This window comes from Streptomyces sp. NPDC002671, assembly GCF_053592475.1.
This window is the reverse complement of sequence record NZ_JBSFVU010000023.1, coordinates 113356-162670: the sequence shown is the minus strand read 5'-3', so window position 1 is coordinate 162670 and position 49315 is coordinate 113356. Positions and strand designations below refer to the sequence as shown.

At 70.8% G+C, this 49315-nt stretch carries 39 protein-coding genes, 1 tRNA gene and 3 pseudogenes; 21 read left to right on the top strand and 22 right to left on the bottom strand.

The genetic code is table 11. The features are described 5' to 3' along the window. Positions 1–24: 24 nt before the first annotated feature. Positions 25–759, bottom strand: coding sequence for a beta family protein (locus tag ACWD35_RS31230; protein ID WP_451354690.1), 735 nt, complete (start codon positions 757–759; stop codon positions 25–27). A 537-nt stretch (positions 760–1296) separates the two neighbouring features. Between ACWD35_RS31230 and ACWD35_RS31225 the strand changes: the two genes are divergently transcribed. After that, the gene (locus ACWD35_RS31225) at positions 1297–1872 is read left to right on the top strand and encodes an integrase core domain-containing protein (RefSeq protein ID WP_451354685.1); all 576 of its coding nucleotides are present in this window, start codon (positions 1297–1299) and stop codon (positions 1870–1872) included. Here ACWD35_RS31225 and ACWD35_RS31220 read toward each other — a convergent pair. Both ACWD35_RS31220 and ACWD35_RS31215 read right to left on the bottom strand, forming a co-directional pair. Then, positions 1788–4760, bottom strand: coding sequence for a BTAD domain-containing putative transcriptional regulator (locus tag ACWD35_RS31220; RefSeq protein WP_451354684.1), 2973 nt, complete (start codon positions 4758–4760; stop codon positions 1788–1790). The genes ACWD35_RS31225 and ACWD35_RS31220 overlap by 85 nt on opposite strands. An 802-nt stretch (positions 4761–5562) precedes the next feature. Then, a pseudogene (locus ACWD35_RS31215) lies at positions 5563–5754 on the bottom strand (IS3 family transposase); the annotation flags it as partial. Positions 5755–5756: 2 nt separating this feature from the next. On the opposite strand from ACWD35_RS31215, the pseudogene ACWD35_RS31210 reads away from it, so the two are divergent. Together ACWD35_RS31210 and ACWD35_RS31205 are read left to right on the top strand one after the other, a co-directional pair. Beyond that, positions 5757–6467 (top strand): annotated as a pseudogene (locus tag ACWD35_RS31210) (IS701 family transposase); the annotation flags it as partial. Positions 6468–6634: 167 nt separating this feature from the next. After that, on the top strand, positions 6635–7978 hold the full coding sequence (locus ACWD35_RS31205) for an endonuclease domain-containing protein (RefSeq protein WP_451354683.1): 1344 nt from the start codon (positions 6635–6637) through the stop codon (positions 7976–7978). 201 nt (positions 7979–8179) lie between these two features. On the opposite strand, the gene ACWD35_RS31200 is transcribed toward ACWD35_RS31205, so the two are convergent. The 3 genes from ACWD35_RS31200 to ACWD35_RS31190 are packed head-to-tail and all read right to left on the bottom strand — an operon-like array spanning position 8180 to position 9164. Next, positions 8180–8344: a hypothetical protein gene (locus ACWD35_RS31200; RefSeq protein ID WP_451354682.1), complete on the bottom strand. Its 165-nt coding sequence runs from the start codon at positions 8342–8344 to the stop codon at positions 8180–8182. Positions 8345–8355: 11 nt separating this feature from the next. After that, a complete protein-coding gene (locus ACWD35_RS31195; RefSeq protein ID WP_451354681.1) occupies positions 8356–8646 on the bottom strand; it encodes a hypothetical protein in 291 nt (96 codons plus the stop codon). A 47-nt stretch (positions 8647–8693) separates the two neighbouring features. Beyond that, complete coding sequence (locus ACWD35_RS31190; protein WP_451354680.1) at positions 8694–9164, bottom strand: helix-turn-helix domain-containing protein; 471 nt, start codon at positions 9162–9164, stop codon at positions 8694–8696. Between the two features lie 195 nt (positions 9165–9359). Here ACWD35_RS31190 and ACWD35_RS31185 point away from each other — a divergent pair, with 195 nt between their 5' ends. Continuing rightward, on the top strand, positions 9360–10457 hold the full coding sequence (locus ACWD35_RS31185) for an integrase core domain-containing protein (protein ID WP_451354679.1): 1098 nt from the start codon (positions 9360–9362) through the stop codon (positions 10455–10457). A gap of 30 nt (positions 10458–10487) precedes the next feature. Next, entirely contained in the window at positions 10488–11339 is an 852-nt protein-coding gene (locus ACWD35_RS31180) for a zinc ribbon domain-containing protein (RefSeq protein WP_451354678.1), read from the top strand. Here the strand turns inward: ACWD35_RS31180 and ACWD35_RS31175 are convergent. Then, a tRNA-Leu gene (locus ACWD35_RS31175) sits at positions 11304–11388 on the bottom strand. The two genes, ACWD35_RS31180 and ACWD35_RS31175, sit on opposite strands and share 36 nt — an antisense overlap. 222 nt (positions 11389–11610) lie before the next feature. Between ACWD35_RS31175 and ACWD35_RS31170 the strand changes: the two genes are divergently transcribed. Beyond that, complete coding sequence (locus tag ACWD35_RS31170; protein WP_451354677.1) at positions 11611–12798, top strand: low temperature requirement protein A; 1188 nt, start codon at positions 11611–11613, stop codon at positions 12796–12798. Positions 12799–12810: 12 nt separating this feature from the next. On the opposite strand, the gene ACWD35_RS31165 is transcribed toward ACWD35_RS31170, so the two are convergent. After that, positions 12811–13488, bottom strand: a complete 678-nt coding sequence (locus ACWD35_RS31165; RefSeq protein ID WP_451354676.1) for a GntR family transcriptional regulator — start codon at positions 13486–13488, stop codon at positions 12811–12813. 148 nt (positions 13489–13636) lie between these two features. Then, positions 13637–14584 (bottom strand): beta-ketoacyl-ACP synthase III, encoded by a 948-nt coding sequence (locus tag ACWD35_RS31160; RefSeq protein WP_451354675.1) that lies wholly within the window; start codon positions 14582–14584, stop codon positions 13637–13639. A gap of 148 nt (positions 14585–14732) precedes the next feature. Here ACWD35_RS31160 and ACWD35_RS31155 point away from each other — a divergent pair. After that, a pseudogene (locus ACWD35_RS31155) lies at positions 14733–14848 on the top strand (2Fe-2S iron-sulfur cluster-binding protein); the annotation flags it as partial. 7 nt (positions 14849–14855) lie between these two features. Further along, entirely contained in the window at positions 14856–15704 is an 849-nt protein-coding gene (gene fdhD / locus ACWD35_RS31150) for a formate dehydrogenase accessory sulfurtransferase FdhD (RefSeq protein WP_451354674.1), read from the top strand. A gap of 21 nt (positions 15705–15725) precedes the next feature. Here the strand turns inward: fdhD and ACWD35_RS31145 are convergent, their stop codons facing one another. Beyond that, complete coding sequence (locus ACWD35_RS31145) at positions 15726–16253, bottom strand: isochorismatase family protein (protein ID WP_451354673.1); 528 nt, start codon at positions 16251–16253, stop codon at positions 15726–15728. 19 nt (positions 16254–16272) lie between these two features. Further along, positions 16273–16710: a MarR family winged helix-turn-helix transcriptional regulator gene (locus ACWD35_RS31140; protein ID WP_451354672.1), complete on the bottom strand. Its 438-nt coding sequence runs from the start codon at positions 16708–16710 to the stop codon at positions 16273–16275. A gap of 126 nt (positions 16711–16836) precedes the next feature. Between ACWD35_RS31140 and ACWD35_RS31135 the strand changes: the two genes are divergently transcribed. Beyond that, positions 16837–17754 carry a quinone oxidoreductase family protein gene (locus tag ACWD35_RS31135; protein ID WP_451354671.1) on the top strand — a complete coding sequence of 306 codons (918 nt, stop codon included), beginning with the start codon at positions 16837–16839 and terminating at the stop codon, positions 17752–17754. A gap of 114 nt (positions 17755–17868) precedes the next feature. Beyond that, a complete protein-coding gene (locus ACWD35_RS31130) occupies positions 17869–19743 on the top strand; it encodes an exo-alpha-sialidase (protein ID WP_451354670.1) in 1875 nt (624 codons plus the stop codon). Here ACWD35_RS31130 and ACWD35_RS31125 read toward each other — a convergent pair. Then, a complete protein-coding gene (locus tag ACWD35_RS31125) occupies positions 19693–20700 on the bottom strand; it encodes a bile acid:sodium symporter family protein (protein ID WP_451354689.1) in 1008 nt (335 codons plus the stop codon). The genes ACWD35_RS31130 and ACWD35_RS31125 overlap by 51 nt on opposite strands. A 181-nt stretch (positions 20701–20881) precedes the next feature. Between ACWD35_RS31125 and ACWD35_RS31120 the strand changes: the two genes are divergently transcribed. Next, positions 20882–21751, top strand: a complete 870-nt coding sequence (locus ACWD35_RS31120) for a LysR substrate-binding domain-containing protein (RefSeq protein ID WP_451354669.1) — start codon at positions 20882–20884, stop codon at positions 21749–21751. 86 nt (positions 21752–21837) lie between these two features. Here ACWD35_RS31120 and ACWD35_RS31115 read toward each other — a convergent pair whose 3' ends face one another. Continuing rightward, complete coding sequence (locus ACWD35_RS31115; RefSeq protein ID WP_451354688.1) at positions 21838–22818, bottom strand: Lrp/AsnC family transcriptional regulator; 981 nt, start codon at positions 22816–22818, stop codon at positions 21838–21840. Positions 22819–23016: 198 nt separating this feature from the next. Here ACWD35_RS31115 and ACWD35_RS31110 point away from each other — a divergent pair, with 198 nt between their 5' ends. The 3 genes from ACWD35_RS31110 (at position 23017) to ACWD35_RS31100 (ending at position 27771) form a co-directional block, all read left to right on the top strand. Continuing rightward, complete coding sequence (locus tag ACWD35_RS31110; RefSeq protein ID WP_451354668.1) at positions 23017–24540, top strand: MFS transporter; 1524 nt, start codon at positions 23017–23019, stop codon at positions 24538–24540. A gap of 400 nt (positions 24541–24940) precedes the next feature. Further along, the gene (locus ACWD35_RS31105) at positions 24941–26767 is read left to right on the top strand and encodes an AMP-dependent synthetase/ligase (RefSeq protein ID WP_451354667.1); all 1827 of its coding nucleotides are present in this window, start codon (positions 24941–24943) and stop codon (positions 26765–26767) included. 167 nt (positions 26768–26934) lie between these two features. Further along, a complete protein-coding gene (locus ACWD35_RS31100; RefSeq protein WP_451354666.1) occupies positions 26935–27771 on the top strand; it encodes an aldo/keto reductase in 837 nt (278 codons plus the stop codon). Positions 27772–27830: 59 nt separating this feature from the next. Here the strand turns inward: ACWD35_RS31100 and ACWD35_RS31095 are convergent, their stop codons facing one another. Beyond that, a complete protein-coding gene (locus ACWD35_RS31095; RefSeq protein WP_451354665.1) occupies positions 27831–28445 on the bottom strand; it encodes a hypothetical protein in 615 nt (204 codons plus the stop codon). 229 nt (positions 28446–28674) lie between these two features. Between ACWD35_RS31095 and ACWD35_RS31090 the strand changes: the two genes are divergently transcribed. After that, on the top strand, positions 28675–29370 hold the full coding sequence (locus tag ACWD35_RS31090; protein WP_451354664.1) for a glycoside hydrolase family 75 protein: 696 nt from the start codon (positions 28675–28677) through the stop codon (positions 29368–29370). Positions 29371–29451: 81 nt separating this feature from the next. Here the strand turns inward: ACWD35_RS31090 and ACWD35_RS31085 are convergent, their stop codons facing one another. The 4 genes from ACWD35_RS31085 to ACWD35_RS31070 all read right to left on the bottom strand — a co-directional run bounded on the left by ACWD35_RS31085 (position 29452) and on the right by ACWD35_RS31070 (position 35329). Further along, positions 29452–32829, bottom strand: coding sequence for an nSTAND1 domain-containing NTPase (locus tag ACWD35_RS31085; RefSeq protein WP_451354663.1), 3378 nt, complete (start codon positions 32827–32829; stop codon positions 29452–29454). A 257-nt stretch (positions 32830–33086) separates the two neighbouring features. Then, the gene (locus tag ACWD35_RS31080; RefSeq protein ID WP_451354662.1) at positions 33087–34013 is read right to left on the bottom strand and encodes a class I SAM-dependent methyltransferase; all 927 of its coding nucleotides are present in this window, start codon (positions 34011–34013) and stop codon (positions 33087–33089) included. A gap of 243 nt (positions 34014–34256) precedes the next feature. Continuing rightward, positions 34257–35018 carry a class I SAM-dependent methyltransferase gene (locus ACWD35_RS31075; protein WP_451354661.1) on the bottom strand — a complete coding sequence of 254 codons (762 nt, stop codon included), beginning with the start codon at positions 35016–35018 and terminating at the stop codon, positions 34257–34259. Positions 35019–35023: 5 nt separating this feature from the next. Then, positions 35024–35329: a 4a-hydroxytetrahydrobiopterin dehydratase gene (locus ACWD35_RS31070; protein WP_451354660.1), complete on the bottom strand. Its 306-nt coding sequence runs from the start codon at positions 35327–35329 to the stop codon at positions 35024–35026. 237 nt (positions 35330–35566) lie between these two features. Between ACWD35_RS31070 and ACWD35_RS31065 the strand changes: the two genes are divergently transcribed. The 6 genes from ACWD35_RS31065 (at position 35567) to narI (ending at position 44006) form a co-directional block, all read left to right on the top strand. Continuing rightward, on the top strand, positions 35567–36403 hold the full coding sequence (locus ACWD35_RS31065; RefSeq protein ID WP_451354659.1) for a helix-turn-helix domain-containing protein: 837 nt from the start codon (positions 35567–35569) through the stop codon (positions 36401–36403). Positions 36404–36500: 97 nt separating this feature from the next. Next, on the top strand, positions 36501–37364 hold the full coding sequence (locus ACWD35_RS31060) for a helix-turn-helix domain-containing protein (RefSeq protein WP_451354658.1): 864 nt from the start codon (positions 36501–36503) through the stop codon (positions 37362–37364). Positions 37365–37484: 120 nt separating this feature from the next. After that, a complete protein-coding gene (locus ACWD35_RS31055; protein ID WP_451354657.1) occupies positions 37485–41180 on the top strand; it encodes a nitrate reductase subunit alpha in 3696 nt (1231 codons plus the stop codon). Next, positions 41180–42784: a nitrate reductase subunit beta gene (gene narH, locus ACWD35_RS31050; RefSeq protein WP_451354656.1), complete on the top strand. Its 1605-nt coding sequence runs from the start codon at positions 41180–41182 to the stop codon at positions 42782–42784. Before ACWD35_RS31055 ends, narH begins: the two co-directional genes overlap by 1 nt. Further along, a complete protein-coding gene (gene narJ / locus ACWD35_RS31045; protein WP_451354655.1) occupies positions 42784–43287 on the top strand; it encodes a nitrate reductase molybdenum cofactor assembly chaperone in 504 nt (167 codons plus the stop codon). The genes narH and narJ overlap by 1 nt, the downstream gene beginning before the upstream one ends. After that, a complete protein-coding gene (gene narI / locus ACWD35_RS31040; protein ID WP_451354654.1) occupies positions 43284–44006 on the top strand; it encodes a respiratory nitrate reductase subunit gamma in 723 nt (240 codons plus the stop codon). The genes narJ and narI overlap by 4 nt, the downstream gene beginning before the upstream one ends. Before the next feature lie 3 nt (positions 44007–44009). On the opposite strand, the gene dnaK is transcribed toward narI, so the two are convergent. The 4 genes from dnaK to ACWD35_RS31020 all read right to left on the bottom strand — a co-directional run bounded on the left by dnaK (position 44010) and on the right by ACWD35_RS31020 (position 49308). After that, on the bottom strand, positions 44010–45887 hold the full coding sequence (gene dnaK / locus ACWD35_RS31035) for a molecular chaperone DnaK (protein ID WP_451354653.1): 1878 nt from the start codon (positions 45885–45887) through the stop codon (positions 44010–44012). A 162-nt stretch (positions 45888–46049) separates the two neighbouring features. Further along, positions 46050–46475, bottom strand: a complete 426-nt coding sequence (locus ACWD35_RS31030; RefSeq protein WP_451354652.1) for an OsmC family protein — start codon at positions 46473–46475, stop codon at positions 46050–46052. 142 nt (positions 46476–46617) lie between these two features. Beyond that, complete coding sequence (locus ACWD35_RS31025; protein ID WP_451354651.1) at positions 46618–48765, bottom strand: phage holin family protein; 2148 nt, start codon at positions 48763–48765, stop codon at positions 46618–46620. Positions 48766–48876: 111 nt separating this feature from the next. After that, a complete protein-coding gene (locus ACWD35_RS31020) occupies positions 48877–49308 on the bottom strand; it encodes a hypothetical protein (RefSeq protein ID WP_451354650.1) in 432 nt (143 codons plus the stop codon). Positions 49309–49315: the final 7 nt, after the last annotated feature.

The following is a 49315-nucleotide window of genomic DNA, read 5'->3' as shown; positions in this document are numbered from 1 at the left end:
CCCCGGTCAACTCCTGCCAACGGCTCATGAGACCAACTCTAGGTCGACCGTGTGCACTCGAAGAAGCGACGCCAATGTCTCCGGGGTTCCGGATCTCTTTGCCCCCTCTCCTGCCGCGCACTCGTGCAGCCAGCGTTCACCCTCGCCGTAGTCGGCGCCGCGGACCTCCCCGGACTCCTTGATCCAACGGGCCATGGCACGAACCCTGTCGGCGCGCTCGCTGCCCCGCGCAGGCGCACGGGCGATGAGGAAGCTGTCCGGTGTGGTGTAGCGCAGCAAGCCCCATGGCGGACCGTGCCCGTCCTTGCGGGAAGGGATGTCGGCACTGAAGGCGTGCTCCACGGAGTAGTCGCCATACACGACCGTCCGGGGGAACGAGGGCCGTTCCCTGCGCAGTGTTTGATAGAGGGCAGCACGGTGCCCAGCACATCGAGCGCGGCGATGGCGTTCTCGGCACTCTCGTCGCCTTCCGGGACCGCGCCCATGTCCAGGATGAGGTCGGTCCGCGACGGCACCAGGCAAAGGCGGTCGACCATCCCCGGCAGTCCGGCCGAGCAGCGCTCGTCCGGTCGCTCGTCGACGAGCAACCGTATGCCGAGTCCCCGGCCGCTGAGGAACGCGAGGTCGGCGGTGTAGCGCTGGAGGTTCTCGTCGCGTTCCGGACCCGTGACCAGCCGCAGGCCGCTCCTGGTCGCCAGCCGCCACAGGGCGACGGCGGAACCTCGGATCCGCCCCTCGACATGGACGGCATCGATCCATCCCGGCATTCAGTCCATGGCTTCGATGAGCCGGTCGACGCGCGGGGTAAGCCAAACGGTCCAACACGATCCCATCGTCGCCGGGATCCGGGACGGCCCGCTCCCCTCGGGGCCGCTCCGGCCCCGACCGCGGGACGATCGCCCGCAGGGGTGCTGTCCGTCTCCGTGATCGGGGATCCAGCGCCGCGTACGCGGTCCACGCGCACGGTCGAGTCGGCAGGATCGGTACGTAGATCGGCTCGACCATCGCGGCTCCCCCTCGGACTCTTGCCCCGCCAAATCGCCATCGCCCTGGCCACAGGGTGAGCAAGCATTCTCAGTAACGAAAGAGCACAATTCCAGCCAGAAGCGGACTTTGAAGCGAACAGTGCGAGCGGTGAATCGGGGGACGTTGCCCGAGGATCGCCATACGGTTGGGTTGAACGGTTGATCCGCACACTGACCTGAGACGAAGGAATACGTCACGCGACCCGCCCTGGCCGCCGCGCAGGTGCGCGGCAGTCAGGACCCTCGGCACCACCGCTCACCCCACCGCCACATGGGTCACGCAAACCGCGAAGAATCTCGTCATGGACCTCGAAGATGCCGGCTGCCGGGCCAGGTTCCTGATCCGGGACCGGGACGGGAAGTTCCCGCCCTGTTCGACGCCGTCCTCATGAACGCCGGTGTCGATGTCGTGCTCACCAAAGTCCGCGTGCCCCGCATGAACTCCATCATGGAGAGATGGGTGCAGACCTGTCGGCGCGAGCTTCTGGACCGCACCCTGATCTGGAACCAGCGGCATCTGCTCCACGCCCTACGCGAGTTCGAGGACTTCTACAACTCGCACCGCCCCCACCAAAGCATCGCCAACACCCGCCCAACCCGGCCGCCACCGACGCCGAGGACAGATCCGGAACAGATCACCCGCCTCAACATACGAAAACGCGACCGCCTCGGCCGCATCTTCCACGAACACCGACACGCCGCCGGACCTGGGCGGATGAGGTTTTCGGCAGGCGCGGTGTCCTGCTCTGTACTCCGATTCCATCAAGCCACGCTGTACGCCTGTTGGACGTTGCTGCCGAGCAGTGCGCGAAGCGACTCGGCTTCAGACGAGCCCAACCCCTCGTAGATGTAGAGGGCCTCGCGCCAGCACGCCTGAGCCCGGTCGTGCTGACCGATCCCGTGAAGGGCGCGCCCGAGCACATTGAGGATGTTGCCGCGCCGCCATTCCCCGCCGATGCCGCTCAAAATCGTCAGGGCCAACTCTGCGTTGCCGGCGGCCTGCGCCGAACGGCGTGCAGCGAGGTCGACCTCGGCCAGGCGGAAGAGCGTCATTCCCTCCCACAGGCGCTGACGGCTGTCGCGGAACACCCTCAGGGCCTCCTGGAGGTGGCGAGCCGCGGAGCTCAGCTCGCCGCTCTGGGTGAGAGCCAGGGCAAGCGCGTAACGGCCGTTGGCGCCACGCAGGGAATTGCCCATGGAGTCATAGATGTCGATGCCTCGCTGCGCCAGCGCGACGGCACTCGTCGTGCGACCGGTCGCAAGGTAATTCCGCGACAAGTTGCACAAGGCTCCGGCCTCTCCGGGGGAGTCGCCCAGAGCGCGGAAGTGCTCGATGGCCTCGGAGAGATGCTGTTCTCCGTCTTCGTGCCGATTCTGGTAGAGCGCGATGGCCCCGCTGCTGTTGAGGGCATCGGCAGTGGTCCAGGAGTCACCCGTCGCTCTGCTGAGCCGCACCGCCTCGCTTGCTTCTCGGTCCGCTTCCTGGAAACGGCCCATGAAAAGGTGCAGTTTGGCGAAGATTCCCCGCGCTCGTGCCTCGGTCCGCACGTCCCCCGTGGTCACGGCAGCTTCCAGTATGACCTTTACCGTGTCCTCGTACTCCCTGGTGTTGGCCCCGGACTCCGACAGGTCGAGCACGGCCAACAGCAGGTCCATGGCGCGTCTGAGAGTACCCGAACGCCCCCCGGACTGGCGAGCACAGGAAAGCAGGCAGTTCGCTTCGGTGTAGAGCCAGTCCTGAGCGAAACCACGATCGGCAAACGTCAGCCCGGGACACTCGGTCGTCTCCAAGTGGTCCACGAGATGGTCCCGCGGTCGCTCCATCGCGTACACCTCGGCCGCGGTGGCCAGATAGAAGTCCAGCAATCGGGACACAGCCGCATCCCGCTCGCTCGGTGGCCACTCGTCGCGCTCCGCGCACGCACGCGCATAGAGACGCACCAAATCGTGGTACCGATACCGCCCAGGCGCCGCAGACTCCAGAAGTGACGCGTCGACCAGGGACTCCAACAGGTCTTCCGTCTCCTCCACGGGAAGGTCGAGGACCGCCGCAGCCGCCGCCAGAGAGAGATCCGGTCCGTCAGCCAGACCCAGCAGGCGGAAGGCCCGGGCCTGGGCCGGTTCCAGCTGGCCGTAGCCCAGTTCGAAGGTTGCCTTCACCGCGAGGTCACCGGCCTGGAGCTCGTCCAGACGGCGGCGTTCGTCCGCGAGCTTGGCCGCGAGGACCGAGACCGTCCAGGTGCGGCGGGCCGCCAGGCGTGACGCCGCGATGCGGATCGCCAGCGGGAGAAAACCGCAGGCCGCGACCACGTCCAGGGCGGCCTCGCGCTCGCCGGCCACGCGCTCCTCGCCCACGATCTTCGTGAAGAGCGACAACGCCTCGTCCGGCGACATCACATCCAGGTCCATCAGGTACGCACCGGCCAGATCCACCATGCGGACGCGGGACGTCACCAGTGCCGCGCAGCCTGCCGTCCCCGGCAACAGGGGCCGCACCTGCGCCGCGTCCCGCGCATTGTCCAGCAGGACCAGGACCCGGCGACCGTCCAGGACGGAGCGGTACAGCGCCGCCCGTTCCTCCAGCGAGTCCGGGATCGCCGAGTCCGCCTTGCCCAACGCCCTCAGGAAAGCCCCCAGCACCGTCTCCGGCTCCGCTGCCCGTGCCCCCGAGCCCTGCAGGTCCACGTACAACTGACCGTCGGGGAAGGCGAATCGCGCCTGGTGGGCTACGTGCACGGCAAGTGTCGTCTTACCGATGCCTCCGATCCCGGCCAGTGCCGAAACCGCCATCGCCCGGCTCTCCGCTCCCGAGGCGGCGTTCAGGATTTCGCTCAGCTCGGCGACGAAGGCAGTGCGGCCGGTGAAATCCGGAACCGTCGCGGGCAGCTGCGCGGGACGTTCCGTTACGACCGCCGGTTCCGCCACCGGCCCCGACGGCTCCGCCAATCCGGGGTCCGCTTGCAGAATCCGCTGCTGGAGTTCGCGAAGGCCGGGACGCGGGTCCACGCCCAGCTCCTCCGCCAGCAGGCGCCGCGTGTCCGCGTACACGGCCAGTGCCTCTGCCTGGCGGCCGGAACGGTACAGTGCCAGCATCAGCAGCTCGCGCAACCGCTCCCGCAGCGGATGCGCGGCCGTCAGCGCCGTCAGTTCCGACACCACCTCCGCATGGCAGCCCTGCTCCAGGTCCATGTCAACGCGGGATTCGAGGAGTCGGAGGCGCCACTCCTCCAGGCGGACTCGCTGTGTCTCCGCATACGGGCCCGGTACGCCGGTCAGCGGCTCGCCGTCCCACAGCGCCAGCGCCCGACCCAGCAGCTCCCGCGCATGGCATAGGTCTCCGGCGCTTCGCGCCTTTTCCGCCTCGGCCGCCAGATCCTGAGCCACTGCCAGGTCCAGCGAGCCCTCACGCAGGCCACGGATCGCATAGCCGCCCGACTCGCTCACCAGAACGCCCGGGTCCAGGACTTTGCGCAAGCGAGAGGCGTACGTCCGTACAGCGGCCAAACCCTGCGACGGTCGGTCCTCGCCCCACAGGGCGTCGATCAGCTCCTCCGCGGTGGCAGTACGGCCTTCACGGAGGAGCAGAGCGGCCAGCAAGGCGCGTTGCTGGGGGGAACCGGTGGGGAGTTGCTCCGCCCCGCGCCAGGCACGCACAGGTCCCAGTACGCTGAAACGCGGCAGTTCGTCAGGAGGCGCGGTCAAACGCTGCTCCGGAATCCGTGGTACGCCATCCATCGCTGCCTCCCCTCCCGTCAGCGTATCAACTCGTTTAGCAGACGTATATGGATCGTTTATCGGCGGCTGCCAGCATCGGGGGACCGCGCTCTGCGACTTGCCCAGTCCGGGGCTGCGCTGAGCCGGGGCCCCGGGAGTGGCATCCCGGGCCCCCGGCGGCCCGGAGCGGCGACCGAGGCTCAATCTGCTCCCTTTCCCAACTCTGGCTTACTGCGCCCTCTTTGAGTTACCGTCACCCCAGTGCCGCCGTGCCGCGAGTGGACTGGCCCCTGCCAAGGGCCTCTGAAGGTCCGCTTGTCGGTGCGCGCCACAGATCCGGACTGGGCAAAGTCATAGGGAGATCGAGCGCTGTCATGCAATCAATCAGTCCACCTGTGCTGCTGGCTGGAGTCGTGGTGACTCTGGCCTATTTCGTATTGGTTGGCTACCTCGTCAAATCGTTGAGGTCCAACAAGCGGCTGCCCTTGGTGATCGCAGCTCTAACGGGGCTCGTGGGCGCTCTTCCCGCGGTGCTTTATGCCCTGTACTCCGCGCTCACCGCAGTGACGTAGGCGCCCGGACCGATTCAGATCCGATCCGGGGAAGCAGCTGCTTGACCGAGTCGCTTCCCCGGGCGGTCAGTCACGTCACCGCTGCCTCAGGAGGCTGAGGGTGGGCAACGGGTCAGCGGGGAGCTACTAAGACGGCCGCCGGTGGCCAGTGGCCGAGCGACCGGTACAAAGACGCGGAAATCTTCGCCCTACGCCATCAGATCACAGTGCTGGAGCGCCAACTCCGTGGCGAGAAAGCTCGGTTCTCCCCAAGCGATCGCGCGTTCCCGGCGCCCTGCCGCCTGCTCGTTGATCAGGTTGAGCCAGGTCGCACCGCCCCGGCGGCCGAAGTACTTCGGGTTGAGCACCGCGTGCACGCGCGGGGAGCCGTAGATCCCGCCGGAATCGGTGTGAATCTCCTTGATGCGGTCGGTCAGCTCCGCGTCGCGCCGCCTGCGGTCGATGGTGGTTCACCGGCGACGAGGTGTACTCCGAAGAGATCTCTGGGAGTTCGGGCTGGGCTACACAGTCGGCGTGTCCCACGCCCGCCCGGTCACGGACGGAGCAGGCCGCCGGTGGAAGGTCCGGCAACTGATCAACAAGGTGCGGCCGGCCAGTGGATGCGCATGCGGACCGGACACGGCACCGAGGGAACCCGCGAGTACGACTGGGTCCGGGCGGACGTCCGCGCGGACGACACCCTCGACAAACACCCCGACGGCGTCAGCGTCCTGGTCGCCCGCCGGCACCGATACACCGGCGAAGTCTCCTTCTTCAGCTGCTGGGCACCTGGGCCCGTCGCCCTCGCCCAGCTCGTGGAGGTGATCTGCCGCAGATGGCGGATCGAGGAAACCTTCCAGCTCGGCAAGACCTTCACCGGCCTGGACGAAGGCCAGGTGACCTGCTGGAACTCCTGTATGCGCTGGTCACTGTTCTCCCTGATCGCCGCCGCCGTCCTTGCCCTCACCGTCGCTGCCACGACCAGCGCTGCCCCTGCCGGACCGGCCCGCCTTACCCGCTGACCTGCCTCGAAACCGTGCGGGTCCTGCGGGCGTTCGTGCTGACACCACCCGTCCGGGAAGCGGAACACGTCCTGCACCGGATGGCTTGGCGCCGGCATCACCAAGCCGTCGCGCAAGCCTGCCACCGGCGCCGACACGCTCTCCAGGACCAGCCACCGCCGCCGACTACAGCTGCCGTGTCTGACGCTCGTACGCCCCCGAGGGCCCTGCCAGTCCTTGTCGGACGGCGGGGATCTCGCGTGTTCGGAGCGGGGACGACGGTCTGCGGGGACCGAGGCCCTTGGAGACCCGTTGCCGCGTTGCAGGCCGCTAGCCTGTCGGTATGTCGGAGCGTGTCATGCCCGGCCGTGCGGACGGCCTGATCACCCTGGGTGCCGCGGACGCTCTGTGGGTCGATCTGACGGTCGGCAGCGCTGTGCCGACGGCTTCTGGGGCGTTCACCTGCTCTCCTGCCCGTGCCTGGGTGGGGTACGTCCTGCTCGGCGGCCGCGCGGTGGCGACGGTGAGGGCGAGCGACGGTCAGTGGAGTGTTCCGGAGGTCGAGGTTCGCCGGGCAGCCGCGGAACTGAACGCGGTCGGGATGGATCGGCGCGACCTGGTCCGCGTCGGTCCGTTTCGCGGGGCGCCGAGGCAGGGGTGCGACGAGGAAACACCGCTGCGTTGGCGCCGGCGCATCACGGGGGAACTGCAGGAGCCGGGCTGCCCCGAGCGGGCAGCACGACGTGAAGCCGGCCGGCCGTACCATCTGGCGGGGATCGACTGGCGACAGGTGCTCGTGGAGCAGACCCGCGACCGGACGCAGCGGACGTGGTGGCTGCCGCGCGCCGTGGTCAGGCTGCTCGACACGGCCGAGCACTCCGAAGCGCAGTGGCTGCAAGCCGCGCGGACCCGCCAGGCAGGCGCAGCCGCCGCCGAGCCGCCCTCCCACCCTCGGCAGGCCCGAGACGCCGACGGTCGGCAGACGACGAACCCCGAGGACCCCACCCCCTCACTGCGCCCGTACAACGAAGAGCTGAAAGGCCAGCTGTACTCGGTGCTCAGCAGGAAGCCCGGTACCTCCCGCAAGGTGGCCGGGTGGGCGTGCGCCGTCTGCCGCACCGCACCCGCCGCAGTCCTCGACCACTGCCACGAACACGGCTACGTCCGCGCCCCCGTCTGCCAGTCCTGCAACACACAAGAACGCCCCGACCACCTGTACAGCAACGACATCCGCGTGGCGAACCGCTACACACGCCTCTTCCACACCGACACCGACGACTGGCTCCGCCACTGGCACCGCTGCCCCGGCTGCCGCGCACGCACCACCCTGCCCCTGCCGCACCTCGCCGCATGGACCGCCCACATAGCCTGCCGGTCGCTGCGCCCGACCCACCGCGCCCCCCGCGGACGCAAGCCCTGCGGTGTCCTGCGCGTGTCCTGGACGGGCAGCCAGAACGCGCCCCGTTCCTGCCTGCTCACTGTCGCCGTCGACTGCTGCCCCTCCGGCGAGCACCGCGTCCTGGCGCAGGTCCCCTACCGCGAAGCCGCCGAGCGGTTTCGCGTCTGGTTGGCCGAGACAGCCCCTGCCGTGGCCGCCGCGGCCGGTCCTGACCGCTTGGACGACCTCCCTGCCCAGTTCCGGCCGGTCATCGCGGACACCGACGGCGAGGGCCTCGCGCTGTTCTGAGCGGGCACCGGGACACCTGCCACCCCAACGCCTCGCAGCTGGTGCCCCTCGACACGGTCACCCCGCACGCCCCGCCGCGTGAACTCGGCGTGGGCCGCACGACGTATCTCTGTCGTACGGTGAGCTTGGCAAGGCGGGTCGGTGTAACCGTCCCGGACAATCGATGAGGCCGCCGCGCGCGAAGAGTCGGCAACCCTGACGTCAGCCCGAGCACGCCTTGACGATCACGTAGATGATGACGCAGATGATGATCAGGCTGAAGCACCCGCCGTCATCGTCGCCATCGATCGAGCGCCGGATCCGGTCGCGCTCGTCCTGACGCCCCTGGTCGTATGCCCGCTGTTCCTCCCAGTCGCCGAAGTACACGGTTATTCCCCCTAGTACCAGATGAGTACGACGAGGTAACGGGTGAAGATTCCCGTCGGAATGCACTGGAAGGTGCGCGCCTGGCCAGTGCCTACGTAGTACGCGCCGAGAACCTGGCAGGTCCGTACGTCGTACTGGCCCACGCCGTACCAACGCCATGTCGCCGCCTGGGCGGCCGATGCCGTGGTGATCTGAGTGGTGGGTACGGACGCGGGTGCGGCTTCGGCGGTCCCACCGATGCCGAGGGCCATGGTGATCGCGAGTACCGTGGCGGTGGCCGTCCTTCGAAGGCTGGATTTCAACGCATTTCCTTCCTCTCTGTGGGGGGCTGTGCCCAGGCGGATGTGGTTCACGGGCCGGGTACGGGCGGCGTCGGCGCTGGTTCCGGTTGCTCGGCAGTTGCCTGGGACCGGGAGCTTTCATCGTGCCGTCGGTGCGGTGATTCGGCTTGTGGGTGCGTGCACGGTGGGTTGTTGTTCTGTGCGGATTGTTGAAGGCGGATCGCCTCGGCGCGGTACTCGCCCGGGCTCATTGCGTACGCGGCCTTGAATGCCCGGCTGAACTCGGCCGGTATGAGCAGTCCCCAGCGGGCGGCAAGAGCGGCGATCGGCTGGTTGCGCATCCTGGGGTCGGCAAGGTCGGCGCGGCAGCGTTCCAGGCGCCGGTGGCGGATCGTCGCTGCGACGGTGGCCGGTTCCTGCTGGAACAGAGCGTGGAGGGAGCGCAGGGAGATGTGGTGATGGGCGGCGATGGCGGCCGGCCGGAGATCGGGGTCGCCGAGGTGGCGGTTGATGAAGGCGTTGATCTGTGCGCGCAGCACTGTGGTGCGGGCCTCCGCCGGTACGAGCTCTGCCTTGTCGAGCCGGTCGGCAGCGAAGGAGGCGACGAGGTCGGCGGTGAGGGTGCCCAGGCGGTGAGCTTCTGCCGGCCCGAGCTCTGTGCGTGCCGAGAATCTCGTCCGCGCAGGTCATCCCGCTTGTGATCGCTGCGAGTTGCCACGGCATGATGACCACTCGTGCTCCTGCGTCTCGCCTATCTGACCGTGTCGAATGCCTTCGCCGCGCTCTGGCTGCTCCCGAAGAGCGACCGTGCCAAGGACGCCGAGATCCTGGCCCTACGCCACCAGATCAGGGTCCTTGAACGGCAACTCGGCTCGAAAAAGGTGAAGTTTGCCCCCGAGGACCGGGCCTTCCTCGCCGCGCTCCTGGCACCGTTGCCGCGCCAGGTACTGCGTCGTCTCCGGCTTCCGGTACGTCCGGACACGGTGCTGCGGTGGCACCACAACCTGGTGAAGCGGCGGCACGCCCGCATCTGCCGCCCCAAGCAGCCCGGACGACCCCGCACCGTCCGCTCGATCCGGGCGCTGGTCCTGCGTCTAGCCCGCGAGAACAGCGGCTGGGGCTACCGCCGTATCCACGGGGAACTCGCCGTACTCGGCATCACCATCGCCCCGTCCACCGTCTGGGAGATCCTCAAGGCCGAGGGCGTCGACCCGGCGCCGGAACGGACCGCCACCACCTGGGCCGGCTTCCTGCGCTCCCAGGCCGACGCCCTGCTGGCCATCGACTTCATCGAAACCATCACCCTGACCGGGCAGCGGCAGTACATCCTGGCCGTCATCGAGCACGCAACCCGCCGCATCCGTGTTCTGGGCACCACCGCGCACCCCACCGCGGGCTGGGTGACCCAGGCGGTCAAGAACCTCGTCATGGACCTTGAGGACGTGGGCGCGCACGCCGCCTACCTGATCCGCGACCGTGACGCGAAGTATCCCGCCCTGATCGACGAGATCCTCGCCGACGCCGGCATCCAGAGCGTGTTCACCGGCGTTCGCATGCCAAGGATGAACTCGATCATGGAGAGATGGGTGCTCAGCCTCCGCCGCGAGCTCCTCGACCGCACCCTCGTCTGGAACGCTCACCACCTGCGCCATGCCCTTCGAGAGTATGAGCGGTTCTACAACGAGCACCGCACCCACCGCTCCCTGCAGGCAGCCGCGCCGCTGCGTGCACTCCCCGAAACCATCACCGACCCCAGGAAGATCGCCCGCCTCGACATACGCCGCCACGACCGCCTCGGCGGAGTGATCCACGAATACCATCACGCCGCTTGACCTGCACGGACGTGATTCTCGGCACACACAATGACCCACAACCCCGCCACGGACTGGATCCGCTCCAACGAACCCGCCCACGAAGCCATCATCAGCCCGGACCTCTTCGAGGCCGCCGAAACCGTCCGCAGACAGCGGGCCCGTACCCAGGCCAAGCAGGAACGTACCGGAAAGCAAGGCGCACGCCCCTACGTCTTGCGCGGACGCCTCCGGTGCAGCCTGTGCGGGCGCAAGATGCAGCCCGCCACCATCCACAACAGCGTCTACTACCGCTGCGAATTCAAGGACCAGGAACAGGCCCTCTACCCCGGCCTCACCCACCCACGCACCGTCTACCTGCGCGAAGACGTCGTCTGCCGGGCCCTCGACCAGTGGATCGCCAGGGCCTTCGCCCCCGACCGGCTCACCACCACCCTCGAAGCCCTCACCCACGCAAACGCCGCAGCAAGCACCCAAGAAACGCAGACACCCGAGCAGGCCCAAGCACGCCAGACGATCAAGGACTGCGAGCGCCGGCTCGCCCGCTACCAGGCCGCCCTCGAAGCCGGAGCCGACCCAGCAGTCGTCACCCAGTGGATCAACGACGCGCAGAAAGACAAGGAGGCAGCACGGACGAAGCTGGACGCGCTCCCCACCGTCACTCGCAAGAAGGAATCCCCACTCGACGCGCAACAGATCCGAGAGTTCACTGAGAGCCTTGGAGGCATTGCACGGCGCATCCATGCAGCGGACGCAAACACGAAAGGCCCGCTCTACGAAGCCCTCGGGATCGAAATCGCCTACGAAAACGCAACGAGGACCGCGACCGTAAGGTCGAGGCCCTCGTCTCCGTATCGTCAATCGTTGTGTCCGAGGGGGGACTTGAACCCCCACGCCCGATAAAGGGCACTAGCACCTCAAGCTAGCGCGTCTGCCATTCCGCCACCCGGACTAGGTGTCTGCCGCCTTACCGGGGCTGTTCCCCGCGGCGACATGGACAACAATACCAAGCTTTCGGAGTGCGTTTCACCTGCGTATCCGCCTGCCGAGGGCGGCGGCCGGCCTGCACGAACAGTGACCGGACGGTCGCATCCTGAAGACAGGATCCTGCATACACATGCGGCTCCCCCTCTCTCTACGATCTGCTCACCGATCATCGGAGGGGGAACACCGTATGGACGCCACACCGTCGTACCCGGACGCCGAGGAACCGGGGCGCCGGGTCACCAGTCTCGAGCTCTTCTTCGACCTGGTCTTCGTCTTCACGCTCACCCAGCTGACGGTGCTGCTCGCGCACGACCTGTCGTTCGCAACGGCCGCCCGGGGGGCGCTGATCCTGGTCGTGCTGTTCTGGATGTACGGCGCCTACGCGTACCTCACCAATCAGGTGCCGCCCGACCGGCCGTCCCGGCGGCTGCTGCTGATGCTCGGCATGGCCGCGTTCCTGGTGTGCGCGCTGGCGATCCCGCGGGTCTTCGACGACACCGGCGTGGTCTTCGGCCTCGGCTTCCTCCTGGTGGTCGTCGTGCACACGGCGCTGTACACGCGCAGCCACGGCTGGGACTCCGTCTGGTACGGCGCCTCCAACGGCCTGGCCGCCCTGTCGGTGACCGGTGCGGGCCTGGTCCACGGCCTTGCGGCTGACGGCCTGTGGCTGCTTGCGCTCGCTCTGCAGTTCGTGACGCCGTACGTCGCGGAGCACGGGCCCGGCCGCCGGGACGGGCGCAGCGCGGCGACGATGCGGGTGCAGCTGGGCAGCCTGGACCCGGCGCACTTCGTGGAGCGCCACGGACTGCTGCTGATCATCGCGTTCGGCGAGTCCGTGATCTCCATCGGTGTCGGCATCGGTGATCTGCCGCTCACGCCGGGCCTGTTCGGGGGCGCGTTCCTGGCGCTCGCTCTCGCGGTCGCGCTGTGGTGGACGTACTTCGTTCGCGACGAGGAGGCCGCGGAGGCCGCGTTCCGTGCCACACCGGCCCCGCAGCGCTGGCGGCTGGCGATGAACGCCTACTACTACGCGTTCCTGCCGATGCTCCTGGGCGTCGCCTACCTGGCGACAGGGGTCAAGAAGACCATGGGGCACCTGGACGAACACCCGCACTGGGGAGCGGCGTTGGTGCTGGCGGGCGGGGTGGCCCTGTTCCTGGCGGGCGACGCGGCCTTCCGAACGGTCATGGGGCTGCGGCCCGTTCGCCACCGCGCGGGCACGGCCCCGCTCGCCCTCGCGACCGCCCCTGTCGCCGTCCGACTTCCGGCGTACGCCGAACTCCTGCTCCTGGTGGCCGTGTTGGTGGTCATGCTGGCGCTGGAGTCGCGCCATTACTCGACGCAGGTGGGCGCGGAGCAGCCGACCGCGGCCTGAGGCACCTGGGAGTCAGGCGCTGTTGCGCCGGTGGTAGGAGTGGCGGGTGTGCTCGGTGTGTTCGCGCATCAGGCGGGAGGCGCGCTGCTCGTCCCCGTCGATGATCGCGTCGATCAGCTCCTGGTGCTCCGTCCACGAGGTGTCGCCGCGCAGGCCGGCCACCGGGGTGTGGTACCAGCGGACCCTGCGGTCGACCTGTGCGGCGAGTCCTGCGAGGACCACGTTGCCGGCCAGTTCCATGATCTTGGCGTGGAAGGCCGCGTTGAGGGCCACGGCCCGGGCGACGTCGTCGGCGGCGTCGCACGCACGCCCCTGCTCCACGATGTCCCGGAGCGCGTCGATGCCCGCTCGGTCGGCGTTGGCGACGGCCAGGCGGGTGGCCTCCGCCTCCAGCAGCGTACGGACCGCCAGCAGCTGGTCGGCCTCCTCCTCGGTCGGCTCGTGCACGAACGCGCCCTGGGCGGGCCGCAGTTCGACCCAGCCCTCGGTGTTCAGCCGCTGCAGCGCCTCACGCACCGGCTGCCGGGAGACGCCGAGGTGGGCGGCGAGTTCGCTCTCCACGAGATGCTGGCCGGGCTGCAGGGCGTGGGTGGTGATGAGTTCCAGCAGCGCCTCGTAGACACGGTCACGCAGCGGGCCGGGGCGCTCCAGCTTGGGCACGGACCCCTGCGGCAGTCCGGTCGACAACATCGCGGTCCCCCTCCTGGGCGGGCTGCCGTACACCGTGCACGGTATGCAGTACACAGTGGACCGCCCGCCATGGATTGTCTTTCGTCCACAACCTACGGCGCACGGTACCGGCGAGCGCCGCGCTCGGGCGCCTCACACCAGGGGCATCTCAGGGGCAGCGGACGACCTGTCCGGCGTACGACAGGTTCCCGCCGAAGCCGAACAGCAGCGCCGAGTCGCCGGAGCGCACCGCGCCCCGCTCGATCAGCTTGGACAGGGCGAGCGGGATGCTGGCGGCGGAGGTGTTACCGGATTCGGTGACATCGCGCGCGACCACAGCGTTGACGGCGCCGAGCTTCTCGGCGAGGGGCTCGATGATGCGCAGGTTGGCCTGGTGCAGGACGACCGCGGCGAGGTCGGCGGGCTCGATGCCGGCCTTCTCGCAGGCGCGGCGGGCGATGGCCGGCAGCCGGGTGGTGGCCCAGCGGTAGACGCTCTGCCCCTCCTGCGCGAACCGGGGCGGGGTGCCCTCGATCCGCACGGCGTGCCCCATCTCCGGCACCGAACCCCACAGCACCGGCCCGATCCCGGGCTCCTCCCCCGGCGCGCAGGCCTCGACCACAGCGGCCCCGGCCCCGTCGCCGACCAGGACGCAGGTGGTGCGGTCGCTCCAGTCGGTGATCTCGGACATCTTGTCGGCGCCGATGACGAGGGCCCGGGTGGCCGCACCGGCCCGGACGGTGTGGTCGGCGGTGGCGAGGGCATGCGTGAACCCGGCGCAGACGACGTTGACGTCCATGGCGGCGGGCTGCGGGATGCCGAGCCGGGCCGCGACCCGGGCGGCGGTGTTCGGGGAGCGGTCGATCGCGGTGGAGGTGGCGACCAGCACCAGGTCGATGTCGTCCGCGGTGAGCCCGGCGGCGGCGAGGGCCTTGGCGGCGGCGTGCGCGGCGAGTTCGTCGACGGGTTCGTCGGGGCCCGCGATGTGCCGCGTGCGGATGCCCACCCGGCTGCGGATCCACTCGTCACTGGTGTCCACCATGCCGGCCAGGTCCTCATTGGTGAGCACCCGGGCGGGCTGGTAGTGACCGATCGCCGTGATGCGCGATCCGTTCATAGGCGTATTCCCTCGTTGCCGTGGGTAGCGGGACGCCCCAGTCTGTTCGGTGACTCACGGGTACGAGGGCAGGTGAAGCCACAGGAATCGAACCCTGCGATTGTCGGCTTCCCTCAGGTCATGCCACTGCCGGGTCGGTTTCTCCATCGATGTGCAGGACAATAGGTCGCGAAGGTCACCTCTGCGCCAGACAGTCCGGTGACCCACGGCACTCTCTGCATCAAGGGCCGTTTCGGCTGCCAGCACGTACAGAACCGGGGCTGATCAGGACATGGGACGAGTCACGGAACGACGCAAGGTCCTCCGCATCCGGGACGGGGCGGTCTCCACCCGGCCGGACACCCTCGTCGCCGAGGAGCCCCTGGAGATCCGGCTCGACGGCAAGCCCCTCGCGATCACCATGCGCACGCCCGGTGACGACTTCGCGCTGGCGGCCGGTTTCCTGGTGAGCGAAGGCGTCCTGGCCGCTGCATCCGATGTGCAGAACATTGTCTACTGTGCCGGGGCGACTGTAGACGGTTCGAACACCTACAACGTGGTCGACGTGAAGACCGCCCCGGGTGTCGTCCTGCCGGACTTCACGCTGGAGCGGAACGTCTACACCTCCTCGTCCTGCGGGCTGTGCGGCAAGGCCAGCCTGGACGCGGTGCGGACGACGGCCCGCTGGCCCATCGCCGACACTCCCCCGGTCCGGGTCACGCCGGAGCTGCTGGCCGGCCTGCCGGACCAGCTGCGGGAGGCCCAGCGGGTGTTCGACCGCACGGGCGGCCTGCACGCGGCGGCCCTGTTCACCGAGGACGGGGAGCTGCTGGACATACGGGAGGACGTGGGCCGGCACAACGCGGTCGACAAGCTCGTGGGGCGAGCCCTGCAGAACGGGGAGCTGCCGCTGTCGCGGTCCATCCTGCTGGTGTCCGGCCGGGCTTCGTTCGAGCTGGTGCAGAAGGCGGTGATGGCGGGCATTCCGGTGCTCGCGGCGGTGTCGGCGCCGTCGTCCCTCGCCGTGGACCTGGCCGCCGAGACGGGTCTGACCCTGGTGGGCTTCCTGCGGGGCAGCTCGATGAACGTGTACGCGGGCGAGGACCGCGTCGCCCTGCGGGCCGAAGCCGCCCAGGGCTGACCGGCGTCCCCGCCGCAGGGGTCAGCGGGCCGCGAGGCGTACCTGAGCGGACGTCACGACCGTGCCGAGCCTCGGGAAGTCGAGCCGGGTGGACGCCTCGTGCTCGGCGGCGGTGAAGGCGGTCATGGCGTCCTCGGCGAAGACGAGCTGGTAGCCGAGGTCGGCGGCGGCGCGGGCGGTGGACTCGACACCGAGGTTGGTGGCGATGCCGCCGAACACCAGGGTGGTGACGCCGCGTTCGCGCAGCCGCTCGTGCAGACCCGTGTCCTGGAAGCCGCCGATCGTCCGCTTGACGATCTCCAGGTCCCCGTCCCGCAGCAGGCCCGGCACCAGCCCGCTGCCGGGCGGTTGTTCGGCGACCGCGGGCCGTTCGACGCGGACGAGGACGACGAGCGCGCCGGCGGAGCGGAAGTGCACCGCCAACTCCTCTGCCGCCTCAAGCACTTCGGTGCCTTTGCGGGGTTCCAGGGGCAGCGCGACGATGCGTTCCATCAGGTCGACGAGGACGAGGGCGGTTCGCTGCGGATCGAGCACGGGAGCTGCGGTCATGACGGAACGTCAGCCGTCGTCAGCCGTCCGTGCCGGAAATCCGGATCAACAGGCCCATGAACTGCTCGCGTTCGGCCGCGGACAGCGGGGCGAGGAGTTCGTCGTTGGCTGCGCGGGCCGCCTGCTCGCAGCGGGTGAGCAGGCGCGCTCCCTCGTCGGTGAGGGTGACCGCGTTCTTGCGGCGGTCCCTCGGGTCCGGGGAGCGGACGACAAGGCCGTTGGACTGCAGGTCGTTGAGGACGCCGACCACGTCCTTCGGGTCCAGGCCCACGCTGCGGCCGAGGTCGGCCTGGGCGACGGGACCGAGATCACGGACGGCGGAGAGCACCACGTGGTGCCACATCTTCATGCCCTCGGCGGCGAGCGCGTCGGCGACCAGGCCGCGACCACGCGCGGCGGCCCGGCCGAGGAGCCAGCTGGGCAGGGAGCGGATCGCGGACAGGGGTGCTTCGGCCATGCCGGCAGCCTACCGAAGAATCGTTGGACTTCCCCACGAACCTCCATTACCGTTGGGGCCACCAACGAGTTCATGGGGATTCCCAACGATCGATGGGCCGGGTCCGCCCGGCCACTGGAGGTTGCGATGCGCCGGGTCCGGTACGACTCCACAGGCGGCCCGCTGTTCCTGGAAGAGGCCCCCGTCCCCGAGCCCGGCCCCGGCGAACTGCTGGTGCGCTGCGAGGCGGTCGGTGTGACACTGCCGGTGGTCCGCAAGGTCACCGAGGCCGCCGAACCGATCCCGCTCGGCGGCGAGATCGCCGGCCGCGTGGTGGCGGTGGGCGAGGGCGTGACCCGCTTCGGCGCCGGCGACCTGGTCACCGGGCTGTGCTTCGGTCACGGGTACGCCGACTTCGCCGTGCTGCACGAGGCCATGACCTCCCCCGTACCGGAGGGGGCCGGTGCCGTCGACGCGGTCGCGCTGGTGCGCAGCGGCCTGGTGGCCTTCGGCGCGCTGGAGGCGGCGCGGCTCACGCCGGGCGAGGCGGTCCTGGTGACGGCGGCGGCGAGCGGGGTCGGGCACCTGGCGGTGCAACTGGCGCGGGCGCGGGGCGCGGGCCTGGTGATCGGTGCGGTCTCCGACCCGGCCAAGGCGGACTTCGTCCGCTCCCTGGGCGCGGACGACTGCATACAGTACGCGGACGACAGTTGGGGAGAGTCCGTCGACTGTGTACTGGATGCGGTCGGCGGTGACCTGCTCACCCCCGCCCTCGCCGCACTCGCCCCACACGGCCGTCTGGTCGCCTACAGCTCGGGCGGCGGCACGATCCGGGCGTACGACCTGCTGGTCGGCGCCAAGTCGGTGATCGGCTTCCAGATGGCGCTGATCGCCCGCGGCCGGCCGGAGCTGTACGAGCAGTGGCGGCAGGAGCTGTGGCGGCTGCACGGCGAAGGAACCCTCAAGCCCGCCGTGCACGGGGAGTTCGCGCTGGAGGACGCGGCGAAGGCGCACGCGGTGATCGAGGCGCGGGCCAACCTCGGCAAGGTGGTCCTTCGCCCGTAGGTGCCGCACGCTTCTTGTCGGGTTCAAGGACCCCAACTACCCTCGATGGGGCGCACGTTGGACGTGGGATGTCCGGATGTCCAGATGCCCGGCCGACGAAGGGCAGGTCGCACCATGCCGTCAGGTCTTCGCGCCCGTCTCAGATCTCTCCTGGCCCCCGCGGTCGCCGCCGCGGCACTGCTGCTGGTGCCGCTCGCCGCGCCGCATCCGGCCGAGGCCCAACCCGCCGCCGCACCAGCGCCGTTCGAGCAGCAGATCCTGTTCAAGTCCGCCCAGGATCCCGGCTACGCCTGCTTCCGCATCCCGGCGATCGTGCGGACGAACGACGGGACGCTGCTGGCGTTCGCCGAGGGCCGGGTCCTCAACTGCGGGGACGCGGCCGACATCGACGTCGTCGTCAAGCGCTCCACCGACGGTGGCCGCACCTGGGGTCCGCTGCGGGTCGTCAGTGAGGGCGCGGGCGACACCCACGGCAATCCGGCACCGCTCGTGGACCGCGACACCGGCCGGATCTGGCTTGCCGAGACGTACAACACGGGCCGTAAGGACAGCGCCAGTTGCTCCGTGCCCTGTGACCGCACCCCGCATCTGCAGTACAGCGACGACGACGGCCTGACCTGGTCCGAGCCGCGCGATCTCAGCCCCGAGATCCTGCCCGCAGAGTGGAACTCCTGGTACGCGACCGGCCCCGTACACGGCATCCAGCTCACCCACGGCCAGTACGCCGGCCGGCTGGTCTTCGGCGTCAACGCCGAGACATGGGACGGCCGGATCACCGCCAACCACGCGGCGCTCATCATCAGCGACGACAACGGCGGCCACTGGCGGATCGGAGCCACCGACACCTGGCCGATCGCCGCCGACGGCACCTTCCGGCAGAAGCCCTCCGAACTGACCCTCGTCGAGCGCAACGACGGTGCGGTCCTGGTCAGCGGCCGGGAGCAGGACGGCACCGACCTCGGCCACCGCACCGAGACGCTCAGCCGCGACGGCGGCTCCAGCTTCACCGCGCCCTTCCGCGCTCTGCCCGACCTGTACACGCCGCAGGTGCAGGGCTCGATGCTGCGGCTGGACGACCGCATCCTGCTGGCCTGCCCCGGCGACCCGGACCGGCGCCGCACGATGATGATCCGTTCCTCCTACGACGGCGGACGCACCTGGGACAGCGTGGACCGCGGCACGGTCGTCACCCGGGACTGGTCCGGCTATTCCGATCTGGTCCGCGCCGACGAGGACACCGTGGGCCTGCTGTACGAGGGCGGCGCGGTGGACGCCCGTGACGAGATCCGGTTCGCCCGCTTCACCGAGGACTGGCTCGCCCCGCGCCGCGGCCCGGACCCGGTCACCGCCGACCTCGCCCCACACGGTCACCCCGCCGCAGTGCTCGGTGGCGCCGAGGAGACGGACGGCGTCCTCGGCGGCGCGCTGGAGTTCGACGGCACCGACGACGCCGTACGCCTGCCGTACCGCGACGAACTCCCGCTGAGCTCGAAGGACTTCACGGCGAGCCTGTGGTTCCGGTACACGGCCACGAGCGGGGAGCAGCCGCTGCTGTGGATGGGCGGCATCGGCACCAGCCAGCCGCAGGTGTGGGTGCGCGGCGAGCCGGCGAACAACCGGGTCCAGGCCCTCATCACCGTGCGCAACGGCGCCACCCCGCCGCGGACCGTATCCGTTCGATCGGATATCGCATACAACGACGGCCGCTGGCACCACCTGGCGCTCCGCCGCGGCGGCGGCCGGTTCGCGCTGTTCGTCGACGGTATGCAGTGGTCCGTAGCCGATATACCGGGGCCGGTCAGCCGTAACTCCCCCTTCGGCGTGCACATCGGTCAGCGCATGGACAGCCGGGCCTACTTCACCGGCGCGATCGACGACGTACACCTGTGGGACCGGGCGCTCGGCGACGAGGAGCTGTCCGACCCGAAGGCGCTGCGCTCACCGCACGACACTGTGTTCTGGCTGCCCCTGGACGAGGTGGGCGACTGACACGTCCGTGGCCTCCTCCGGGTCGCGGGCGCGCCGCTTGGCGATGACCGCGCACACCATGAGCTGCATCTGGTGGAAGAGCATCAGCGGCAGCACGGCGAGGGAGGCGTGGGCGCCGAACAGGACGCTCGACATGGGCAGCCCGGAGGCGAGGGACTTCTTCGACCCGGCGAACTGGATGGAGATCCGGTCCGCCCGGCCGAAGCCGAGGGCCTTGCCTCCGTACCAGGTCAGCGCGAGCATCACGGCCAGCAGGACGGCCTCGACGGCGAGCAGCGCGGCGAGGCGCGCGGGGCTGACCTGGTGCCACATGCCCTGGGTCATGCCCTCGCTGAACGCGGTGTAGACGACCAGCAGGATCGAGCCGCGGTCGACCAGTCCGAGGACCTTCTTGTGCCGCGTGACGAAGGGGCCGATCCAGCGGCGCGCCAGCTGCCCGGCGACGAACGGCACGAGCAGCTGGAGCACGATCTTCACCAGCGAGTCGGCGGAGAACCCGCCGCCGCTGCCGCCGAGGAGGGCCGCGGCGAGCAGCGGGGTGAGGACGATGCCGGCCAGGGAGGAGAAGGAGCCCGCGCAGATCGCGGCGGGCACGTTGCCGCGGGCGATCGAGGTGAAGGCGATGGAGGACTGGATCGTCGACGGCACGAGGGTCAGGAACAGCAGGCCCTGGTACAGCGGATGGGTCAGCAGTGCCGGTACGAGAGCGCGCGCGCCCAGCCCCAGCACGGGAAAGACGACGAACGTGCAGGCGAGGACGGTGGCGTGGAGCCGCCAGTGCCGGAGTCCGTCCAGTGCCTCGCGGGTGGACAGGCGGGCGCCGTAGAGGAAGAAGAGGAACGCGATCGCGGCCGTGGAGGCGCCCGAGGCCACGTCGGCGCCGGTGCCCCGGGCCGGGAGCAGTGCGGCGAGGCCCACCGTCCCGAGCAGCAGCACGATGTACGGGTCGATCGGCATCCAACTCGGCCAGCTCAGGCGTTTCACGGTGCTCCGATGTGCTGTGCGTGTCTGTCGGGGTCTTTCCTGTCCGGTGCCTGCAAGGGCCCTCTCCATCGTCCTTCTCCGCTCGCCGATCGGGAATCCCGTACACCACTCTCACTGTCATCACGACGGACGATGACGACGTATGCTGCATTTCGTGTACGACCCGACGCAGTTGCGCACGTTCCTCGCGGTGGCCCAGACACTCAGCTTCACGCAGGCCGCCCGGCGGCTCGGGCTGCGCCAGTCGACGGTCAGCCAGCATGTGCGCCGGCTGGAGGACGCGGTCGGCCGTCAGCTGTTCTCCCGGGACACGCACTCGGTGGAGCTGACCGAGGACGGCGAGGCCATGCTCGGTTTCGCCCGCCGGATCCTGGAGGTGCACGAGCAGGCGACGGTGTTCTTCACCGGCACCCGGGTGCGGGGCCGGCTGCGCTTCGGCGCCTCGGAGGACTTCGTCCTCACCCGGCTGCCGGAGATCCTGGAGGGCTTCCGCTACGACCATCCCGAGGTCGACCTGGAGCTGACGGTGGAGCTGTCCGGCACGCTGCACGAGCAACTGGCCGCCGGAAAGCTCGACCTGGTGCTGGCCAAGCGGCGCCCGGAGGATCCCCGGGGCGAGCTGGTGTGGCGCGACGACCTGGTGTGGATCGGCGCGGAGCGGCTGCGTCTGGAGGCCGACCGGCCCGTCCCGCTGATCGTGTATCCCCCGCCCGGCATCACCCGGGCCCGCGCACTGGAGACGCTGGACGAGCAGGGCCGGCCGTGGCGGATCGTCTGCACGAGCGGCAGCCTCAACGGGCTGATCGCGGCGGCGCGTGCCGGGCTCGGCGTCATGGCCCACTCCCGGCGGCTGATCCCGCCCGGCCTGTTCCGGCTGCCGGACCGGGCGGACCTGCCCGACCTGGGCAAGGTCGACTTCGTCCTTGTGCACGGCCGGCGCCGGGCCTCGGCGGAGGCCGCCGCGAACGCCCTGGCCGCGGCGATCCTCGCGGGCGGCGAGCGGCTGCGGCGGCAGGCCGGCTGACGGCAGCCCGGCGGCCGGCCCCTCAGCCGCGCATCCCCGCATCCGCGCATCCCCGCATCCCCGCATCCGCCCAGCCGCCCATCCGCTCAGCGCCCCGCGCGGTATGTCAGCTGCTTGACCTGGTGCAGGAACGGTGTGGCCTCCACGTGCTGGACGCCCTCCAGGGTGCCGAGCGGGCCGCTCAGGTAGGCGTACAGCTCCGCGGTGTCACGGACGACGACGGTGACGACGATGTGGGAGGGGCCCGCCGTGGCGGAGGCGAAGGCGACCTCTTCGTGGCCGGCAAGGGTCTCGCCGACTGTATGCAGGGCGCCGGGCGCGGTGGTGATCCACAGGATGGCTGCGGTGCCGTAGCCGAGGATCTCCGTGTGGTACTCGACGTCGGTGTAGACGGCGCCGGAGGCGATCAGGGCGGACAGGCGGCGTTTGACGGCGGATTCGGAGCGGCCGGTGAGGCGTTCGAGCTCGGGGTAGGTGGCGCGGCCGTCGCGTTCCAGGGCGGCGAGCAGCGGGGCGTCCTCGGGTTCCAGCCGTACCGGGGCGTCCGGTGTCCCGGCCGGGACGGGGCGCAGGGCGGCGATCTGCTCGTCGGTCAGGGCCCGGAACTTGCGCAGCCAGCCGTCCGGGCCGCCGTGGAAGCGGTGCAGCAGCTGCAGGGCGCGGATCTCCACGACGCTCGGGGTGCGGGGCAGTTTGCCGAGGAGGAGGTCGTCGTGCTCGGAGGGGCTGCGCGGCCGGGTCATGCAGGCGATCTCGGTGCCGCCGGAGACGAGCCCGATCCAGTACGTGTCGGGCCGCTTGGCGAGCGCGTCGGCGATGACGGTGGCGCTGTCGGGCGCGCAGCGCAGGCGGAGCATCCACTGGTCCTGGCCGAGGCGTTCGGCGTCCCGTAGGGCGACGATCTTGAGGCCGCCCTCCGCGGACAGCCGGCGGTAGCGGCGGGCGATGGTCTGGTCGGAGACACCGAGCACCGCGGCAATGCGACGGAATGAGGCGCGGCCGTCGATCTCCAGTGCGGACAGCAACTGGAGGTCCAGTTGGTCGAAGGTGTCGGATTTCAGCTCCAGCACGGGCTCTCCTGTCGGATTCCACCGGCCCTGGGCGTTCTTGGGCCCCGATCGGTCGTGACACGGCCATCGTACGGAGCAACACGAACGATACGGATCGATGCGGATCGATACGGACCGATACAGACGGACGCGGATGGACGCGGAGCGAGGTGCAGCCGTCGTGGATGCGCAGCCGTCGTGACAGGGAGAGGAATCATGCGGATCTGGGGGACGCTCACGGCCGTGTGCCTGGGCACGTTCATGTTGCTGCTGGACGTGACGATCGTGGTGGTGGCGCTGCCGGACATGGCGCGGGCGCTGCACGCGTCACTGGGTGAGCTGCAGTGGGTGGTGGACGCGTACGCGCTCGCGCTGGCCGCGCTGGTGATGGGGGTGGGTGCCGCGGCCGACGTCCTGGGGCGGCGCCGGGTGAACGTGGCGGGCGTGGTGGTGTTCGCGGGCGCGAGCCTGCTGTGCGGGCTGGCGTCGGGGCCGGGGCTGCTGGTGGCGGCGCGGGCGGTGCAGGGGGTGGGCGCGGCGGCGATGTTCGCCACCACGCTGCCTCTGCTGGGCTCGGCCTACCAGGGGCGGCAGCGGTCGGCGGCGTTCGGCGTGTGGGGTGCGGTCAGCAGCGCGGCAGCGGCGGTCGGGCCGGTGGTCGGCGGGCTGCTCGCCGAGGGGCCGGGCTGGCGGTGGATCTTCTTCGTGAACCTGCCGGTGAGCGTCGTCGCGGTGTGGCTGACGCTGCGGACGGTGCCCGAGTCGCGCGGGACGGGGGTCTCCCCGGCGGGCGCGCAGTCGAGTATGGCGCGGGTCGACTGGCCGGGTACGGGGGCCTTCGCGGCGTTCGCTGGCGGTACGACGTACGCGGTGGTGCGCGCCGGCGACGAGGGCTGGACGGACCCGGTGACGCTCGCGGCGTTCGGTCTGGCCGCGCTGGCGCTGGCGGTGTTCGCGCTGGTGGAGCGAAGGGCGGCGCATCCGCTGCTGGATCTGTCGCTGCTGCGCAGGCCCGCGTTCGCCGGGGTGCTGCTGGGGTCGTTCGCGTTCAACGGGGTGGCGTTCGGCTCGGTGGCGTACCTGTCGATCTGGATGCAGACGCTGCTCGGGATGACGCCGGTGCGCGGCGGGCTGACGCTGCTGCCGATGACGGCCGTGTCCATGGTGGTCGCGGTGCTGGTGGGGCGGCTGCTGCACGGGGTACCGGCCTGGCTGACGATCGGCGGCGGGCTGCTGCTGATCGGCGCGGGCACGCTGGCCCAGGCGGTGCTGGACGCGGGTTCCGACTGGACGGCGCTGCTGCCCGGGTTCGTGCTGGTCGGCCTCGGCACCGGGCTCGTCGCGCCGACGGCGGCCGGGGCGGCGCTGGCCGCGGTGCCGGCGGAGCGGGCCGGGATGGCGGGCGGCGCGGTGAACACGGTCCGGCAGCTCGGGTACGCGCTCGGGGTGGCCGTCTTCGGCACCGTCCTCACCTCCCGGATGACCGGCTCGCTCCCCCACGAGGCCGCCCACGTCCTGGCCGGCGGCGGCGCGGCGGCCCTGCGCGGCAGCATCGGCGACCACGCCCTGCGCGCCGCGTTCGCCTCGGGTCTGAACGGCGCGCTCGTGGTCGCCGGGCTCGCGGGCCTCGCGGCGGGCACCGCGGTGCTGCTGCTGGTGCGCGCGGGCCGGCCGGCGGCACAGGCGGCGGCGCCGGAGACCGGCGCGGTGCGCGAGGAGGCGGGGGCGCGGCTCGGGTGAGCGGCGGTACGGCGAGGGCGGCCCGGGCGCACCGGCGGGCCGCCCTTGCGACGTATCTCACATGGCACCTCGTGGCGTACCTCGCGCAGCACCTCGCGGCGTAGCTCACGTCGCGCCTCTTGGCCTGCGGCGAAGGCCCGACACGCCCCGCATCAGCACCGAAGGCGGTAATCGGTGCGTACAGATTCGGTGGAGATTACGACACCGGAACTTACTGACCCGTCAGTATTGTGTCCGGCCCTTCCCCATGTGCGCGCATTTTCCGGGTACCGGACGGGAGAAACGTGAGGTTTGCTGGGTTTCCGCACCCCTCCCGCACAGTGACCAGGTGGGGTAGCTTTCACCGCGCTGTGGGGAGCGTCACGTACGTGATCAAGGAGCGAGGACCGGGGAGCGGGGTTTGCGCGAGTTCACCAACCCTCCGATGGCGTCGGCGCCGCCGGTGGGCGGTCTGGCCGACATCGTCTTCGACCATGCCCTGACGGACCCCCGGCACGTCGCGCTCGGCCGCAAGGACGAGTCCGGGCAGTGGCGGGACGTGACGTCGGCGGAGTTCCGCGACGAGGTCCTCGCGCTCGCCAAGGGACTCCTCGCGAGCGGCATCCGCTTCGGCGACCGCGTCGCGATCATGTCCCGCACCCGCTACGAGTGGACGCTCTTCGACTTCGCGCTGTGGACGATCGGTGCCCAGGTGGTGCCCATCTATCCGACGTCCTCGGCCGAGCAGTGCTTCTGGATGCTGTACGACGCCGAGGTCTCGGCGGCGGTCGTGGAGCACGAGGACCACGCGATGACCATCGCCACGGTCATCGGGCGGCTGCCCCAGCTGCACCGGCTGTGGCAGCTGGACGCGGGCTGCGTGCAGGAGCTGTACGACGCCGGGGCGCACCTGGACGACGAGGTGGTGGACCGGCACCGGCAGGCGGTCACCCCGGAGTCGGTCGCCACGATCATCTACACCTCGGGGACGACGGGCCGCCCCAAGGGCTGTGTGATCTCGCACGGCAACTTCATGTTCGAGGCGGACACGGTGATCCGCCGCTGGGAGCCGGTGTTCCACTCCAAGAAGGGCGACGAGGCCTCCACCCTGCTGTTCCTGCCGCTCGCGCACGTCTTCGGGCGGATGGTGCAGGTCGCCGCGATCCGCGGCCGGGTCCGCTTCGGGCACCAGCCGCAGCTGCACGCCGCCGCGCTGCTGCCCGACCTCGCCGCGTTCCGGCCGACGTTCATCCTCGCGGTGCCGTACATCTTCGAGAAGGTGTTCAACGCGGCCCGGCGCAAGGCGGAGAAGGACGGCAAGTCGGGACCGTTCGAGAAGGCCGTCGGCATCGCGGTGAAGTACGCGGAGGCGGTGGAGGCCAAGGCCTGGGGCACCGGGCCCGGCCCGTCGGCGGGGCTGCGCATGCAGCACCAGCTGTTCGACAAGCTCGTGTATGCAAAAGTCCGCGCGGCGATGGGCGGCCGTATACGGAATGCAATGTCCGGTGGTTCGGCGATGGACCGCCGGCTGGGACTGTTCTTCGCGGGCGCGGGTGTGCAGATCTACGAGGGCTACGGCCTGACCGAGTCGACGGCCGCGGCGACCGCGAACCCGCCCGAGCGCACCCGCTACGGCACGGTCGGCCAGGCCATTCCGGGTGTGACCGTGCACATCGCGGACGACGGGGAGATCTGGCTGCACGGCGGCAACGTCTTCCAGGGCTACCTCAACAACCAGAAGGCCACCGACGAGACCCTGCACGAGGGCTGGCTCGCCACGGGCGACCTCGGCACCCTGGACGAGGACGGCTATCTGACCATCACCGGCCGCAAGAAGGAGATCCTCGTGACCTCCGGCGGCAAGAGCGTCTCCCCGGGCGTCCTGGAGGAGCGGGTCCGCGACCATCCGCTGGTCAACCAGTGCATCGTCGTCGGCAACGACCGCCCCTACATCGCCGCCCTGGTCACCCTCGACCAGGATGCCGTCGAACACTGGCTGCAGATGCGCGGCAAACCGGAGCTGACCCCGCGTCAGCTGGTGCGCGACCCCGACCTGGAGACGGAGGTGCGGCGGGCGGTGGTCGCCGCCAACACCCTTGTCTCCCAGGCCGAGTCGATCCGTACCTTCCGGATACTGGCCCAGCCGTTCACGGAGGAACACGGCCTGCTCACCCCGTCGCTGAAGCTGAAGCGGAAGGCGATCGAGAAGGCGTACGAGGCGGAGGTGGAGGCCCTCTACCAGGCCTGACGAACCGCTGTCCCGCCGGCCGGTCTCCCCCGGTCTCCTCCGGTCTCCTCCTGTCCCCCACGGACTCCCCCGGACTCCCCCGGACCGCGCGCTCAGGAATGCGCGTCGACGCGTGATCGTTGACCATGGTGCTATCACCTGTCGGCAACCGAAGGATCACGAGGCCCGTGAGCAGCAAGGTCCCCCCGATCATCCTGAACAACGGCGTCGAGATGCCCCAGCTGGGCTACGGCGTCTTCCAGGTGCCGGACGACGAGGCCGAGCAGGCCGTCGCGACGGCCCTGGAGGCCGGGTACCGCAGCGTCGACACAGCGGCGATCTACGGCAACGAAGCGGGCACCGGCAAGGCGATCGCCGCCTCCGGCCTGCCCCGCGAGGACGTCTTCGTCACCACCAAGCTCTGGAACAGCGACCAGGGGTACGACTCCACGCTGCGCGCCTTCGACACGTCGCTGCAGAAGCTGGGGCTCCAGTACATCGACCTGTACCTGATCCACTGGCCGCTGCCGTCCCGGGACACCTACGTCGACACGTACAAGGCGCTCGAGAAGCTCTACAGGGACGGCCGTGTCCGCGCGATCGGCGTGTCCAACTTCCTTCCGGAGCACCTGGAGCGGCTGATCGCCGAGACGTCGGTCATCCCGGCGGTCAACCAGATCGAGCTGCACCCGCATCTGCAGCAGCACGCGCTCCGCGAGTTCCACGCCGACCAGGGCATCCGCACCGAGGCCTGGTCGCCGCTCGGCCAGGGCAAGGGGCTGCTGGAGGTGCCGGCGATCGTGGCGATCGCGCAGAAGCACAACCGCACCCCGGCCCAGATCGTGTTGCGCTGGCACATCCAGCTGGGCAACGTCGTGATCCCGAAGTCCGTGACGCCGTCCCGGATCAGGGAGAACATCGACGTGTTCGACTTCAGCCTGGACACCGAGGACCTCGCGGCGATCAGCGCGCTGAACGAGGACCGCCGGCTGGGTCCCGACCCGGCCGCGTTCGACGTGGGATGAGGGCCACGCGGCAGTCCGTTCCCGCGGCGGGACGGACCGCCGGACGCGGCCCCCTGGGGTCAGTCGGCCCGCACGTCCGCGTGCACGACCTCGAACTCCTCCAGGCCGACGACGGTGACGTGCCCCTTGGTCGCGCTCTCGCGCCGGACCGCGGCCTGCCCGGCGCGGGAGGCCACGAGGGAGGGCCGGTCGGTGAAGATCACGCCCACGAGGCCGCGCCCGCGCTCCCGGTCGATGAGCAGGGCCGTCCTGGACAGTCCGGGCAGCGTCTCCAGCCGGGGCACCTCCGTGGCGTTGAAGGTGTCGGCGAACAGGTCCGCGTCCACAGGGTCGAACTCCACGCGGGTGATGCGCAGTCCGCCGCCGATGGCGGCGGGCCGCGGCAGCGCGTGGAAGACCACGGCCTCGTAGTTCTCGACCGCCACGGTCCCGGCGAAGGGTTCCAGCAGCGCGGGTCTGCGCTCGCGCATCACCTCGTCGCTGTTGCGCCGGGCCTCCTCCGATTCCCACCAGCTCATGGCGAACAGTTTGCCGAGGTCACGATCGACGAAGACGCCCGCGCCCCGGTAGCCGGGCCGTTCTTCGAGCAGGTCGCGACCCTCGGTGTTCAGAGCCCGGACGGCCGTGTCGAGCCGGGCCGGATCGCCGGTCGAGTACACCGCGCGTACGAACATGACGCCTCGCCTCCCGGGACTGCGGCCGTGGAGAGCCGCGGACGTGCCCGGCAACAGCGGCGGACATGCCCGGACTGTTCGCTGTCTCCAGTCTTGCCTCAGTCACAAACCACCGCAATGTGCACGGGGTTCAACCGTTCGCAGCCCAGGACTTGACGGCACATGGCGACGGGTCCACGGTGTACGGCATCCGGTAAGGAAACTTTCCTAACAGAAGGGTACCCCCACAGTGCGTCTTCGAACACTGACCCTCGCCGCGGCCTCCGTTGTCGCGCTGCTCGCCGCCGGCATCCTCCCCGCGAACGCCTCCGCCGGCTCCGCTCCGGCCTCCGCCCAGGAGGGTTCGGTCAGCGCGGCCGACCTGCTCGCCAAGGTGACGTCCTGCGCGCAGATATCGAACGGCAAGTACAGGACCGACGAAGAGACTTCGGCCACGATCCCCGTGTGCGGCAAGAACGGCGCGGTGTTCTGGAAGGCCGACATGGACATCGACTGCGACGGCCAGCGCACCACCAACTGCAACGAGAGCCGTGACCCCTGGTTCCAGAACGACACCGCCTTCCACCAGTCCGACGGCAAGCCGCTGCCGGCGGAGTCCCTCCCGTACGTCGTCGTGCCCAGCGCCAGCAGCATCTGGAACCACGCGGGCGCCGGCATCGAGGGCGGCGGTGTCGTCGCCGTCATCTACAACAACAAGGTCGAGTACGCCGTCGTCGGCGACACCGGCCCCACGAACATCATCGGCGAGGCGTCGTACGCCACCGCCGAGGCCCTCGGCATCGACCCCGACCCGGCGACCGGCGGCGTCGACTCGGGCGTGACGTACCTCCTGTTCAAGAACTCCAAGGCGTCCCCCATCGATAGCCACAGCGTGGCCGTGACTCTCGGGGACCAGCTCGCCAGGCAGTTCCTGGCGAACAACTGAGGCGGCACGTACGTCAGTTGGGCTGACCCAGCGGGCGTACGGCCATGGTGTTGACGTCGATCACTTGAAGCGCTCTCGAAGTCAAGCGCCGTTGCAGGTACGGCGGTAGGACACCGCGGTCAGGTAGCGGTGCCACTCCGCCTCGGTCAGTCCCCTCCCGGCCCGCGCGCACACGGTCGCCGCGGCCCGGGCCGGTGCCAACGGGCTGGTACGGTCGGCCAGATGAGCGGTCGCGACATGCACGTCTTCGCTGTCCGGTGAGAAGCCGAGCGCCAGGACCGGCCCGTCCCCGACCGGCAGTCTCGCCGCCGGCAGGCGGGGGGACGCGGTCTCCCACACCTCGACGGACCCGTCCGGCGCCCCGGCCGCGAGCAGCGAGCCGTCGGCGGAGAAGGCCAGGGCTGTCCGCCGCGTGGTCGAGCCGACCGCCCGCAGCACGGCCGTCCGCCTCCACGCGCGCGCGTCCCACAGCGTGACCCGGCCCCGGAAGTCGGCGACGGCGGCATACCTCCCGTCGGGGCTGAAAGCCCCGGACACCAGGATGTCCTCCCCCGCCACGCCCCGGGCCCCCTTGCTGCGCCTGCCCGTGGCGTCGTCGACGAGCGCGCCCTCGGCGGTCAGCGCGAGACGACCGGACGGATCGACGGCCAGGCGCCCTGCGGACGGCGCGACGGCGGGCCGTACGGGCCGGCCCTGCCGGTCGAACGCGGCCCGGGTCGCCGCCTTCGCACGCCACGCCCCGCCCACGAGCCCGTTCAGCGCCAGGGTGCCCACGGCACTCGTGCGCGTCTGCTCCTGGTACCGCAGCACGCCGTCGGCGAGGTCCAGGCGAAGACCCGTGACCGACGGCGTGGCGAGGGGGAAGGTGAGCAGCGGTTCGCGCGGGCCGTCGTCGGCAGGGGCCGGCAGGTCCGTGCGCCACAGGGCGAGGGAGGTGTACGCGCTCCAGGTCAGTGCGTAGTCTCCGGCGAACTCCACGGCGGTGCCGCCCGGGAGAGGCAGCCGGGGGCGTTCACGGCCGGTGTGGAAGTCCCAGGTCACCACGGCATCGGAAGCCACGGTCGCCACGGCCCGACTGTCGGAGGTGAAGGTCAACTCGTCGCCCCGGCACAGCAGTCGTTCGGTCGCCGCGGGCACCGGGACGGCCACCAGCCGCTGTCGACCGGCATCGAGGACACGCAGCCGACCGCCGTAGCCGGTGCACCAGGCGAGGTGACGCTCGTCCGGACTGAGCACCGGCAGCGGGCCGTCGCGGTCCCCGCGGTCGTAGCGGAACAGCAGGCGCTGCCTGCGTACGTCCCACAGGTCCAGCGTCGCGCGCTCACCCCGCGTCTGCCGCCGTACCAGGAACGTGCGGCCACTCGGCCCGAGCGCGCCGTCGGTGTCGGTCCAGTTGCCGGTGCCGAGCCGGTGGGTGGTGCCGTCCGTCAGGTCGCCGATCAGGAGGTCCGCACCGTTCGGGCCCCGGTAGGCGACCAAGCGGCCGTCGGCGCTGATCCCGCTCACGCCCGCGGACAGCCCGGCGCGCCGTACGGAACGGATGCGCCGGTGGGTGCGCACGTCCCACTGGACCGCCCGATCGTGTGCCAACGTCGTCAGGATCCGGCCGTCGGAGCTGAGCCAGAAAGGCGCGTGCAGCAATCGGCCACCCTCCTCGGGCACGGCGAACACGTCCCGCTCGCTCTGCGCCGCGGCGCTGCGCAGGGCCTGGCGGGTCTCGGGCAGGTCGGCGGTGTGCCAGGCGGCGACGGCCAGGCGCAGGGCGGTGCCGGGTTCGGTGGCGCGCAGGGTGCCGGCGAGGGCGGCGACCCGGCGGGCCTCGGCCTCGTCGCGCTGCCGGGCGCTGATCCCGCTCTGCCGCCAGGCGACCGCGCCGGCGACCAGGGCGAGGCAGAGCAGCACGGCGAGCGCGGCGATCAGGCCGCGCAGCCGGCGCGCGGCCCGGGCCGCGGTGCGCCGACCGTGTTCGTACGACGCGACGCTCGCCGCGATGAAGTCGTGTTCGAGGTGGTTCAAGTCCGGTGAGCCGGCGGGGCCGTGGAACATCTCACGGGCTTCGGCGAGCCGCACGCCGCGATACAGCGCGCCCGGGTCCCGTTTCAACTCGTCCCAGGCGCAGGCGGCTTCGGTGAGGCGGCGATGGGCGCGCAGGCGTTCGCGGTCGGCGTCGATCCAGCGACGAAGCCGGGGCCAGGCCTGGAGGAGGGCCTCGTGGGCGAGGTCGACGGTGCTGCCGTCGACGGTCAACAGGCGGGCGCGGACCAGGCGTTCGAGGACGCGTGCGGTGGTGTCGTCCGTGTCGAGCTCGGTGCGGTCGGCCGGGCGGCGGGTGTCCTGCGCGCCGTCGCCGGGCGTGACCAGGCGCAGCAACAGGGCGCGGAGTGTGGCGGCTTCGGTGGTGGTGCAGCGGGAGTAGACGTCCTCGGCGGTGTGGGCGACGGCGCCGCGGACCCCGCCGACGGCATCGTAGGCGGTGACGGTGAGGGTTTTGGCGGTGCGGCGGCGCCAGACCTCGCGCAGGGCGTGGGCCATCAGCGGCAGTCCGCCCGGCTCGCCGGCGACGTCCGCGACGATCCGGGCACTCAGTGCGCGTTCGACGACGAGCCCGTGTGCGGCGGCGGGCCGTACGACCGCCTCGCGCAGTTGCTGCTCGGTCATCGGTCCGAGCAGGAGTGTGGAGCCGCGCAACGCGTGGGCCAGTTCGGGGTGGTCGGCGCAGCGGCCGTAGAAGTCGGCGCGCACGGCGAGGACGACGCGGAGCCGGGACGCGGGGTCGAGTGCGGTGAGCAACCGGTCGAGAAACAGCGCGCGTTCGGTCGGGTCCGTGCAGAGCACGAAGACCTCCTCGAACTGGTCGACGACGAGGATCGTGTCGCCGGGGCCGTCGTGCGGGGTGAACAGAGCCTGGTGGGTACGGGCCGGGTGGGGGCCGGGGGTGAGGACGCGGATCGCGGCCGGCGGCTCAACGAGGTCGGTCCTCCTGCTCAGTTCGGGAATCAGTCCGGCTCGCAGCAGGGACGACTTGCCGCTGCCGGAGGCTCCGACGACCGCGCAGACGCGGGTGCGGCTGGTGTGGGCGGCGAGTTCGGCGACAAGGTCGTCGCGGCCGTGGAAGTGCTCCCGGTCCGCGGTGCCGAACCGGGCGAGCCCCGGATAGGGACTGTCGGTCTCGTCGTCGGGGACGGGGGTGGCGACGGCTTCGGCGGCGGCCGTGTGCCAGCGGCGTTCCCAGTCCTCGGTGTCGCCGCCGCAAGCGGTCACGTAGGCGCGGAGCACGGGCAGGGTGGGCAGCCGTTCGCCGGCTGCCGCGGCGGACAGGGTGGGGCCGGAGTAGCCGGCCCGTGCCGCCATGGCGCGGTAGGTCGGGGTGCCCGCCTCGTCGCGCAGCGTGCGCAGCGCGTACGCGAACCGCTGCACCGCTCCCGCCCCCGGATCGAGCGGCTTCTCCCGGCGCCCCATGCAACGCCTCCCCCATCGACTGTGAACACCCTCCACGCTAACAACGCCCGTACGGCGATTGACCGGTGAGCCCGGCAGGGGTTGCGTGTGCCCGGTCCGACGCCTGGACTCCCGCGAGGAGGGCCGCGCCGAGGATCACCGACGACCGGCGGGGCGGCACTCGGTCGCGGGACGAGACGGTGACGTACGACCTGGCGCGGCACACGCTGCCTCGGCTGGATGGCCGTGGGGCACGTGCGCCTGCCTCTCTGGCCCCGCTAGAGCGGCCGTACCGCTGTGTGCACCGTGTACGCGCCCAGCACGAAGACGTCCGGCCTGAGGTGCACGCTCGCCGGGTCGGCCGGGTCGAGCAGGCGGTCGAGGGTCGCGCGGTCCTCGGGGTCCAACTCGTCCGGGAAGGCCTCGCGCAGACGGCCGAGGGAGGCGGCGACGTAGGCGCGGGCGCGGTCCGTCGCGGGGGCGGGGAGGTCCAGGAGGAAGGTGCGGGTGCGGGTGTGCTTGAGGCCGGCGGAGGTCAGCAGTGCCGGCCAGTCCTCCGTGACGGGGACGGAGTCGGGCAGGCCGGCCCGCATCCGGGCGAACCAGTCCGCCTCCAGCGCGTCGAGCCGGGCCTGGAGTCCGGGGCGGCCGATGCCGATGTCCCTCGGCAGGCAGCGGGTGGGCAGGCCGCCTTCGAGGAGGGCGAGGGTGCCACCGGGGGCCAGGTGGGCGGCGAAGGCGGCGAGCGCGGCCTGCTGGTCGCCGAGGTGGTGCAGGCTGCGGCTGGCCCACAGAAGGTCGGCAGGATAGTCCAACTTGCCCAGGACAGCGGGGAGTTCACCGGCGAGGGCGTCGAAGCGGTCGGCCACGCCGTACTGCGCGGCGCGGGCGCTGGCGCGCTCCAGCAGTGGCGCGGTGCTGTCCACGGCGACGACCCTGGCGCCGGGGAAGGCCTCGGCGAACAGGCAGGCGACGACGCCGGGGCCGCTGCCCGCGTCCACGATCAGCCCGGGCTCGGTCACCTCCTGCGCGAGCCAGGCCATGGCCCGCTCGTAGACGGGGGTGAACAGCTCGGCCTGCGCCTCCAGCAGGGGCCCCAGTTCGTTCCAGTCGACGTCCGCGTCTGCGTGCGCATGGCCGTGCCCGAGCTGGTGCTGGTGTTCGTTCGCGTGGCCCGGCGTGTGCGGGTGGTGGTCGTGCTCCATGGTGCTCAGCCTCTCTTCCGGATGCGGTCAGCGTGCGACGGCACACCGGGTGCGGGCCAGTTCTGTTGCCGGTACGGCAAAAACGAGCCGGCGGAGGTGAGGGAACGGCAAGCTCGGCGGGGAACGGCGAGTGCGGCTGTGCCCGTCTGTCGCCGGCGTTGGCCCGATGGACGGCGAACTGGTGGAGCGCTTCCGCGTACCAGATCCCTCCGCCCTCCAGTGGTCCGGGCAGCCCGACGCCTGTCAGCGGGCGGGCGGCTTCCGGAACGCGCGCATGGTGAACCGGGGGTCCGGGCGGGGGCGATCCTGGTCCGGGAGGCGGGCCAGGAGGGCGGCGAAATCCTCGGTACGCGGATCACCGGGCGGCAGGAGGGTGAACCAGCCCCGGCGCAGGTCGGCGATGGTGGAGCGGGGACTGCGGCCCTGTCCGACGCCGGGGAAGGCGGCCTGTCCCGCGGGGGTCAGTCCGTGCTCGGCGGCATACCCGGTGACGGTGTCGCCGGCGTCCGGGGCGGGGCGGCGCGGGCGGGGGGCGAGGACGGCGTCGATGTCGCTGCCGACGTCGTGCGCGTCGGCCTTGTCGACGGTGGTGACGTACACCCCGCCGGGCCGCAGCACGCGGGCGCACTCGGCGACGATGGCGCGGACGTCGGTGTCGTCCTCCAGCAGGTGCAGCAGCCAGACGCTGGTGACCACGTCGAAGGTGGCGTCGGCGAACGGCAGCCGGCGGCTGTCGGCTCTGAGGATCGCGCCGGGCAGGCGGGCCGCGGCCATCCGGGTCATGGCGGGGGCGAGGTCCGCGCCCGCGACTCGCAGCTCCGGCCTTGCCGCGACGAGCCGCCGGGTGACGATCCCGGTGCCGCAGGCGACGTCGAGGAGTCGGCTCGGCCCGTCGCCGGACCGGTCGGGCAGCAGGCCGAGGACGGCCTCGGCCGCCGCCTCGGCACGGGGCTCGCCGCCACGGGAGGCGTCGTACGCCTCGGCTTCTTTGTCGTAGTCCAGCACGCCCGTCAGTGTGCCCCGTGACCTGGGGCGATGTCCTCCACCCTGTGGGCGAGCGCGAAGTCCTTCTCGGTGAGGACGCCTCCTGCGCAGTGTGTGTTCACGCTGAAGGAGACGGTGTTGTAGCCGAGGGTGAGGTCGGAGTGGTGGTCCAGCTCGTCCTGGATGGCGGCGATGTGTGCGACCAGGGCCGCGGCAGCGACGTGCGAGCCGAGCCGGTAGCCGCGGGTGAGCCGGTCGCCCTCCACCGACCAGCCGGGCAGCTCGGCCAGCCGGTCCTCGATCTCCTTCTGCGACAGTGGTTCGACGGCCATGGCCTGTCTCCCTTTCGTGGCGGTCGGGTCCGTGCTCAGCCTGCCACGGCGGGACGGCCGACGGCCTGCCGCGGTCGGCTCTCGGTGTCGCCGGTCTGCTGTATACCGCGTACCGTGCACGAGCTGTCGCATGCTGTATGCACCATGCCGTATGCGCCGGGCGCGCCCGCCGCCCGCCCCTCGGCCTCGGTCGTCGTTCTCGTCGTCCGGCCGTGCAGTTCGACTACGGTCGACCGTATGAGCATTGTCGCGACCGGTCCTTCCCCCTCCGCAACCGCAACTGCCCCTACCGACAAGGGCGTCGGCCCGCTGCTGCGTGCCTGGCGGGAGCGACGTCGGATCTCCCAGCTGGAGTTGGCGCTGCGCGCGGACTCCTCGGCCCGGCACATCAGTTTCATCGAGACGGGCCGCTCCCGGCCGAGCGAGGACATGGTGCTGCGGCTGGCCGAGCATCTGGACGTGCCGGTGCGGGAGCGCAACGCCCTGCTCCTGGCTGCCGGTTACGCCCCGCACTACCCGGAGACGCCACTGGACGATCCCTCACTGGATGCGCTGCGCGACGGCATGGAGCGCCTCATTCGCGGCTACGAGCCCTATCCGGCGCTGGTGGTCGACGCCGGGTACACGGTGGTCGCCGCCAACCGGGGCATCGCGATGCTCCTCGAGGGCGTGCCGGAGAAGCTGATGACGCCGGCGCCGAACGCGATGCGGCTGACACTGCATCCCGAGGGCCTGGCGCCGCGCATCCGCAATCTGCGGGAGTGGCGCGGGCATCTGCTGGCCCAGATGGAGCGGGAGATCGCCCTGTACCGCTCGGACGCGTTGCGCGCCCTGTACGAGGAGGTCGCCGGCTATCCGGTGCCCGAGGACACGCCGGGCGACGAACCGGCGGAGCCCGTACCGTACTTCGCGCTGCCGCTGCAGATCGAGCACGACGGCCGGGTGCTGTCGTTCGTGTCGTCGATCTCCACGTTCAACACCCCCATGGACGTCACGGTCGCCGAACTGGCCATCGAGACGTTCCTGCCGGCCGATCCGGCGACCACCAAATACCTGCACACACTGGTCGGTTGATCCCTTCCTCCCCACGAGTCGACGTCGGCCGCGTGTGCGAAACGGCGTCACATGACAGACTGCCCGCGTACGTCGGCGCGTAGGGGAGGGCGTGGCGTTGAGTGAGCGGCGACCCGCCCCCACGGTGGGCCAGGTGGTGCTCGGCAAGCGTTTGCAGGAGCTGCGGGAGGCGGCCGGCCTGAGCCGCGAGGAGGCCGCGGGCATCCTGCGGGTGGCGTCGGCGACCGTACGGCGGATGGAGATGGCCGAGGTCGCGCTGAAGATCCCGTATGTACAGGTGCTGCTGGACGCGTTCGGGGTGCCCGCCGAGGAGGCGGCGGCGTTCGTGCGGCTGGCCGAGGAGGCGAACGAGCCGGGGTGGTGGCAGCGGTTCCACGATGTGCTGCCGGACTGGTTCAGCCTGTACGTGAGCCTGGAGGGCGCCGCCCGGGTCATACGCTCGTACGAGCCGCACTTCATACCCGGCCTGCTGCAGACGGAGGACTACGCGCGGGCGGTGCTGGAGGCCGGGACGATCGGGCACACGGGTCCGGACACGATCGAGCGGCATGTGTCGCTGCGGATGGAGCGGCAGCGGCTGCTGGAGCGGGACGATCCTCCGCACCTGTGGGTGATCATGGACGAGACGGTGCTGCGGCGTCCGGTGAGCGTGCGTCCCGAGGTGATGCGCGAGCAGCTGGACCGGCTGCTGGAGTACGCGGACCGGGACCGGGTCACTCTACAGCTGGCCGAGTTCGCGACGGGCCCGCATCCGGGGACGTACGCGCCGTTCACACTGTTCCGCTTCGCCGAGCCCGAGCTGCCGGACATGGTGTTCACCGAGTATCTGACCGGAGCGCTGTATCTGGACTCCCGCCGGGAGGTCGCCACGCATCTGGAGGTGCTGGACCGAATGACGGCGCAGGCCGCCTCCGCGCAGCGCACGAGGAAGCTCCTGCGGGAGCACCGCGCGAACCTGTGACCTCCTTCCCTGCTGCGCGTCCGCTGCACTGAGGCCCTGACCCGTACGGGCGGCCTGAACGGGTGCGCTCCCGCGCTCGCCCCTAAGTTCGAAACCACGGGGTGAGCCAAGGGAGCGCACGTGACCGACACGCAGACACCGCCCACGGAGCCAGGCTCCGTGCTGCTGAGTGCCGGGCGCTTCTTCCGGCCGGGCACCCCGGCGTCCGACCTGCACAGCGTGACACTGACGGGCGGGCGGGAGGCGGACGCGTTCTACCGGGACCGGTGGAGCCACGACAAGGTGGTGCGTTCCACGCACGGGGTGAACTGCACGGGCTCGTGCCGGTGGAAGGTCTATGTCAAGGACGGGATCATCACCTGGGAGACGCAGGAGACGGACTATCCGTCGGTGGGCCCGGACCGGCCCGAGTACGAGCCGCGCGGCTGTCCGCGCGGTGCCGCGTTCTCCTGGTACACCTACTCCCCCACCCGGGTGCGCTACCCGTACGTCCGGCGTGTGCTGCTGGAGCTGTACCGGGAGGCGAAAAACCGTCTACAGGATCCTGTCGACGCCTGGGCGGACATCCAGAGCGACCCGGAGCGGCGGCGCCGCTACCAGCAGGCGCGTGGCAAGGGCGGTCTGGTGCGGGCGAGTTGGGACGAGGCGGTGGAGCTCGTCGCCGCCGCGCAGGTGTACACCATCAAGACGTACGGACCGGACCGGATCGCCGGGTTCTCCCCGATCCCGGCGATGTCGATGGTGTCGCACGCGGCCGGTGCCCGCTACCACGCGCTGATCGGTGCGCCGATGCTGTCGTTCTACGACTGGTACGCCGACCTTCCGGTGGCCTCGCCGCAGGTGTTCGGCGACCAGACGGATGTGCCGGAGTCCGGGGACTGGTGGGACGCGGCGTATCTGATGATGTGGGGCTCGAACGTGCCGGTGGCGCGGACGCCGGACGCGCACTGGATGGCGGAGGCGCGCTATCGCGGGCAGAAGGTCGTGGTGGTGGCGCCGGACTACGCGGACAGCGCGAAGTTCGCCGACGAGTGGCTGCATCCACACCCCGGCACGGACGGCGCGCTGGCCATGGCCATGGGGCATGTGATCCTCAAGGAGTTCTTCGTCGACCGCGAGACGCCGTTTTCCGCGGAGTACGTACGGAAGTTCACCGATCTGCCGTTCCTGGTGACCCTGGCCGAGCGGGACGGGGCGTATGTGCCGGACAAGTTCCTGCGGGCGACCGAGGTGGGGCAGGACGGTGCGGGCGCGGAATGGAAGACGGTGGTGCTGGACGAGTCGACCGGCCGCGCCGTGGTCCCGAACGGTTCCCTGGGCTTCCGCTGGACCGAGGAGGGCGAGGGAAGGTGGAACCTCGAGCTCGGTGCCGTGCGGCCGAAGCTGAGCCTGTACGGCAGTGAGATGGCGGCTCCTGTGGAGGTGCTGCTGCCGCGGTTCGGCACGGAGGGCGGGGAGCACGGGCAGGGGCGCGGGGACGTGCTGCGGCGTGGGGTGCCGGCGACGCGGCTGGGCGGGGCGAACGGCCGTCTCGTAACGACTGTATACGATCTGCTGTTGACGCAATACGGTGTGTGGCGGCCCGGTATGCGGGGCAGCTGGCCGGCCTCGTACACGGACGACCGTATGCCGGCGACACCGGCGTGGCAGGAGGCCCACACCTCGGTCCCGGCCGCCAGGTGCATCAGGATCGCCAGGGAGTTCGCGCGGACCGCCGAGCGGTCCCGGGGCCGCTGCATGATCCTGATGGGCGCGGGCACGAACCACTGGTTCCACTCGGAGACGATCTACCGTGCGTTCCTGGCGCTGCTGCAGCTGACCGGCTGCCAGGGCCGCAACGGCGGCGGCTGGGCGCACTACGTGGGCCAGGAGAAGTGCCGTCCGGTGACCGGCTGGGCGATGCTGGCCGCCGCTTCCGACTGGGCGCGGCCCCCGCGGCAGATGATCAGCACTGCGTACTGGTTCCTCAACTCCGACCAGTGGCGTTACGACCGCTTCGGCGCCGATGTACTGGCCTCGCCGCTCGGCGAGGGCCGGTTCGCGGGGATGACGGGGGCGGACTGCGTGGCCCTGTCGGCCCGTTCGGGGTGGATGCCGTCGTATCCGACGTTCGACCGCAATCCGCTGGAGCTGGGCGAGGCGTTCGGCGACCCGGTGGCGAAGGCGGTGGCCGAACTGCGGGCGGGGACCTTGAAGTTCGCGTGCGAGGATCCGGACGCGCCGGAGAACTGGCCGCGGGTGCTGACGTTGTGGCGGGCCAATCTGCTGGGGTCGTCGGCGAAGGGCACCGAGTACTTCACCCGGCATCTGCTGGGTACGCAGTCCTCGCTGCGGGCGGCGCAGGCGGAGCCGGGCGAGCGTCCGCGCGATGTGCGATGGCGCGAGGAGGCGCCGGAGGGGAAGCTCGACCTGCTGCTGTCGCTGGACTTCCGGCAGACGTCGTCGACGCTGCTGTCGGACGTGGTGCTGCCGGCGGCGACCTGGTACGAGAAGCACGATCTGTCCTCCACCGACATGCACCCTTACGTGCACTCCTTCACCCCGGCCGTGGATCCGCCGTGGCAGGCGCGCACCGACTTCGACGCGTTCCGGGCGCTCGCGGAGAAGCTGAGCGAGCTGGCCGTCGAGCACCTGGGTGTGCGCAGGGACCTGGTGGCCACTGCGCTGCAGCACGACACCCCGGGCGAGACGGCACAGCCGGGCGGGGTGGTGCAGGACTGGAAGCGCGGCGAGTGCGATCCGGTGCCCGGCAGGACCATGCCGAACCTGACGGTGGTGGAGCGCGACTATCCGGCGGTCGCCGCCCAGTTCACCGCGCTCGGCCCGCTGGTGGAGGAACTTGGGTTGCCTGCCAAGGGGATAACCCTCATGCCCGGCGAAGAGGTTGCGTATCTGCGGGAGTTGAACGGTGCGATATGCGGCGGGCCGGCCGACGGGCGTCCGTCGCTGGACTCGGCGGTGAAGGCCGCGAACACGATCCTGGCGCTGTCCGGCACGACCAACGGGCGGCTGGCGACGCAGGGTTTCCGCATGCTGGAGCAGCGCACCGGGCAGGAGCTGGCGCACCTGGCAGCCGAGCACGAGGGAAAACGGGTCACGTACGCGGACACGCAGGCCGCGCCGGTGCCGGTGATCACCTCGCCGGAGTGGTCGGGCAGCGAGTCCGGCGGTCGACGGTACACAGCATTCACGCAGAACACCGAACACAGCAAGCCGTGGCACACGCTCACCGGCCGGCAGCACTTCTTCCTCGACCACGACTGGATACACGAACTCGGCGAGGCCCTGCCGGTGTACCGGCCGCCGCTGGACATGAACAAGCTGTTCGGGGAACCCGCGCTCGGCCCGGACGGCCAGCGTGAGGTGACGGTCCGCTATCTCACCCCGCACGACAAGTGGTCGATCCACTCCGAGTACCAGGACAACCTGTTCATGCTGGCGCTCTCCCGGGGCGGGCAGAACATCTGGATGTCCCCCGAGGACGCGGACGCGATCGGGGCGCGGGACAACGACTGGGTCGAGGCGGTCAACCGCAACGGCGTGGTCGTCGCCCGCGCCGTCGTCTCCCACCGCATGCCGGCCGGCACTGTCTACATGCACCACGCGCAGGAGCGCACGGTGAACGTGCCGAAGGCGGAGACGACCGGTGTGCGGGGCGGCATCCACAACTCGCTGACGCGGCTCCTGCTCAAGCCGTCCCATCTGATAGGCGGTTACGCCCAGTTGTCGTGGGCGTTCAACTACCTGGGCCCGACGGGCAACCAGCGCGACGAGGTGACGGTGATCCGCCGCCGCAGCCAGGAGGTCGAGTACTGATGCGTCCCATGGCCCAGATCGCGATGGTCATGAACCTCGACAAGTGCATCGGCTGCCATACCTGTTCGGTCACCTGCAAGCAGGCGTGGACCAACCGGCGCGGCATGGAGTACGTGTGGTTCAACAACGTCGAGACCCGGCCCGGGCAGGGCTATCCGCGCCGTTACGAGGACCAGGAGAAGTGGCGGGGCGGCTGGGAGCTGAACCGGCGCGGCGCGCTGAGGCTGAAGGCGGGCGGCCGGCTGCACAAGCTCGCCGGGATCTTCTCCAACCCGAAGCTGCCGGAGATCAAGGACTACTACGAGCCCTGGACCTACGACTACAGGAACCTCACCGGGGCCCCGCTCGGCGACGACTTCCCGGTGGCCCGTCCGCTGTCGTCGATCACCGGTAAGCCGATGAAGATCGAGTGGTCGTCGAACTGGGTCGACAACCTCGCCGGCGCACCCGCCTACGGAGATCTCGACCCGATGGTGGAGCGCACGCGCCAACAGGTGTCGGACAAGGTGAGGTTCACGTACGAGCAGACGTTCATGTTCTATCTGCCGCGGATCTGCGAGCACTGTCTCAACCCGTCGTGCGTGGCGTCCTGCCCGTCGGGGGCAATGTACAAGCGGACCGAGGACGGCGTCGTGCTGGTGGACCAGGACCGCTGCCGTGGCTGGCGGATGTGCGTGACCGGATGCCCGTACAAGAAGGTGTACTTCAACCACGCCACCGGCAAGGCCGAGAAGTGCACGCTGTGTTATCCGCGGATCGGGGTCGGCCTGCCGACGGTCTGCTCGGAGACGTGCGTGGGCCGGCTGCGCTACCTGGGCGTGCTCCTCTACGACGCCGACAAGGTGACGGCGGCGGCTTCGGTCCAGGATGAAAAAGACCTGTACGAGGCCCAGTTGGGGGTGTTCCTCGACCCCGAGGACCCCGTGGTGCGGCGGGCGTGCCAGGAGGCGGGGATCCCGTACGACTGGATCGAGGCGGCCCGCCGCTCCCCGGTGCACGCGCTGGTCGACAAGTACCGGGTGGCGCTGCCGCTGCATCCTGAATACCGGACGATGCCCATGGTCTGGTACATCCCGCCGCTGTCGCCGGTGGTGGACGCGCTGGCCGAGACCGGGCACGACGGGGAGGACGCGCACAACCTCTTCGGCGCGATCGACACCCTGCGCATCCCGCTGGAGTACCTGGCGGAGCTGTTCACGGCCGGCGACATCGGGCCCGTGCGGGCCGCGCTGGAGAAACTGGCCGCGATGCGCTCCCACATGCGGGCGATCAGCCTCGGCGAGGTGCCGGACGCGGCGATCGCCTCCGCCGTGGGCATGCAGCCGGTGGAGATCGAGGAGATGTACCGGCTGCTGGCCATCGCCAAGTACGAGGACCGGTACGTCATCCCGACCGCCGCCGTCGGTGACGCCCGCCGCCTGGAGGAGTCGGCCCTGCCCCAGGGGTGCAGTCTCGACTACGAGGGCGGGCCCGGCATGGGCGGCGACGGCCCCTTCGGCCGGGACTCGGGCCGCAGGTACCTGCCTCTGGTGTCCGTGGAGAACTTCCATGTGCTGCGCAAGCGGCAGACCTCCGACGCCCCCGACGACGTGAGGGAGCCCTGATGCCCTCGGACGCTGTGCTGTACCAGGCGGCGGCGCTCTGCCTCACCTACCCGGACGACGACTTCTTCGCCCGGCTGCCGCTGCTGCGCCAAGCCGCCCCGCAGCTGCGGGTGTTCACCGACCACGCGGCTGTCACCCCGCCGCAGGAGCTGGCCGCGCACTATGTGCGGGTCTTCGACTTCAAGAACCGGCACAGTCTGTATCTGAGCTGGTGGCACGACGGCGACACCCGGCGGCGCGGCATGTCCCTGGTCCGTTTCAAGGACGTCTACCGTGCGCACGGGCTGGAGTTCAGCGGGGAGGAACTGCCCGATTTCCTGCCGGCGGTGCTGGAGTTCACCGCCCGGACGGGCGACACGGATCTGCTGACCGAATACCGCGACGGCCTGGAACAGCTGCGTTCCCGGCTGACCGAGTACGGCACACCGTATGCCGGCGTCCTGGATGCCGTATGCGCCACACTGCCGACCGTACACACCGGGCGGACCGGGGTGCGTCCATGACCACAGTCCTGTGGGGCGCCCTGCCCTATGTCGCCTTCGCCCTGCTGGTCGCCGGCCTCGTCTGGCGCTACCGCTACGACAAGTACGGCTGGACCACGCGCTCGTCCCAGGTGTACGAGTCGCGGCTGCTGAACATCGCCTCACCGGTCTTCCACTACGGCATCCTGTTCGTGCTCGCCGGCCATCTGGTGGGCCTGTTCGTGCCGAGGTCATGGACGGACGCCGTCGGTGTGGACGAGCGCACGTACCATCTGTTCTCGCTGTACGGCGGTACGGCGGCCGGGGTGCTGACGGTCGCCGGGATCCTGTTGCTCGTATACCGTCGACGCACGCGCGCCCCCGTGTTCCGGGCGACGACGGTCAACGACAAGGCGATGTACGTGCTGCTGCTCGGGGCGATCGCCCTCGGCATGGCCGCGAAGCTCTCGCACGCCGCCGGTGAGGGGTACGACTACCGGGAGACGATCGGCCCCTGGGCGCGCAGCCTGTTCACGCTCCGGCCGAGGACCCACCTGATGGAGGGCGTGCCGGTGCTGTACCAGGTGCATGCGGTGGTCGGCATGGTGCTGATCGCGTTCGTGCCGTACAGCCGGCTGGTGCACATGTTCAGCGCACCGGTGCAGTATCTGTTCCGGCCGTATGTCGTATACCGCACACGGGAACCCCGGCAGCTGGGTCCGCGTCCGGAGCGGCGGGGCTGGGAGCGGCTGGGTGGTTGAGCGTCAGGCCGCTCCGCCCTTCTCGTCCCTCTCCTCGTCGACGATCTCGGCGTCGACCACCCCTTCGTCGTCGGACGTGTCCGGACGGCCGGACGGGCCGGACGGGCCGCCGGAGGCGGCGGCGGACGCCGATGCCGACTCGTACATGGCCTGCCCCATCTTCTGGCTGACGGAGGCGAGTTTCTCGACGCCGGTGCGCAGTGCCGCTGTCTCGGCGTTCCGCTCCAGCAGGTTCTTCAGTTCGGTGACCGCCTCCTCCACCTCGCCGCGGGTGCCCTCGGGTACCCGCTCCTCGTTGTCGCGGATGAACTTCTCGGTCTGGTAGACGAGTTGTTCGGCCTGGTTGCGGGTCTCGGCGGCCTCGCGGCGGTTGCGGTCCTCTTCGGCGTACTGTTCGGCCTCCCGCATCATGCGGTCGATGTCCTCCTTGGGGAGGGCGGAGCCGCCGGTGACGGTCATCTTCTGTTCCCGGCCGGTGGCGAGGTCCTTGGCGGAGACGTGCATGATCCCATTGGCGTCGATGTCGAAGGCGACCTCGATCTGCGGGACGCCGCGCGGGGCGGGCGGCAGGCCGGTGAGGTCGAAGACGCCGAGCTTCTTGTTGTAGGCGGCGATCTCGCGTTCGCCCTGGTAGACCTGGATGCCGACGGAGGGCTGGTTGTCGGTGGCGGTGGTGAAGATCTCGGAGCGGCGGGTCGGGATCGTGGTGTTGCGTTCGATCAGCTTGGTCATGATGCCGCCCTTGGTCTCGATGCCGAGGGACAGCGGGGTGACGTCGAGGAGCAGGACGTCCTTGACGTCGCCGCGCAGGACGCCCGCCTGGAGGGTCGCGCCGACGGCGACGACCTCGTCGGGGTTGACGCCCTTGTGCGGGTCCTTGTGGGTGAGTTCGCGTACCAGGTCGGTGACGGCGGGCATCCGGGTGGAGCCGCCGACGAGGATGACGTGGTCGATCGCGGACAGCTGGATCCCGGCGTCCTCGACGGCCTGGTGGAAGGGCTTCTTGCAGCGGTCGAGCAAGTCGGCGGTCAGCTCCTGGAACTGGGCGCGGGTCAGTTTCTCGTCCAGGTGGAGGGGGCCTTCGGCGGAGGCGGTGATGTAGGGCAGGTTGATGCCGGTCTCGGACGACGAGGACAGTTCGATCTTGGCTCTCTCGGCGGCCTCCCGCAGGCGCTGGACCGCCATCTTGTCGGCGGCGAGATCGATGCCGTACTGGCCCTTGAACCGCTTGACCAGGTGTTCGACGATCCGCTGGTCCCAGTCGTCGCCGCCGAGGTGGGTGTCGCCGTTGGTGGCCTTGACCTCGATGACGCCGTCGCCGATCTCCAGCAGGGACACGTCGAAGGTGCCGCCGCCCAGGTCGAACACGAGGACCGTCTGTTCCTCGCCGCGGTCGAGGCCGTAGGCGAGGGCGGCGGCGGTGGGCTCGTTGATGATCCTGAGCACCTTCAGGCCGGCGATCTCCCCGGCTTCCTTGGTGGCCTGCCGCTGGGCGTCGTCGAAGTAGGCGGGGACGGTGATCACCGCGTCCGTGACGTCCTCACCGAGGTAGGCCTCCGCGTCCCGCTTCAGTTTCTGCAGCACCCGGGCCGACAGCTCCTGCGCGCGCAGTTGGGTGCCGTCGATGCTGCCCTGCTCGGGGAAGCGCCAGCCGCCGTCGCCCATGTGGCGTTTCACGGAGCGTGCGGTGCGCTCCACGTTCGTGACCGCCTGCCGCTTGGCGACCTCGCCGACCAGTACCTCGCCGTTCTTCGCGAATGCCACCACCGAGGGCGTGGTCCGGGCGCCCTCCGCGTTGGTGACGACGGTGGGTTCGCCGCCCTCCAGGACGGCCACCACCGAGTTCGTCGTCCCGAGATCGATACCGACCGCACGTGCCATCGTCCGTCCCCTTCCGCCAGGGCGCCCGCCGCCCTTACAGCACAAGACGTGCGTGCGGCGTTGTCAATGCGCCGGGTACCCCGGTCCCGGGCGGCCGACCCGCGGGTGCGGCGATGCCGCGCTCCCGGGGCGGGAACGCGGCATCGGGGGGGATGTACGGGGTCAGGCGAGCTCGGCGGTGAGGGTGATCGTCGTACCGGTCAGGGCCTGGCTGACCGGGCAGTTCTTCTTGGCGTCCTCGGCGGCCGAGGCGAAGCCCTCGGCGTCCAGGCCGGGAACCTCGCCGCGGACGGTGAGGTGGATGCCGGTGATGCCCTCGCCGGGCTGGAAGGTGACGTCGGCCTTGGTCTCCAGGCGGGTGGGCGGGGTGCCGGCGCCGGCCAGGCCGTGCGAGAGGGCCATGGAGAAGCAGCTGGAGTGGGCTGCGGCGATCAGCTCCTCGGGGCTGGTCTTGCCGTTGGCCTGCTCGGCGCGCGACGGCCACGACACCGGCTGCGAGCCGATGCCGGAGGTGTCGAAGGTGACGACGCCGCTGCCGTCCAGCAGGTTGCCTTCCCAGACGGTGTGTGCGGTGCGCGTGGTTGCCACGGCTGTTCCTTTCACGTGGGTCCGAGTTTCCGGGGCCGGGGTCCGGTCCGGGGTCCGGGGCCATCCGATCACATTCGGGCGCGGCGCACCCGGAAGACCGGTCCACGAGCGGTGAACGGGAGGTGGCGCGGTCCGGGGCGGTTCAGGCGGCCCGTTCTTCTTCCTTGTCCTGCGCCTCGTCCGGATGCTCCGCTGCGGTGGTGAGCGGTACCTGGGGTCCGTTCAGCTCGCGCAGCCAGCGGCGCAGTACGCGGTGCACGTGTTCGGCGCCGGCCATCTCCTCGTCCGCCTCGGCCGGCGGGGTCAGGGTGAGCGGGGAGAGCAGGAACGGGTGGGACTGGGCGCCGCCGAGGCCGCCGTGGGAGCCGATCTGTTCCTCGAAGGCGAGGACTTCGCCGTGGGCGGGGTCGTGGACGGAGTTCACCATGATGTCGGCGGTGTGCGGGAAGCTGTGGGTGCGGCGTACGGCGTCGGCGGCGCCGGGGCCGAAGCGGGCGAGCGGGCCGGGCTCGTCGTGCAGGGCGGCCAGGGGGATCTCGGTGCCGTGGGGGCCGAGGACGACGCCGTCGTGTTCCGCGCTGCGTACCAGCAGGAAGCCGATGCCGGGGTGGTTGGCGAGGGTGCTGAGCAGGGCGGGGTGGCGGGCGTCGATCTCCTCCTTGGTCATGCGGTGCGGCACGTCGGGGAAGGAGACGAGGCCGAGGTTGCCGGAGGCCAGTACGACGGGTTCGGAGCGGCGGGAGGGGTGGTGGTGTTCGCCGCGCTCCTCGACCGGGCGGCGCAGTGCGGCGCGTACGGCGGCGCGGGCCTCGGTGCCGCTGCGGGTGCTCCCCCGGTGGTGAGCGCCTGGGGGGACCCCCGTGGCGCGGCGGGGCACGGGGAGTCCGCAGCCGGCCCGGACGAGGTCGGCGAGGGTGAGGCCGTAGCGGGCGCGGAAGGTTTCGCCGGGGCTCTGGCCGTGGTCGGAGAGGACGACGAGGCGGTAGGGGCGGGGGGCGTGTTCGGCGACCTTCTCGATGAGCGCGAGGCAGCGGTCGAGGCGTTGCAGGACCTTCTCGGCGTCGCGGCTGTGCGGGCCGGAGTGGTGGGCGACCTCGTCGTAGGCGACGAGGTCGGCGTAGACGGCGGTGCGGCCGGCGAGCATGTCGCCCATGACGGCGGCGACGACGACGTCGCGTTCGACGACGGTGGCGAAGGCGCGGACGAAGGGGTAGAGGCCGCCGCGTGAGACTCGCGGGCGCTGCCTGCGGATGCGGGCGCGGGTGGACTGGCCGAGCTCGCGGGCGACCTCGGCGATGAAGGAGAGGGCGGTGCGGACGGCGTTGGCGGGGTCGGAGAAGTAGGCGAAGTAGCCGGCGCGGGAACGGTTCTCCCGGCCGCGGCGGCGGGCGGCGATGGACAGAACGAGGGCCTGTTCGCCGGCGCCGCCGCTGAACAGGTTGCCGCGGCTGGCACCGTCGACGGTGAGCAGTCCGCTGTCGCCTGTATGCAGTATGGCGCGGCGTTGCAGTTCGGCGGCGCTCGTCGGGCGATTGCACACCATCACCTCGCCCCGGTCCTTCTCGTACCAGCGGAAGGCGGGGACGTCGAAGGTGCTGCCGTGCAGGATGCCGAGCTGGCTGGCGCCGGTCTGGCTGGACCAGTCGGTGCGCCAGCGGGTGAGCCGGTGGGTGGGCCGGTGGGTGGGCTGTATACCGTCGCCGGTCGACAGCCAGCGGGCGACGGTCGGCATCAGGCCCTTGCGGACCGCGGCGGTGAGGACGTCGTGGCCGACGCCGTCGAGCTGGAGGAAGACCAGGGCGGGTGTGTCCGGGCAGGGCGGATCGGTTCTGCGGCGGCGGGCGGCGAGCCGGTGCAGGCGGCGGCGGTAGGCCTCGTCGTCGCGTACGGCGAGGGCGGCGCCGGTGGCCGAGGCGACGGCGGACATCACGGCGGCCACGATGACGGCGGTGTCGGGGGCGGCGTCGCCCCGGCCGGAGGGGTTGAGGCGCAGGGCGAGCAGCAGCAGGGAGCCGTTGAGGAAGAACACCAGCAGGCCGAGCACGAGGGCGGGGACGAGCAGCAGCAGCCGTACGAGGAGGGGCCAGACCAGGGCCGAGAGCACGCCGAAGGCGCCGGCGCCGCAGGCGGCGGTGATGCCGATGCGGGTGGCGCTGTCGCCGTCGGCGGACTGGAGCCGGAAGTCGGGCAGGACACCGGCGAGCACCAGCATGGTGAGCGTGGACACCGCCCACACCGTGACGCTCCGTCCGATCTGACTGGCGGCCCGCCGCCACCGTACGCCCCGCACGCCCGCCCACCTCACGTCCCGGCCCGCTCGACGCCCAGGCCTCGCTCCACCTTGTCACACGGGGTGTGCCCGCGCGGGGTGTCGGAGCTGCGGGCAGGCGGCGGCTGCGAGTCAGCGGCCGTCGTAGCCGGCGGTCGGCATCGACAGGCGGCGGTGTACGCGGGCCTTCATCTGGGCGTCGTACGCCGGTTCGGCCCGGCCCACCGTCTCCACGCGCACTCCGCGGCGTGCGCACTCGGCGGTGAACTCCTCCACCGAGGACAGGGCGCGTTCCAGCACGCGCCGGCTGGGGGCGACGAACACGTCGACTCCGGGCCGGATGCCGTCCCACAGGGCGCTGTGGTCGAACCGCAGGCCGCCGAGGAGGAGTTCGCGGGCGATGACGTACCCGCGTTCGGCGGCCCAGCGGGCGCACATGGCGTGCTGGGTGCGGGAGTCCACCAGGAAGGGGTCGGCTTCCAGTTCCTGGAGGGGTGTCAGGCTCGCGATGGCGGTGACCCGCACCGGTCCCAGCCCGCCGCAGGCACCCCGCAGTTGTCCCATGGCACCC

Coding starts and splice junctions, on each gene's coding strand:
- ACWD35_RS31230 (WP_451354690.1), bottom strand. CDS start 759: ATGGATCGATGCCGTCCATGTCGAGGGGCGGATCCGAGGTTCCGCCGT.
- ACWD35_RS31225 (WP_451354685.1), top strand. CDS start 1,297: ATGGGTCACGCAAACCGCGAAGAATCTCGTCATGGACCTCGAAGATGC.
- ACWD35_RS31220 (WP_451354684.1), bottom strand. CDS start 4,760: ATGGATGGCGTACCACGGATTCCGGAGCAGCGTTTGACCGCGCCTCCT.
- ACWD35_RS31205 (WP_451354683.1), top strand. CDS start 6,635: ATGTCGGAGCGTGTCATGCCCGGCCGTGCGGACGGCCTGATCACCCTG.
- ACWD35_RS31180 (WP_451354678.1), top strand. CDS start 10,488: ATGACCCACAACCCCGCCACGGACTGGATCCGCTCCAACGAACCCGCC.
- ACWD35_RS31170 (WP_451354677.1), top strand. CDS start 11,611: ATGGACGCCACACCGTCGTACCCGGACGCCGAGGAACCGGGGCGCCGG.
- ACWD35_RS31165 (WP_451354676.1), bottom strand. CDS start 13,488: ATGTTGTCGACCGGACTGCCGCAGGGGTCCGTGCCCAAGCTGGAGCGC.
- ACWD35_RS31160 (WP_451354675.1), bottom strand. CDS start 14,584: ATGAACGGATCGCGCATCACGGCGATCGGTCACTACCAGCCCGCCCGG.
- fdhD (WP_451354674.1), top strand. CDS start 14,856: ATGGGACGAGTCACGGAACGACGCAAGGTCCTCCGCATCCGGGACGGG.
- ACWD35_RS31145 (WP_451354673.1), bottom strand. CDS start 16,253: ATGACCGCAGCTCCCGTGCTCGATCCGCAGCGAACCGCCCTCGTCCTC.
- ACWD35_RS31140 (WP_451354672.1), bottom strand. CDS start 16,710: ATGGCCGAAGCACCCCTGTCCGCGATCCGCTCCCTGCCCAGCTGGCTC.
- ACWD35_RS31135 (WP_451354671.1), top strand. CDS start 16,837: ATGCGCCGGGTCCGGTACGACTCCACAGGCGGCCCGCTGTTCCTGGAA.
- ACWD35_RS31130 (WP_451354670.1), top strand. CDS start 17,869: ATGCCGTCAGGTCTTCGCGCCCGTCTCAGATCTCTCCTGGCCCCCGCG.
- ACWD35_RS31125 (WP_451354689.1), bottom strand. CDS start 20,700: ATGCCGATCGACCCGTACATCGTGCTGCTGCTCGGGACGGTGGGCCTC.
- ACWD35_RS31110 (WP_451354668.1), top strand. CDS start 23,017: ATGCGGATCTGGGGGACGCTCACGGCCGTGTGCCTGGGCACGTTCATG.
- ACWD35_RS31095 (WP_451354665.1), bottom strand. CDS start 28,445: ATGTTCGTACGCGCGGTGTACTCGACCGGCGATCCGGCCCGGCTCGAC.
- ACWD35_RS31085 (WP_451354663.1), bottom strand. CDS start 32,829: ATGGGGCGCCGGGAGAAGCCGCTCGATCCGGGGGCGGGAGCGGTGCAG.
- ACWD35_RS31080 (WP_451354662.1), bottom strand. CDS start 34,013: ATGGAGCACGACCACCACCCGCACACGCCGGGCCACGCGAACGAACAC.
- ACWD35_RS31070 (WP_451354660.1), bottom strand. CDS start 35,329: ATGGCCGTCGAACCACTGTCGCAGAAGGAGATCGAGGACCGGCTGGCC.
- ACWD35_RS31065 (WP_451354659.1), top strand. CDS start 35,567: ATGAGCATTGTCGCGACCGGTCCTTCCCCCTCCGCAACCGCAACTGCC.
- narH (WP_451354656.1), top strand. CDS start 41,180: ATGCGTCCCATGGCCCAGATCGCGATGGTCATGAACCTCGACAAGTGC.
- narJ (WP_451354655.1), top strand. CDS start 42,784: ATGCCCTCGGACGCTGTGCTGTACCAGGCGGCGGCGCTCTGCCTCACC.
- narI (WP_451354654.1), top strand. CDS start 43,284: ATGACCACAGTCCTGTGGGGCGCCCTGCCCTATGTCGCCTTCGCCCTG.
- dnaK (WP_451354653.1), bottom strand. CDS start 45,887: ATGGCACGTGCGGTCGGTATCGATCTCGGGACGACGAACTCGGTGGTG.
- ACWD35_RS31020 (WP_451354650.1), bottom strand. CDS start 49,308: ATGGGACAACTGCGGGGTGCCTGCGGCGGGCTGGGACCGGTGCGGGTC.